We start from the raw sequence: 56,502 nt of genomic DNA on the forward strand, positions 1-56,502 counted from the left end.
GATCATCGCTCACCAACAACCGATCACCACGTAAGACACGCTCTAAGGTGAAAATTGACTTTCGCGACGTCTGATGTCTCGAAAGTGGCTTTCGCGACATGACCGCTAAGCAGTCGCGTGATCAGACGGCGATCGCTTGTGACTGGACGGCGATCACGCTACCGGGCCGGAGAACTCGACCCGGTAGCGCGTAGGTGTGGTCCCCAGCGCGGTCGCGAAGTGCTCTCGGAGGCGGGCTGGCGTGCCGAAGCCGGTTTGTGCCGCGATGGTGTCGACGGTGAGCGTGGTCGTTTCGAGCAGGTGCCGGGCCCGTGCGAGGCGTTGGGTGACAAGCCAGTTGTGGACGGTGGTCCCGGTGCGGGCGCGGAAGGCGCGGGTGAAGGTGCTCCGGCTCATGTGCGCCTGTGCGGCGAGCCGGTCGATGTTCTGTGGTCTGTCCAAATGGGACTGGGCCCAGGCCATCACCTCGGTGAGAGGGTCCTCGTCCGGGGCGGGCACCGGGAATTCGACGAACTGGGCCTGGCCGCCGGGGCGGTGTGGCGCGGCGACGATCCGGCGGGCGACGCGGTTGGCGACGACCTGGCCTGCCGTGCGGGCGAGCAGGTGAAGGCAGGTGTCGATGCCCGCGGTGGCGCCCGCACCGGTCACGACGTCGCCCTCGTCGACATACAGTTCCTCCGGTCGCAGTATCACCTTGGGGAAGCGCCACCGGAACGTTTCGACCCACTTCCAGTGCGTGGTCGCGGCACGCCCGTCGAGAATGCCCGCGTCGGCGAGAGCGAAGACGCCCAGGCAGAGCCCGACGACGAGCGCACCACGTTCGTGTGCGGCACGCAGTGCGGCCGAGACGGGCGGGGGCGTCGCGCTCTCGGGGTCGGACCACCACGGTACGACGACGATCTCGGCTTCGGCGAGCGCGCCAAGCCCCGCGGGCACGTCGATCGTGTAGCCGGCGCTGGTGGTCAGGCGGCCCGGTTCCGCGGCGGCGACGGTGAGCGGCCACGGCTCCATGTCGCCGGACGGTGATTCCGGTCCCCACACCAACGACGGGACGGCGAGATGGAAGGGACTGATCCCCTCGAACGCGAGGACGGCCACTCTCGGAGCGTTCATCGATTCCTTCTTCGCGGATGTCGGCCGATCCCGACCACGGCTGACCCGATTCGGTATCTCGAAGTCGGATCGGGTCAGCCAGCATGGTAGCCGTACCCACGGAAAGCGAAGGAAACACGATGACCAGCACCACTCTCCGCGAGATCAGCGCGCTCCCGACGACCCCCGCGACACTTTCGGACGCCACGGTGATCCTCGTCGACTACCAGAACACCTACACCCGCGGCGTGATGGAACTCGACGGCTGGGCGGCGGCGCTCGACGAGGCCGCCACGTTGCTGGCGCGCGCACGGGCCGAGGGCTCGGCGATCGTCCACGTCATGCACGACGGCGGCGAGGGCAGCCCGTACGACCTTCAGCAGGAGATCGGCCAGATCCACGAACGCGTCGCCCCGGCGCCCGGTGAGGAGATCGTGGTGAAGACCGCGCCGAATTCGTTCGTCGGCACCCGGCTGGGAGAACTGGTCGACGCCGCCGGGCACCAGAACGTCGTCGTGGCCGGATTCATGACGCACATGTGTGTCACGTTCACGGCGGAGGGCGCTTTCCTGCGCGGGAACACCCCGACCGTCGTGGCCGCCGCCTGCGCCACGCGCGCTCTTCCGTCCGTCGTCGGCCCCGTCGCCGCCGCGGAACAGCATCGCGCCGCCCTCGCCACGATCGGCGATCTCTACGCCGTCGTCGCCGCGTCCACGGCGGAACTCGGCTAGGCGATTGACGGCGCATACTCAACAAGTTATATATGAATGATGTCATACGCCGGACAGGATCGAGCAGTGGTACTCGGGGCGGGGATGGCCGGTCTCGTGGCCGCTCGGGTCCTGTCCGAGCACTACGACGAGGTGGTCGTGGTCGAGCGTGACGAGCTTGCGGACGGGCCGGTGCACCGGCGATTCGTTCCCCAGTCGCACCACGCGCACGGACTGCTGGGATCCGGTCGCCGGGTGCTGGTCGGCCTGTTCCCCGGTCTGTCCGCCGAATTGGCCGCGGCAGGCGCGCTCACCCCGGGCTCCGACGATCCCACGATGGGGGACCGGTCGATCTTCCTGGTCCGCGGCCGCTCCACCATCCGGATCCCCGCGTGGTGGAGTGGCGGCTTCGGGGCAAGCCGGATCCTACTCGAACACGCGATCCGGACTCGCGTGCGCGCCTTGCCGAACGTCGTGGTCCGTGACCGGATACCGGCCGTCGGACTGCTGACCGACCGGACCCGCCGCCGGGTCACCGGCATCCGGACGGCCGACGGCGACCTCGACGCCGATCTCGTGGTCGACACGTCCGGCCGCGGCTCGCGGCTGCCGGAGTGGCTCGAACAGATCGGCTACCGGCCGCCGCCGGTCTCGATCGTCCATTCCGACGTGCGGTACGCCAGCGTGATCACCGAACCCGATCCGTCCTTCGATCCCGAGTGGCTGGTCATCCTCGGAGGCCAGGCGGACGCAGGCTCGTCGGTCGGCGGTGTCGTGCTTCGTGTCGAACATGGCAAGCTGCACATCTCGTTCGGCTCGATCGGCCGGAGTGCGCCGGTGCCCACCGAAACAGCGGAACTGCGCGACTTCGCCGATCGGCTGGCCGCCCCGGTGGTGGCCGAGGCGCTCCGCCGGTCGACGCCGGTCGGCCCGATCCGTACCTTCCGCGTCCGCGACAACACCCGGCACCACTACGGCCGGATGCGCGAGATGCCGGTCGGCGTCGTCGCGCTCGGCGACGCCGCCAGCGCGGCGAACCCGATCTACGGTCAGGGAATGAGTGTCGCGGCCCTCTCCGCGACCGCCCTCGGCCGGGTACTCACCGCCGAAGGCGGCGCGTCACGACCGGGGTTCGAGCGCCGTGCCGCGCGGGCCGTGGCCGCCACCTCTGCCGAGGCCTGGCGCCTTGCCGTCGGGGAAGACCTCCGCTACGGCTGCCGTACCGAAGGAATCCGGTCGCCCTGGACAGCCCGGTTCGGTGCGGGCTACCGTGATCGGCTCGAACGAGCGGCGGCGCTGGACCCCGAAGTGGCGGCGGCGTTCAACGAGGTGCTCAATCTCCACCGCCCGTTGTCGTCGCTCGGCGCGCCACGGATCGCGCGGCGGGTGCTGCGTCCCTTGCGGGACCGTGATCCCGGCCCCCTCTCCGCGACCGTCGCCGCCGTGCTCGGAGTCGCCTGAACCTTCCCCGAACGAGGAGCCCTCATGTTCCAGCCGCGGTTCGTCGACGTCGACGACGTCTTGCTCCACGTCGAGGCCGATGGTCCCGAAGCCGGGCCAGCCGCACTGTTCCTGCACGGCTGGCCCGATCTCTGGTTCACCTTCGAGCCGCAGATGACCGCACTCGCCGATCGGGGGTATCGGGTACTCGCGCCGGATCAGCGCGGCTACGGGCTGTCCTCCAAACCCGCCATGGTCGCCGACTACCGGATGCCCGAACTGGTCAAGGACATCGTGCTGCTCATCGAACGCGAGGAGGTGGCGCCGGTCCATCTGGTCGGGCACGACTGGGGCGGGGCGGTCGCCTGGATGGTGGCGATCGAACGGCCGGACCTGGTCCGGTCCTTGACCATCGTCAACTGTCCGCATCCGGAGGTGTTCGCCGAAGCGCTGAGCCGACGGCCCTCCCAGCTCATGCGGAGCTGGTACATGGTGGCGTTCCAGATCCCCGGTCTCGCCGAGACAATCCTCGGCGCCCGCGGTGGTGCGGTCGTCGCCGCGATGCTCAAGCACGGAGCCGGTCTGACCGACTCCGACGTGGGCCGGCATCGCGCCGTCTGGCGTCATCCGGGCGCGATCCAGCGGCCCTTGTTCTGGTACCGCGCGATGTTCCGGTCGATGCTGTCGTCCCGTCGCGCCACGGGTCCCAGGCCCGACCTGTCGGTGCGCGTTCCGACCCAGGTCATCTGGGGACGCCGTGACGGCGCGCTCGGCAAGCATCTCGCCGAACCCAGCGCCGCCCGGTGTGAGGAGTCCGAGCTGCACTGGCTTGAAACGCGGCATTGGCCGCACCGTGAAGAACCCCGGCAGGTCACCGAGTTGCTCGAAGCGTGGTTCGCGCGGCACGCGGACCGAGCCTGATCCGGTTGATACTCTTCCGGTCGCCGCCGGAAGGAGCCCCATGCTCAGATTCGCCCTGCTGGGTTTCCTTCTGCGGCAACCGATGACGGGCTACGACCTGGCTACCGCGATCCGCGCCAGCATCCATTTCGTGTGGCCCGCCCAGCTCAGCCAGATCTACCGGACACTGGGCCAGCTCGAGGACGGCGGCCTGGTGGTGTCCGAAGTGGAGCCACAGCAGAGCAGGCCAGACCGCCGGGTGTATTCGGCCACCGACGCCGGACGACAGGCCTTCGACACCTGGCTCGGCGAACTCGTCACCGAACGGGACCCGATCCGGGTGCCGTTCCTGGTCCGGTTCTTCTTCTCCGGGTCCCGCTCGACAGAGGACACGGTGACCCAGCTCCGGGTGATGCGCGATCTCCACGTCAAGGAGCGCGACCGGCTCACCGACGAGCTTCCCCGGCAGATCACCGCGGCCGCCGACCTCGCCGACGGCGGCGGACTCGATCCCCTGGTCTGGGACTCGGTCCGCCGCGCCGGCGAGATGATGGCGCAGACCTGGGTCGACTGGATCGACGAAACCATCGAGCGGCTGCAACGCGCCGACGGACGACCTCCGCGGACATGACCAGGTCCCGCGTGCCGCCTGGACGAGGTCATCCGGCAGGCGGGGCCGGGGGACGGGCGCGGAGTTCCGCGGCGGTGCGGTGCGCGTGGGCGAGGCCGTCGAGGATCCAGGGCGGCGGTCGCCCGTCGTTGGTCGCGGGCCGTTCGTAGGCGGCGACCAGCCGTTCCGCGATCTTCCGCGGCCGGTCCGTCGGGCTCGCCCTGTTCGGAGGGCCTTACGATTAGGGCCAGGTGCCCGGTCGACGGGGGCCGTCTCCGGCGTGTGCCCGGGTACGCCGTCGCGCCGGGAGTCCTGCACGGGGAAGGGATCCGTGCGTGACCGTGCCACGATCACGTCGCATTCCCCGAAGGCGGCCATGGCCACCGCCCCGTCTCCCGCCGGACAACCGCGGATCACGGCGTCGCCGACGGATCCGGAGCGCGCATCCGGAAGCCACCCGGTCCGGGGATGACGATCGTCAAGCGGTCAGTCGCGGCAAGTGCCCATTCCGCACCAGAGCAGATCGACGAGACTCGCGACGTCGCGCCGCCACTCGCCGTTCGGGTCGAGGTACAGCAGGCCGCCGAGGCCGCGCAGGACGGTCTCGGGTGCCAGGTCCGGCCGGACGGTGCCGGCGTCGACGTTGGCCTTCAGCAGCGTGGAAACCGCGCCGACCATGGCCTTGTAGGCGCTCGCCGGCAGTGCGCCACGGGAGGCCGTCGCGGTGCGCAGGGCGTCGGCGAGGCCTCGCTTGGTCATCATGTAGTGCGCCAGGTGGTCGGTCGTCCACGTCCGGAAGGCCTGTTCCGGGGTGTTCTTCTCGAGCAGACTCGGTACGACGTCGACGAGCTGGCGCACCTCGCGCTGATAGACCGCCAGAATGAGGGCTTCCGGAGTCGGGAAGTGCCGGTACACCGTGCCGACGCCGACCTCGGCCTGTTTCGCGATGGCGTTGAACGAGACTTCACCTGATCCGGACAGTGATTTCGCCGCGGTGGCGAGGATGCGCTCGTGGTTGCGCCGGGTGTCCGCGCGCCGGGGGTTCACCGATCCCGTCGTCATCGTCCCTCCCGCCCCCCGCTGATCCCGTCCGTCGTGAATGTAGCCGAGGAATCCGCGGAACCTGGAGCGACTCCAGGGGTGATCACGACATTGCCAAGCGGATTGTAATCCGCTAGCGTGAAAAGTGAAGCGGATGAATATCCGGTTCACTTCGCGAACAGTCTCCCACCACCCCAACCTACGCCGTCGGGTCTCGGCCCGGACGATCTGCGGAAAGTGATCCAGTGGATATCTCACTCGAAGTCAATGGCAGTACGGAAAACCTGAGTGTCGAACCCGGGGTGACCCTGCTGGACGCGCTGCGGGAGCGACTCGGCGTCACGGGCCCGAAGAAGGGTTGCGATCGGGGACAGTGCGGCGCCTGCACGGTGCACGTCGACGGACGGCCGGTGCTCTCCTGTCTCACCTTGGCCGCCACCGTGAAGCAGCCGGTGACCACGGTCGAAGCACTGTCCACAGAGGACGGTCTGCATCCGGTACAGCAGGCGTTCCTCGACCAGGACGCCCTGCAGTGCGGATTCTGCACGTCCGGGCAGATCATGTCGGCGGTCGCCGCCGTCGAGCAGGACGTCCAGGACGTCCGCGAGTTCATGTCCGGCAACCTCTGCCGATGCGCGGCGTACCCGAACATCGTCGCGGCGGTCGAACAGGCGAGGCGGGCCGATGCGTCCGTTTGAGCTGATCGCACCCGAGACCGTCGAAGCCGCCGTCGCCGCGCCCGGCACGTTCCTGGCGGGCGGGACCACGCTTGTCGACCTGATGAAACTCAATGTCCTGACACCGCAGCGCGTGCTGGACATCAACGCGGTGCCGCTGCGTGGCATCGACACCGACGACGGACTGCGGATCGGCGCGCTGGAGCGGATGGGTGACATCGCCGCTCACCCCGGCGTGTACCCGGCGATTTCCCGTGCCCTGCTGCTGAGCGCCTCGCAGCAGATCCGGAACATGGCCAGCATCGGCGGAAACCTGATGCAGCGCACGCGCTGCTCGTACTTCCGGGACGTCGCGACGCCGTGCAACCGGCGGGTGCCCGGCAGTGGCTGCCCGGCGATCTCCGGCGCCAACCGGATGCACGCCGTGCTGGGCACAAGCGATTCTTGCGCGGCGACACACGCCAGCGACGTCGCCGTCGCCTTGGTCGCTCTCGACGCGCGGCTCCGGCTGGTCGGGGAGGGCGGGACCCGCACCGTCGAACTGGGCTCTTTCTACCGCCTGCCCGGTGAAACCCCTGAGCTGGAGAACGATCTGCGTCCCGGCGAACTGATCGCCGAGGTCGTGGTCCCCAGGCTGGATTGGGCGTCGAACTCCACCTACGTCAAGGTGCGTGACCGGCAGTCCTACGAGTTCGCGCTGTGTTCGGCCGCGGTCGCGCTGGACATCCAGGACTCACGGATCGTCGACGCCCGGGTCGCGGCCGGTGGCGTGGGGACCGTGCCGTGGCGGCTGCCGGAGGTCGAAGCGGCCTTGCGCGGCGCACCCGCGACCGTCGCCACCTTCGAAGCGGCCGCGGCGCTGGCCGTCGAGGGCGCCCGGCCCTTGTCCGGAAACGAATTCAAGCTGTCGTTGCTGCCGCGGACCATCGTCCGGGCACTGCTCGAACTGACCGAGGGGAGCCGTTGATGACCAGCCGGGTGGATGGACCGCTGAAGGTCACGGGCCGGGCCGGGTACGGAGCGGACCACACCTTCCCGGGCCTGGTACACGGCTACGTCGTGACCAGCACGATCGCCCACGCGGAGATCGAGTCGATGGACGTCACGGAGGCGAAGGGCGCTCCGGGCGTGATCAGCGTTTACACCCCGTTCGACCCGCTGGAACTGCGCACCCCGGTCACCCCGTTCTTCGGCGAGACCTGGGTTCCCTTGCAGGACAAGGAAGTCGCCTACTACGGCCAGCCGATCGGCTTCGTCGTGGCCGAGACCTACGAGCAGGCGCGCGACGCCGCGATGCTCGTCGAGGTCTCCTATCGGCAGCGGCCCGCGCTGACTTCGCTACAGGACGGGCTCGCTTCGGCCGAAGACGCGCCGGCTGCCCGGGGTGGTGAACCATCGTCCTTCGAGGTCCTCGCTCCCGACGTCGAGTCCATTGAGGACGCACTGGCCGCGAGTCCGGTGGTCGTCGAAGCCACGTACACCACCGCGACCCAGAATCACGCCGCGCTGGAACCGCATTCCGCGGTCGCGGTGTGGGGACCCGACGGCTTGACCATCCACAGCGGCAACCAGGGATCCGACTTGCAGGCGGTGGAGCTGGCGGGCGCGCTGGAGACGAAACCGTCCGAGGTGCACGCGGTGAACCCGTTCGTGGGCGGGGCGTTCGGGGGCAAGGGCCGCACCTCCGTGCCGGCGTTCCTCGCCGCGGCGGCGGCCAGGCTCCTCGACCGGCCCGTGAAGGCCGCGCTCAGCCGTGAGCAGGTCTTCACCGCGACCGCGGGCCGCGCCGCGACCGTGCAGAAGATCGCCCTCGGCGCGGAGCACGATGGCACGCTGAACGCGCTGCGGCACGATTCGTGGTGCAGCACGGCGATGGACCGCTCGTTCGTCGAACCGACGTCGCACGGCACCTCGCGCGAGTGGTACGCCACCCGCAACCTGGCCATCAGCCAGAAAATGGTGCCGCTGAACATCCCGCCGACCACCTTCATGCGGGCGCCGGGCGAGGCGCCCGGATCGTTCGCGCTGGAGAGCGCGATCGACGAACTCGCCGTCGCACTGGGCATGGACCCGATCGAGCTGCGTCAGCGGAACAACTCGACCGCGCCGCCTGGCAAGGATTTGCAGTGGTCGAGCAAACACCTCGACGAATGCTTCCGCGTCGGCGCGGCCAGGTTCGGTTGGTCGGACCGCTCGCCCCAGGGGCGGACCGATGGCGACTGGCTCGTGGGTGTCGGCACCGCCACCGCCATGTTCCCCGCCCTGCGGTTCCCGGCCACCGTCGAGATCACCCTCCTGCCCGACGACACGGCCGTCGTCGCGACCAGCGGGGCGGACCCGGGAACCGGTCTGCTGACCGTGATCTCCCTGATCGGCGGGGAGTCACTGGACATCTCGCCGGACCGGATCGTGCCCCGGCTCGGTGACTCGGCCCTGCCACCCGGCGGCCTGTCCGGCGGCTCGACCGCCACCGCGAGCGTGGGGACGGCCATCATGATCGCCGCCGCCACGGCGATCGACGACCTGCTCGCCGCGGCGTCGGCCCCGGGCGCGCCGTTCGACGGCATGGATGTCTCCTACGCGGACGGCCGGGTACTGGCCGGGGACCGGACGATGACCTTCGGCGAGGTGCTGCGGGAACTGAAGCGCCCGTCGATCTCCGTGACCGGCTCGTCGGCACCCGGCGAAGAGCTGACGAAGCACTCGTTCAGCTCGTTCGGCGCCCAATTCTGCGAAGTTCGCGTGCACAAGTGGACGCGCGAGATCCGGGTGTCCCGCATGCTCGGCGTATTCGACACCGGCCGGATCATCAACCCGACGGCGGCTCGAAGCCAGATCGCCGGTGGCATGATCTGGGGTGTTTCGGCCGCGCTGCACGAGGGGCTGGAGATCGAGGACAGCGGACGATTCGCCAACGGCGACTTCGCGAGCTATCTGATCCCGGTGAACGCGGACATCCCCGAGGTCGACGTCCACTTCGTCGAATACCCGGACACCCTGCACAACTCGGTCGGCGCGAAAGGACTGGGCGAGATCGGCACCGTCGGGATGGCGGCGGCCGTCGCGAACGCCGTCCACAACGCGACCGGCATCCGGGTGCGGCACATCCCCATCCTCATCGAGGACCTCCTCGACGGGGGTTCTTGAGGAGAAGGGTGGCGACGTCGTGGCTCCGGCCAGATAGCCCGACTTGCCACTCATGACCCGCTACCGCCGCTGAGCTGTCCTGAAGGCCAGGTTTGAGACGTGATCGTCTCAAACCTGGCCTTCAGGCCACGGGACCGACCCGGGGCGACTGTCCCCGATGCGTGACCGCGACGTCCTCTCGGAGGGCACCTCCGGTTACGTCCGCAAGATCTGCTGACAAAAACCGGCGAAGGATGTCGAGACCGGCGTGGCGGCTCCGTCCCCGGGGCGGATGCGGCCGACGTGGCCGCGCGCAGACCGGAAGGGCAGCCATGCGAAAACTCGTAGTCCAGCAGTGGGTCACCGCCGACAACATCGCCGCGGAGGAGGACGGCGGGCTCGGCTTCGTGTCGGTGGAGCCCTTTTCCGAGAAGTCCGACCCGGCGTTCAAGGCGAGCGTGATGGGGCTCATCGACTCGGTCGACACGCTGATCCTCGGCGCGAACACCTACGCCCAGACCAAGGACTACTGGCCGCACGCCGAAAAGCAGGGCGAATACGGCGAGAAGCTCAACAACCTCACCAAGTTCGTCGCCTCGTCGAAGCTGGACGACGCCCCTTGGGGCGACTTTCCCGCCGCGACCGTGACACGCGATCCGGCCGCCACCGTCCAGGAGCTCAAGGAGCGGGACGGTAAGGACATCTGGCTGTGGGGAAGCTTGAAACTCATGCGATCGCTGCTGAACACCGGCCATGTCGACGAAATCCGGCTGCTGGTCTGCCCGGTGACACGCGGCAAGGGAACGCGCGTTTTCGAGGATCGGCAGGAGCTGAAGCCGGTCGAGGCCACCTTGTTCGAGAACGGCCTGACACTGCTGCGCTACGAGATCAGGAAGTAGCGCCGGTCGAATTGTGGCAACCTCAGGGACGCCTGGACGCCGCGAACAGGAAAGACCGGGGAGCGCATGAAGAGAGATGTTCCGCCATCCTGACCGTGGTGCTGGCCATGGTGTTGACCGCCGCGGCTCCCGCCGGAGCGAAACCCGGCTTCGACAGGGAACTCCAAGCGCGTGTTTCGCGCGCTCAGGCCTATGCCGACAGCAGGCCCGGCGAGACCGGGATCGTCCTCCGGGACCGCTGGACCGGTGCCGTCCACCGGAGTGCGGCCGCCGGGGCCCTGATCTGGGCCTGTTCCACCCCGAAGCTGGCGATGGCCGTCGACCTGTTGCTGCGCGACGACTCCGGGGCCGTCCAGTTGACCGCCGAGGACCGGGACCTGATCCACCGGATGCTCGACACCAGCGACAACGCCGCCGCCCACACGTTGTGGACCCGGTACGGCGGGGAGGCCGAGTTCGCCAAGCGGTTCCCGTCCTACGGGATGACCGACATGCGGTTCACCGATCAGCACCCGCACCACTGGGGCTGGATCCTGACCACCGCGAACGACCTGGACCGGCTGGTCGACTACGTGCTGACGAGGTTGCCGCGGCAGCACCGCGACTACATCGTCCACGAGTTGCGGACCGTCGCCGTCAACCAGCGGTGGGGAGTCTGGGGTGCCGGCTCCGCCGCGCGGCCGGGGAACAAGAACGGCTGGTCCGATGACAACGACGACGGTTCCTGGATCGTGAACTCGGCCGGTTTCGTCGGGCCGCACGAGCGGTACACCCTCGCCATGATGAACAACACGAAGGTCATCCAGAACGGTTTCGAAACCGGCCAGGAGACCACGACCAAGATCAGCGGAATCCTGTTCAAGGGGTACTTCGGGGATTGATCGCTGAATCCTGATCTCCGCGAAAGACCATGGTGGCCCGGAATTTGACAATTCCGGCGCCACCGAACGGAGGTTGTGCCTTGCGGAGCGGTGGCCAGACTGGAGGTCATCACGTCCATTTCGGCAGACCTTTGTTCGGTGCGTGGAGGACGGATGAGACTCGATCGGAAGCTCGCCGTGGCGGCCGTCGTGCTGATGGCGTTGTCACCGACCACTTCGGCGTCCATGGCCAGTGATCTGAAGACGAGACAGCAACCCGCGCCGGCCTGCTCGCCGGGCACCACGGTGGCGACCGACGACGGGCCGGTGTGCGGTGTCGCGGGACCAGAGGTCACGTCGTGGCAAGGGATCCGCTATGCCGCGTCACCAGCCGGGAACCTGCGCTGGAAGCCGCCACGGAGGCCCGTCCCGTGGACCGAGCCGTTCGCCGCGACGACCGAGGGCGAGCAGTGCCCGCAACCGGCCGGTGCCGGGCCGGGCTCGGAGAACGAGGACTGCCTCAACCTCACCGTCCGCGTGCCCGCCAAGGTGGGACCCGGGCCGCTGGCGGTGATGGTGCAGCTCCACGGAGGCGGTTTCCTGCTGTGGAAGCCGCAGGACGCGAGTCGTCTGGTGACAGCGGGCAACGTCATCAGCGTGGAGGTCAACTACCGGCTCGGGATCTTCGGTTTCCTCGCGCACGAGGCGTTCGGCGCGCACGCCGGCAACTACGGGCTCCAGGACCAGCAGGCCGCCCTGCGCTGGGTGCAGCGCAACATCGCCCGGTTCGGCGGTGACCCGCACAACGTCACGATCTACGGCGCTTCCGCGGGCGGCTCCAGCGTCTGCGCCCACACCGCCTCGCCTGCTTCGGCAGGGCTGTTCCAGCGCGGTATCAGCGAAAGCGGGGAGTACAACTCGCTCCTCGGCGTGAACACCGTATGGCAGGCGCAGGACTGCAACGCGAAGCTGCCCACGGAGCAACAGGCCCAGCGTGCCGGGGCGCGGTTCGCCGCCGCTCTCGGCTGCGGCACCGCGCCCGACGCGGGCGCATGCCTTCGCGGGCTACCGGCCGCAGCCCTGCTCAAGCAAGCGGATCACGGGAGGAATCCCGACAACGGGACGATCGCGCCGATCGTGAACGGCACGACACTGCCGATGTCCCCGAGAGAGGCGTTCGCCACCGGGCACGTCAACGACGTGGCGCTGATCCACGGCGTGGCGCGCGACGAGACCCAGCTGCCTTCCGCGTCGACCCCCGCCGACTACGACCGGCTGGTGCGCGAGCAGTACGGCGAGCACGCTCCCGCGGTCCGCCGGACGTATCCACTGAAGCGGTTCCCGGCACCCGCCCCGTTCCTGGCCTTCCGGACCATCGTGGCCGACTCCAACTCGGTCTGCCCCTCCATGCTCAACAACGAACGGCTGGCGCGGCACATCCCGGTCTACGCCTACCAGCTGGATGCCACGGACGTGCCGCCGCAGTTCTTCCTCGACCCCACCAAACCGAACGGCGCCTACCACATCGCCGAATGGCTACTGCTGCTCCCGGGCGGCGTCAAGCTCAACCCCAATCTGCAAGTGCTGTCCGACCAGCTCGTCGCGCAGTGGACAGGGTTCGCCCGCACCGGTGACCCCACCGTGGACGGCACACCCCGCTGGGATCCCTACACCGAAGGCAATCCCGTAGTCATGTCGCTCAACGCCGCGGGAGACAGCCAGCTCACCACCGAGATCTCTCGCCAGCACCATTGTGCTGAACTCTGGCATTCTCTGGCACGCTAGGTAATCGTCCGAACGAGGACGTGCTTGAATCTGAGGTCATGAGCAATCCGTTGGTCGCGCCGGTGAAGGATTCGACGACGGCGGTGTCGGGCGTGCCGTTGTTGGAGGGTGCCCTCGACCTGAAGTCGGCGATCGAGAGCGGCGACTGGGCGTCGGTCGCGTTGGGTGCGGTGGGGACCGCGCTGGACGCGCTGACCGCGGTGATGGACCCGTTCGGGGCGGTTTTCGCCGCCGGGGTCGGCTGGTTGATCGAGCACGTCGGCCCGCTGAAGGAGGCTCTCAACGCGCTCACCGGCAACGCGGACGAGATCGCGGCGCAGGCGGAGACGTGGACGAACGTCGCCAAGGAGATCGGGGACGTCGCGGTCGAGCTGGTGGACCTGGTCCAGAAGGACCTCGGCAGCTGGACGGGGGAAGCGGCCGACGCGTACCGGAATCAGGCGAAGAACACGTCGACGCTGATCGAGAGCGCGCAGAAGGGGACCGAAGGCGCCGCGAGTGGGGTGAAGACGGCGGGAGAGGTCGTCGCCGCGGTCCGGACACTGGTCCGCGACATCATCGCCGAACTCATCGGACACCTGATTTCGTGGGCGTTGCAGGTGGTGTTCACGCTCGGGATCGGGCTGGCGTGGGTCGTGCCGCAGGTGGTGGCCGCGGTGGCGAAGACGGCGTCGAAGATCGCCGGGCTGACGACGAAGCTGGTGAAGGCGCTCAAGGGCCTGATGCCGTTGTTGAAGAAGGCCGGGGATCTGTTCGACGACGCCGGGAAGGCGTTGAAGAACCTGAAGGGCGGAACGGTCAAGCCCTCCGGCAAGCCCAAGGACATCAAGACCGAATCGCCCGGTCCGAAACCCAACCCCAAGGACGACGGCACCAGTCCGTCGGGTGATCACACCAATCCCTCCGGCGACCATTCCGGCCCGTCCGGGGACAAGGGCAACCCCGGTGGCGACAGAGGCGGCTCCGGTGGCGGGGACAAGAACGGCAACACCAGCCCGTCCGGCGATCACGTCACTCCTTCGGGTACCAAAGGTGGTCCCGGCGGCGGAGCGAAGGGAAGCCCGCCCCCGGTCCGCACCGAGCCTCCGCCCAAGCACTCGGCGCCCGACGAGCTGAACCTCTGTGGCGACCCGATCGACATCGCCACCGGTGAGGTCGTGATGGTGCAGGACGACCTGTCATTGGCCGGGCCGCTGCCCATCCGGATCCGCCGCACGCATATGTCGAGCTACCGGGAGGGCACCGGTTTCGGCCGATCCTGGTCGTCGACCACCGACCTGCGGCTCGAGTTCACCGCCGAGCACGCCCGCTTCTTCTCCGACGACGGCACGGTTCTGACCTTCCCGCTGCCGGAACCGGGACGGCCGATGGACTCTCTCGCCGGGCCGTCGCGAGCGCTGATGGTGGACGAGACGGGCGTCTACCGGCTGCTGACCTGGGATTCCGGGATCACGCTGTGCTTCGCGCCGATCGCGGGTGCCCCGGCCAGGGTGCTGCCGCTGACCGCGTTCGAGCTGGGCGAGAACGGACCGCGGATCGAGGTCGACCACGACGTGGAGGGCTCGGGAGTGCGCTGGCGGCACTCCGACGGTCGGGTGCTGGAGATCGACCGTGCGCGCGGCCGGGTGCGTGCGCTGCGGATGACCGATCCACCGCAAGGCCAGAACGTCGTCGTCATGCGGTACGGCTACGACGACGCGGGAAACCTCACCGAGGTGACCAACTCCTCCGGCCGCGCTCTGCGGTTCGACTACGATCCGGAGGGCCGCCTCGCGGGTTGGCAGGATCGCAACGGGATTTGGTACCGCTACGTCTACGACGCCGCCGGGCGCTGCGTGCGCACCGTCGGCGATCGCGGATTCCTCGACTGCACCTTCGACTACGAGCCGAAGCGGACCCGCTATACCGATTCCCTCGGGAACGTCACGGTGTTCGAGCTCGACACCGCGCATCACGTGGTGCGCGAGACGAATCCACTCGGCGCGACCACCGTTTTCACGTGGGACGACCGGGACCGGATGCGGTCGAAGACCGACCCGCTCGGCCGGACCACGAGCTTCACCTACAACGCCGACGGCGAGATTTCGAAGGTCACCCGGCCCGACGGCAGCGTGGTGCTGGTGAACCGGTCCGAGGACGGCGCGGTCGACGGAGTGCTGGCGGACGAGGGCGACCACACCCGCTACCGGGCCTACCCGGACGGTCAGGGGCCGGATCCGCGGCAGGACCCGGTCGGCGTGTCCGCCTCGATCAACCTCGACACCGGCCCGGATCCCGACGACACCGGGTCCGAGGACCACGACCTGTTCGGACGGCCGCGCTCGGTCCCGCACGGCAGGGGACGGGCCCGGATCGGCTGGACCGTGGAGGGGCTGCGCGCCTGGCGGGTCGGCTCGCTGAGCGAACGGCAGAGCTGGCGCTACGACAGTGAGGGCAACGAGGTCGAGCACGTCGACCCGGCGGGTCGCGCGACCCGGCGCGAATACGGCCCGTTCGACATGCTGACCGCGGAGATCGATCCGGCGGGCGGGCGGACCCAGTACACCTACGACACCGAGCTGCGGCCGTCCGTGGTGACCAACCCCAACGGGCTGACCTGGACCTACGAATACGATCCTGCGGGCCGTCTCGTCCGGCAGACCGACTTCGACGGTCGTGCGCACACCTACGCCTACGACGCGGCCGGTCAGCTGATCCGGTCCGTCGACCCCGCCGGCCGGGCCACGGACTACGGCTACGACCTGATCGGCAACCTGGTCCGGATCCGCACCGAAGACACGGAGACCACCTACGTCTACGACGCGGTCGGCGAACTGGTCCGCGCCGACGACGGCGAGTCCATTGTGGAGTTCGAACGGGACGGGAACGGCCGGATGGTGCGCACCGTCACCGATGGACAGGAAGTGCTCTTCGAGTACGACCCGGCGGCCAACACCATCAGCAGGCGCACTCCCTCCGGCACGACCAGCGTGTGGTCCTTCGACAAGGCGGAACGGCCGAGCGCGTTGTCGACCGCGGATCACACGGTCGAGTACGCCTATGACGCCGAGGGCCGCCCGATCGACCGGCGCGTCGACCGAGGTGCGCTGCTTCGGCAGCAGTTCGACGCCGACGACCGGATCGTCGGCCAGACCATCACCGACGCGACCGGAACCGTGCTGCGGCACCGGGAGTTCGCCCGGTCCGCCGACGGTGAGCTGACCGCGATCCGGGACGCGGCCGGGGGCGAGTCGTTCGGACGCGACGCGGCCGGACGGATCACCACCCACCTCGTCGACGGTGTACGTGAGGACATCGCCTACGACAGGGCGGGCAAGGTCGTGAACTGGGCCACCACGAACACCGTGTACCCCGAAACCGGGCCGCGCGTGTACGAGCGCAACACGGTCACCAGCGCGGGAGCCGTCCGCTACGAGCACGACGCGAGCGGCCGGCGTACCGCCCGGCACGAAGGCGACCGGAGCTGGCGCTACGACTGGGACGCGCGCAACCGGCTGACCGGTCTCACCACGCCGGACGGCCGCCGCTGGCGATATCGCTACGATCCACTCGGCAGGCGCACGGCGAAGGAACTGCTCGGCCCCGACGGCCGGGTCCTCGAACAAGTGCGCTTCGTCTGGGACGGCAACTCCCTGATCGAGCAGACGCACACCGGCCCGGCAGGCGTCGTCGTCACCACCTGGGAACGGCGGCCCGACACCGAGGAACCGGTCACCCAGACCGAACACGGCGTCGGACAGCCGCGATTCCGGGCGTTCGTGACCGACTCCATCGGTACGCCGACCGACCTGCTGGACCCGGCGGGCACCCTGAGCTGGTCCGGCCGCTGGACGCTGTGGGGGAGACCGTTGGGCGTCGCTCCGGGCACGCCGCTGCGGTTCCCCGGCCAGTACCTGGACACGGAAAGCGGGCTGCACTACAACCTGCACCGCTATTTCGACCCCGCCACCGCGCGCTACCTCAGTCAGGATCCGCTCGGGCTCCCGGCCGGACCCGATCCAGCCGGTTACCCCCATGATCCGACCGCCGGCTCGGATCCGCTGGGCCTGGTGTGGTGCCCCAAGAAACGCAAGTTCGTCGACGGCCCGGACACCTCCGGAACCGGGCACAACGCGGGTAACACCGGCGGCAGCTCGAAACGTCCGCGTACCGAGAACGACAACGCCAACCGCGGCGGCCGGTCCAAGAACCAGGCGGGCACCACCGAAGAGGTCCGGGCCACCTACGACAAGAACTCCACCCGTGGGAAGGATTTCGTCAACACACCGGACACCAAGCAGGTCACCGACGTCGACGCGCTGAACAAGAACGCGGTCATCAGCAACAAGGTGGACAAGAACGGGGACGTCTACGGCGAGAACAAGCTGAGCGAAAAGCTGGTGGAGACCCTGGAGAACACTCCGAAGAAGAATCCCAAGCCGGGCGAGAGCCAGTTCCTGAGCGCCGACGAGAAGTGGATCCGCGGGCACCTCGAGAACGGCGACATGGGCGGGCCGGGCACCGCCGACAACATGATCCCGCTGACCCATACCGCGAACATGAACTACAAGAAACTCGAATCGAGCCTGCAAACCTACGTCGATCTGAAGAACACCCTCGCGAACCGGGATGCCTCCGACATCGGCATCGACTTCCGGGTCAAGCCCAGTGACGAAGTGAAGTTCCCCAAATCGGAGAACGACTTCGAACGCGGCATCCGCGACCACGTCGAAATCAACACCCAGTACACCGGGATCACCCCCGATATCGCGCAGCGGCTGATGGGCAGCAAGATGGACGTCCCCTTGCCGGACCTGCCCCCGCTGGGCACCAAGTTCGACACCATCAGCGGCAAGTTCACCAAACCCGACGGCACCGAATGGGTCAAGAACCCCAAGGGCCACGACCTCAGTCAGTATCTCTGACATGGGAATTCGAAATTATCTGATCGAAGGCGTTTCCGGCACCGGCAAGACGTCGGTCTGCGACGAGCTGCTGCGGCGCGGCTACCACGCCATTCATGGCGACCGTGTCCTGGCTTACCAGGGCGATCCGGAAACCGGTCGCCCTACGAGTGGTTTCACCCACGAGAACCACATCTGGCGGGTGGACGAAGTGAGAGCCTCGGCCGCCGCCCAGGATGAAGAGGTGACCTTCTTCTGCGGTGGTTCCAGGAACTTCGCGCAGTTCATCGACCTCTTTGACGGCGTTTTCGTCCTCCAGGTCGATCTCGACACGCTGCGGCGGCGCCTCGACGCCAGGCCGGAAGACGAGTGGGGCGGAAGGCCGGAGGAGCGGGAACTCATCGTTCGATTGCATCGAACGCAAGAAGATGTTCCGAAGAATGGGGTCATAATCGACGCGACTGCGCCGATCGAGCGTGTCGTCGACGAGATCGTCCGTCAGTGCTCGCTTCGTCGGGCGAGGCTCTGAGCCTGCCCTTCGTGAATGTCGTTCACCCACTCCCAGCCGGGCTTCGCCGCCGGTCCGATGCGTGGGTCGTCGGGTGTTCGGCCGTCACGCAAGGCGTGGACATACGCGCGATCCTGTTCGATCCGAGCGCGTAGTTGCCCGGCTCCGCCGACGGATCCGTGGCCGGGGATGACGACATCGACGTCGTCCGCCACGGCCTCGAGCAGCCGCAGTCCGGCGAGGTACTCCTCGATCGGGTCATTGGTGTCGTTGAAGTTGTCGAGCATCGGGATGAAGACATCGGACAGCATGTCGCCCGCGACGAGAACTCCGCGTTCCTCGATCACCAGTGCCGCATGGCCAGGCGCATGGGCTGGATGCTCGATGATCCGGACTTCAGGGCCATCCCAGGGGATCCGCGCGGATTCGGCGGGCAGAGCGGTGATGACGCCGAAGAGATCCAAGGACATGTCGTCGGCGATTTCCGGCGGCAGCCCCTCGGTGACGCGGGCTTCCCAGTCCGCGTTCGACAGCAGATCACGCATGAAGGCGGCACAGCGGGCCGTACCGTAGCGGGGCACTTCGCCGAGTTCGGCGTGCCAGAGCACGTGATCCCAATCAGGATGCGTCGAGAAGCCCACCACGACGGCCTGGCCCGACTCGCGAAGGTCGTTCGCGAGGCAGGCCATCTCGGAGTCCTGTATCCCGGCGTCGACGAGCAACACGCCGTCCCGGCCCTGCACGACAACCGTGTTGTTCCGGAGCAACTCACTCTGGTGGACCAGCACACCTTCCGCGACCTGTCTCAACACGGTGACCCCTTCCGCTGTGCAACCGCTCGCCGGGACGGTAGTACCGAGTGGTGGCAGATTGCAAGCACTTTGGCCGAAGCCGGAAATTACCTTCGCGTACACACCCCGGCTGGCGCGACGTCACCGATGATCACCTCAGACATCCTACCTTTGCCCTGTTGGTATCGATGTAGCTGAAATGTGGGTGTCTGATGGATCGCAGGTCGTTCATGCTGGCCACGGGTGGTGCGGTGGCCGCGACCACCGCACTCGGCGTCCCGGCGGAGGCCACTCCCGGCCGGGACCCGTTCGGCCTGGCCGTCCGGTTCAACATCATCAGCGACATCCAGGGCGACCTGGCCGATTTCGGCAAGGCCCTGGACGACATCAACGTCACCAACCCGCGTAGCGCCGGGCTTGGCGTGGCGGGGGACATCACCCCGCGTGGCTACGACTTCGAATACGCCCAGGTGCGGTCGACGCTGGACAAGCACCCGCACCCGAGGAAAGTCGCCTGGGCCATCGGCAACCACGAGTTCTATGTGCCGAAGTGGCGGGACCCGGACACGCTCGCCCAGGAGACCTGGCCCAACGGCACCACCGAGGAATCGCTGTTCCGGAGCTTCTACAAGTTCGCCAGGCGCAACACGGTCTACTCGGAGACCTCGTTCGACGGGGTGCCGGTGCTGTGCCTTGGCACCGAGCGCTACGCCAAGTACCACGACCCCAAACTGTGGGACGAGGTGTGGATCAGCGACCGGCAGTTCACTTGGCTGGAACAGCGGCTGGCGTACTGGGACCGGTGGCGCAAGCCGGTGATGGTGCTGACCCATCACCCGCTGCCGAACACCGTGTCCGGCACCCGCAACAAGCTGTACCTCAACGACTACCTCCAGGCCGACAGGCTGCTCTCGGTGCTCGGCAAGTACCGGGACGTGTTCCTGTTCTCCGGGCACACCCACTGGGACCTCACCCTGTCGGACTGGGTGACCCGCCGGGTCGTTCCGGGCAGCGGCAACCTCGAAGGCTTCACCGTGGTCAACACCGGCGCCGTGCAGACCGGCTGGGTGGACGACGGCAAGGGCGGCGAGGTGTCCCTTGGTGGCAGCTTCAACCAGGGCCTCCAGGTCGAGGTGTCCCACCGCGCCGTGGTGATCAAAGCCCGCGACTTCACCACCGGCACCTGGCTCAAGCAGATCACGGTGCCGCTGCGAGACAGCCTCTGATCATTGCGGTGACGGCTGTCTCGCTTCCTCTCGACGAGACAGCCGGTTCCTGGCGAGCTGGAGATATCGCCATTCACGGTCGATACCGGCGAAATCCTGGCGTGTGCTTATTGAGGGGGTGGGGAAGTAGGGATGTCAAGTGTCCCTACTTCCCCACAGTGAGGGACGCTGGCGTCGCGCCCGAACGCGACACCTTTGCCTTCCCGCTCAATAGTGTCGGTGGTCTGGGCTGGCGTCGGCCGCATGGATCTGCACAGTGCCTTGGCGTCTGACCTGCGGCATTACCTCCAACGATCTCGGGAGCGTGTTCTCGGTTCTCTGGACAGGTTGACCGAGTACGACCTCCGCCGGCCGATGACGCCCACAGGCACCAATCTGCTCGGGCTGGTCAAGCACCTCGCCGGTATCGAGTTCGGCTATCTGGGAGACTGCGTCGCCCGGCCCTCGGCTGTGCGGTTGCCGTGGGTCGAGGACGGGTCGATCGAGGACAGTGCTGACATGTGGGCCACGGCTGAACAAACCCGGGACGAGATGATCGAGCTGTATCGAGCCTCGTGGAAGCACTCCGATCAGTCGATCGATCGGTTGGGGTTGGCTGCCCCGGCGCAGGTCGATTGGTGGCCCGAGGAACGGCGAAACACCACCCTTGGCTCCTTGCTCATCCGCGTCGTCGCCGAAACCGCGCAGCATGCGGGACATGCCGAAATCCTCCGCGAAATGATCGACGGACGAGCAGGAGCTGACCGCGACGATACCGGCGATGCCGCCTGGTGGGATCGTCACATCGAACGAGTCCAGCGGGCCGCGGACAGTCACCGACAGCCTTTTCGAATCGACTAGCCGGCAGCGCGGCGATTCTTCGGATAAGCGAGAAAACGATCATATAAGTACCCATCACCGCTCTTGACCAAGTGAGTGTGACACATTTTCCACTAGCTCCGACGGTCGGTGAATGCCGTGGCGGAATGTTCTGCGCAGATTCGTCTCCGTCTGGCTTACTTCTGGCGAATGAGTGGCGTTGACACCGCTTTGTTGCCGGGCTTCATCCTGCTGGCCGTGTCGTTGCACTACCTCTTTGCGGAAGGGTTGACGCGCGCCCGCAGGGATGCGTGTCGAACGCAGGAGGGGGAGCATGGAGCTGCGTCATTTCCGGTACTTCGCGGCCGTCGCCGAGCAGGGCGGGTTCACCAAGGCCGCGGCCATGCTGTTCGTGTCACAGCCGACCTTGAGCCAGCAGATCCGCGCGCTGGAACGGGAACTCGGCGTGCCCTTGTTCCTGCGTGCCCCGGACGGGGTCCGGCTGACGGCGGCCGGGGAGGTCTTCTACGGGCACGCCGTGGCGGTGCTGCGGATGGTGGACGAGGCCGCCCGCGCGACGCGACGTGCCGGGGCTGAGCCGAGTGTGCTGCGGATCGGGTGGAGCCCGCCGATTCCGCGCGCGCTGCACGTGCCGATCGCGAGCGCGTTCTCGGCGGCCTACCCACACGTGCGGCTGTCGTGGCAGGAGACCAGTCTGCCCGATCCGGAACGACCACTGCTCGATGACGAGGTCGACGTCGCGTTGCTGCGGTGCCGGTGGACACCGAGCGGGTGCTGTGGGAGCCCATCGTCGAGGAGCCCTGCGGCCTGGCGGTTCCGGCGGGACACCGGTTGTGGGAACTCGACGCCGTCGACGTCGCCGATGTGCTCGACGAACCGATGCCGAACGTCGGGGACGCGGTGCCCGAGTCGATGAAACGGTGGTGGCTGCTGCCCGGATCGCGCAACGGCGAGTACCCGGAGGCGGTGGGAGAGCCGGTCGCGACCGTGACGGAGCTGGCACTGTCGGTCGTCCTGAACGGTGTCGTCTGCCCGGCTCCGTACCTGTATGTCAAGACCGCTGCCGTGCACGGGTTCCGTGCCCTGGAGTTGCGCGATGGCCCGTGCTCGTCCACCGGTATCGCCCGACGGCGCGACGACCGGCGCGCGCTGCCGCGGCGGTTCTGTGAGCTGGCGGCCCGCGTCGCGGCCGAACTGCCGTTATAGCCCTGGCCGATCGCCGCATAGGCACCACGACTTCGACGGCTGCCGGTATGCGGCCCGATCCTCGGAACGTCAGTAACGACGTCACGACGGGAGTTCACCGACCATGACCGGAATCCGGCACATCGCGCTGATCGCGGCGATGGTGGCCACGCTCGCCCTGGTCCAGCAGGGGCCCGCGCACGCGGGTACGGAGCTGTCCCAGAGGCTGTGCCAGAACAACCAGATCGGCACCCTCCGGGACACGAACCTGACCATGATCAACGGTCAGCCGGTGAGCTACGGCTACCGGGACTCGACGATCATCGGCCCCGGCGTCCCGCTCCAAGACGGAGATGTCGTGCGGATCCGGGCGGGCGGTTCGATCAAGATCGACTCGTGGCCATGGGGCCCGTCCTACTCGCCGGCGGGCCATCCGACCGAGCGCATGAGGACGTTCTGGGGCGGGATCTCGGCGCCGTCGTTCGGTCTCTACGGATTCTTCAACTCGACGGGGACCGCGTTCCCGATCGGGGGCGACAGCGGGTGCGTGATCTACCGCGGGCCGCAGACCTGGCTTTGGCTGCCGCAGAACGACGACAGGACCGTCGACAACAGCGGGCGGTGGGACATCACCGTCCGGATCTGGACCTTCTGACACCCCATGAAACGCGCTCTGGTGCTGCTGGTCACCGGGCTCGGTGTCTTCCTGAGCCTGGCCGCGGCGCCACCGGCGGCGGTGGACGACCAGTTCGTATACTCCGGCAACCAGGCGGCCGGCGGCTGGTTCACGGTCGACGTCCTGGCCAACGACACCCTCCGGGGCGATCAGGTCCGGACTGTCGAGCTGGTGTCCGGTCCGACGGACGGCGTGGTGGAGCCGACCACGCGCCCGGTCGGCTTCCGCTGGCGCAAGGGGTCTTCGCTGACCGCGCGGTGGAGCTACCGGATCGTCGACACGGCGGGGGCTCGAAGCAACACCGCGGTGGTGTCCGTGGGGGTGCGGCTCGGCCCGCTGCCGCGTGACGACAGCTATCAGGCGACGTCGGGCGTGCTGCTGACTGTCTCCGCGCCCGGCGTGCTGGCAGGAGACACCCACCCCGCGGGAGAGCGACTGACGGCGGAAGTCCAGGCAGGCAGGGGATTCACGGCGCGAGGGGGCCGGGTTGTCCTGAGGCCGGACGGCTCGTTCGACTACGCGCCGCCGCTCGACTTCACCGGAACGGACTCCTTCGGCTATCGGGCGGTGGATCCGCAGGCCGCCGCGGCCGACGCGACCGTGACCATCGTGGTCCGGCCGCGGGAAACCGTGCCCACGCACACGCATCCCCCTTCACCGACCGGCGATCAGTCGTCGGGCAAGCCGGAGGTCACCGTGCATCTGCACGGCTATCCGGCGGCCTGCCGGACCGGTCCCATCCTCATCGGTGGCAGGCGACTGGACACCTGGCTGGACGAAGCGCGGCAGGGGCGCGGCGGAGCGGCGGCATGGGAGTTCATCGATCTGCACGCGTTCATCCCGGACGGGCTGGCCGCGGGCAAGCGCACCGTGGAGTTCCGGTGCGCCGGGACCACCTATCCCGCGGGCACCATGATGCTGCCGACAGGCCCTGGCCTGACGACCTTCGAGCTGACGTGGAAATCGACCACCCCGCCAACCGGCGGGCAGGCCACGGAGACACCTGGTCCTCCGGAACCGCCCCCGGAGCCGCAGGAGCCACAGGAGCCGCGCGGGCCCGGGATCTTCGACATCCCGATCCTGAGCGAAATCCGGACCGATCTGCGGTCACTGGCGGAGAGCTTGGCGACGTCGGCGGCGATCATCGCCCTCGTTTTGCTGCTGGAGGCGGCGTTCCCGGCGGATCTGGTCAACAAGATCATCGAGTTCCTTCGGACCCCGAACATCCGAGAACGGCTGGAAACGGCGACACCTCGCACTCCCGGATGGGTGCGGACGCTCGGCTACGCGGCGCTCGGCGGGACGCTGCTGGTCTGGGCGGACGCGGAGATCAAGGCCGCCACGTGGGATTGGGGCGCCGTCCTGCTGAAAGCGGCGGTAGGGGCGGTTTCCCTGGTGTTGGTCGTTTCCGCCTACGAGAAGCCCAAGGACACCCTGCTCAACGCCGGCCGTGGACGCGGGCACCTGCGCGCGATCTGGCTGGGGTTCCTCGTCGCGGCAACGCTGGCCACCCTGTCCCGTTTCCTCGGCTCGCCCGTGCCCTACGTCTACGGACTGGTCGTTACCTTCATCGCGGTCGGAGCGGCGTCGAAACAGGCGCAAGGACGGGCGACCTTGGGTGGCGGGATCGCCGTCCTCGTGACCTGCGTCGGGCTCTGGGTGGCTTTCGCTCCCCTCGTGGTCGCAGGGCGGGACGCCGGTCCGAAGTCGCCGGCCTATGAGAGTGCCTTCGCGATCTGCGTCGTCCTGGCCGCGGGCATCCAGGTGGTCGTCTTCGGACTGCTCCCGATCAAGCCGCTGGACGGGTACGCGTTGAAGGACTGGAGCAAGGTCGCGTGGTGGGCGCTGTACGCTCCCACGGTTTTCTTCTACGTCCACGTGGTTCTCAGAAGTGTGCACCCGGCCGTCGATCAGGATCCCTCCGACGAGAGGATCTTCGTGGCGTCGTGCTTGTTCGTGCTGGCCGGTGGGGCGAGTTTCCTCCTGCGCCGGATCAAGGCGGTGTCCGATTCATCCTGAAACAGTGATGACATCGAATCATGAAAGGGAACCCCATGCCGATCCGCTATTTCACCGACCGGCCACCGATCGTCCAAGGACTCGAATGGACGCCGTCGACAACGGCGATGGCACCATCGCCACCACCGGTCCCAGCTGCAACGGAGAAAATCTCACCGCCGGTGCGTGGCTGATCCCCACCCTCGTTATGGCCTCGACCTCCGCCGAGGTGCAGAACCGGTACCAGGAACTTCCAGCAGACGGCCCCTTTCAGTACACCCTCACCGAGGAGACGACCATCCCCGTGACCGGCTACGTGCGTAAGCCCACCACGTTCGAGGAACTGCTGCTGAGCACTACGACGACGCCGCAGGACGTCCGAGCGTTCTTCGGCGAAACCCACGACGCGAACCGGTTCTCGCTCAGTTTCGTCGGCCGCGACGAAGCGGCGAACTTCATTCTCGTTCTGAACGGCCGCGATCTCCCCGGCAACGGACAGGAAGTGGTGTATACCAACCCCGGCGGGTTTCTCCGGGCCGAGCGCCGGGGCGATGGAAAGACCGTCGGCATCGCGTGGGCGCCCGAATCACTCTCCGCGGACCCGCAGTTCGAGCAGGCCTGACCACCGGAGCAACGAGGCCCCTCAGGGAAGGGGCTTTTCCACCCAAGGCCGCCAAGGTCTTGCCGGAAGGCACCGACAACAGATCACCTGCCCGCCCGTTCTCGACCTTGTTCAGTCGCGGGCGGCGGACAGCTCAGGTGGCCGCGATCTTCCGCAAGGGCCGCTGACGAGATCGCTGCTCAAGCACGCGAGATCGGCGCTGAATCACGTGTGTCGTCCGTCTTGGTACAGGGCCGCCGCGCGGTGGCTGGGGCATGATCGACTCATGCGCGTCTTGTCGGAGAGTCAGCTCGGTGCCGTCCTGGCGGGCGTTCCCGCGTCGCAGCCCCGGGTAGTGGTGAGTGGGAACTTCGCCACGCCGATGCGGGCGCTGAAGGTGCTGGACACAACACTGGCGGAGTATCGGTTGTTCGCGTTGAACGCGCAGGCCGGGATGCCCGATCGCGAGGGCGTGCTGCTGGAGACGCCGTTCGTGGGTGCGGGGATGCGTGGCCGCGCCGGGCTGCGGTACTTCCCGTCCCGCCTTTCGCTGGTGCCTCAGCTGCTCAAGCACGCGCTGCCGCCGGATGTCGTCCTGTTGCACACCTCGGTGCCGGTGGACGGCGTGGTGTCGCTGGGCACGGAGGTGAACATCCTGCCCGCGGCCGTCGAGGCGGTGCGGGCCCGGGGAGGCCTGGTGATCGCGCAGCTGAACCCCACCATGCCGTTCACCTACGGCGACGGCGTCCTGCCGCTCGGGGAGATCGACTACGCCCTGGAGGCGGAGGAGCCACTCCTGTCGCCGGTCCCGCGACCGGTGGGGGACACGGCACGGACCATCGGTGAGCGGGTGGCCGGACTGGTCGCGGACGGCGCGACCCTGCAACTGGGCATCGGCGGGATCCCGGACGCGACCCTGGCCGCGGTGACCGGACGACGCGGGCTCGCGATCTGGTCGGAGATGTTCAGCGACGGTGTGCTCGCGCTCGACCGCGCCGGGGCACTCGATCCGGCGGAACCGGTGACGGCGTCGTTCGTGTTCGGCAGTGCCGAGCTGTACCGGTGGCTCGACCGTAACCCCCGGATTCGCTTGCTGCGCACGGAAAAGACAAATGATCCCGCCGTGATCGCCCGGCAGCGCGGCTTGGTGTCGGTGAACAGTGCCCTCGAAGTGGACCTGTTCGCGCAGGCCAACGCGAGCCGGGTGCGAGGGGCGATCTACTCGGGATTCGGCGGGCAGACCGACTTCGTGGTCGGGGCGTTGCATTCACCCGGTGGCCGGGCGATCATCGCGCTGCCGTCCTGGCATCCGAAGGCCGACGTCTCGACGGTCGTGCCCCGGCTGGCCGGACCGGTGACGTCGTTCCAGCACAGTTTCCTGGTCAGCGAACACGGCGTCGCGACCATCTGGGGCAACGACGCGAGCGAGCAGGCGCAGCAGATCGTCGACCACGTCGCGCATCCGGCTGTCCGGGAAGAACTCGTGACGCGGGGCAGGGAGCTGGGGTTCACGCTGTCGCGCGGCGAGTAGCGTCAGGGGAGGACGTTTGCGAGTCTGTCCAATCCGTCCCCGTCTTCGACGCGCCGGTCGTGTCGGCGCCCGCCGTCAGTCGATCGCCCGCCGCTTGGAGGAGACCGCCGACGTCCTGACGGCCGAGACGTAGGCCCTAGGGCCATTCACGAACTTCTCTGGGCCACGCGGACGGGTTCCTTCGCGTGGGAGGCGTAGTGGGCGGTGACGATCGCCCCCGACATGGCCAGGATCAGGCCTGTGACGGTGAAGGTGGTGAAGCCGTCACGCACGCGGTCGTCGAGGAAGGCCAGGCCGATGACCGAGGACAACGCCGTGTTCGTGGTGAACATGATCGCGTTGACCGCCGTCGCGCCGCCCTTCTGCAGGGCGAGGGCGAACGCGACCGCCGCGGCGAGGCCGTTGAAAACCATTCCCCACACGGCCGGTTCCACCAGCATCGCCCAGCCCGCGGACGGAAGCTCCAAGGTGCGCGCCGAGACGCCGACCATGCTGAAGCCGACTCCTGTCGCGAAGCCGAGCACCTGCGCGGCCCAGGGGCGATCGAATCGCCTGAACCACCAGGCGATCGCCCCCACGACCAGCGCCATCGCGGGGAGGACCCAGCGCCACGCCGCCGGGAGGACCTTGGCCGGGCCCGGCTGCGCCGACAGACCCAGCAAGATCAGGCCGACCGCTCCGACTCCCAGCGCGGCCCAGCCCTGTGCCGCCAGCCGGGTGCCCATGAAGGCGGAGATCGTGGCCGTCACACCGACGCTGAACGCCAGCACCGACTGGACGAGGAACAGCGGCAGCCGATGCAACGCGGCCGCCGCGCAGGCGAAGCCGATCAGGTCGACGCCGATGCCGAGGAAGTAGATCCACTGGCGCCGCAGGTTCACCAGGTCGAGCGCGCTGCCGCCGAAAGCGCCCGCGCGACGGACGCCGATCGACTCCAGCACCGAGCCGCCACCCGAGGCCAGCGCCGCCAGCAGCGCGAAGACGTATCCGACGATCACCCTCGCAGTCTCTCAGCCACGCTCACCTCTCGATCATCGGAGTCCGGCGGTGTCCTGCCACGATCGGGCGAAGCCGCGCGGCCGGCCCGCTCGGTATCGCGTCACTGGGCCGGACGGCCCTTCACCGTGCCCGTCATGGCGGAGAACGACGTCCTCGCCGGGACCGCGGCGCGGACGCTGAGCCAGTCACAGCTCTTGAGACTTTCGTCGTCCCGAATTGTCCATTGGGGCAGCGGTGAACGGCCGTCGTTGCCTTGAAGGACTGCTGTTCGCTAATTTGGTGTTCGTCGCACGTAAGTATTTTGCGCTGCTGTTCTCCACTTCCGGGGGAAGGAATCCGATGGTGTCTGCCGTGGCGGACCATTCGTCGATCTCGCCGAGGCGAGCACGGTTCGTGCGGAACTGGACCGGCAGGCTGGTCGCGTTCGGCGAGTTCATCGACGGCTACGACCTGCTCGTCATCGGCGCCGCCGTGCTGTTCCTCAAACCGTCGTTCCACCTCACCACACTCCAGGTCGGGCTCGTGACCGCGGCGGCGTTCGTGGGTACGGCGCTCGGCCTGGTGGTGTTCGGCGATCTGACCGACCGGTTCGGCCGCCGGGCGATCTTCATGATCAACCTGGTGTTCTTCGTGGTGGCGTCCCTCGCCGCCGCGTTCGTCCAGGACGTGTGGCAGCTGGTCGCGGCGAGATTCGTGCTCGGTGTCGCCGTGGGCATGGACATCCCGACCTCGCACGCGTTCCTCACCGAGATCGCGCCCAAGTCCCGTCGAGGCCGGGTCGCGGGCAGCCTGCCGAACCTGATGTGGCTCGGTGGCGCCATCACGTCGGTGCTGCTCGCACTGGCGCTCCAGCCGTTGTTCGGCAACGAGACCTGGCGGTGGTTGTTCGGTTTGGCGGCGGTTCCCGCGGCCGCGGTGTTGGTGGCGAGGCAGTTCTTGCCGGAGTCGCCACGGTGGCTGCGTGCGCGCGGCCGCGTGGAAGAGGCGAAGCAGGTTTACGACTCGCTCGGGCTGGAACCGCCCGAACAGGAGGTCCTGGAGAAACGGCGCTACCGGACGCTGGTCTCCGGCGGGGCGTGGCGGCGCTTGGTGACGGTCACGGCGTTCTTCGCCATCCAGGCTTTCGGCGGCGCGGTGGCGACCGTCGCGGGACCGTTGATCATCAGCAGTACCGGCATCGGGGTGTCCAACACACTGCACTTCTCCCTGCTGGGTTTCGTCGTGGGATTGATCGCGGTGGGCGCGGGCGCGCTGGTCATCGACCGGATCAACCGCCGTTGGCTGGGGGTGTGGACGTGCCTCGGGGTGTTCGTCGCCGGGCTGGGCATCGCGTTCACCGGCGACCGGCCCGGTGCCGGCCTGGTGATCTTCTGGATCTTGTACGCCATGCTGACCTGGCTCGGCCCGGGAGTGCTGTCCTGGGTTTGGAGCACCGAGGCGTTCCCCACCGCGTTGCGAGGCCTCGGTTCCGGTATCGCCCAGTGCGTGACCCGGCTCGCGATCGCGCTCAACGTGTTCCTGGCGCCGATGCTGCTGCAAAGCCACGGCATCACGGTTGTAGCGTGGTACGCCTGCGCGTTCCTGGTCAGCGCGTTGATCGTGCTGGCGTCGCCGTGGCTGGCCACCACCGGTGTCGAACTCGAGGAAGTCAACGGCGTCGAGTCCGGGGAGCCAGCGCGAGAGTGAAACAGCCACGCCTCAGCGGAACCCAGCCGCGCCAGGCCCGGCAGGCCAACACGGCCGCCGTGCTCCAGTTGCTCGTCCAGCGCGGTCCGCTGGCGCGCAGCGACATCGCGAAGGAGCTGTCCCTCAACCACGGCAGCGTCAGCAGGATCATCGAGCCGTTGCTGTCCCTCGGGATCGTGCGGGAACTCGGCGAGCGGTCCACCGGGCTCGGCAGGCCGAGGGTGCCTGTCGAGCTGGACCCGTCCAGCCGGTACGCGGTCGGCGTGCACCTCGGCCTCGAGCGGACCACGGTCGGGCTGACCGACCTTGCCGGTCGTTGTGTGCGGACAGTCACCGAAAACCGCGATCCGGCGGACAGCGCGGCCACGGTGCGGCGGGCCGCCGAACTGGCCGCCGAGATGGCGGTCCGCGCTCCCGGCCCGGTGCTGGGCATCGGCCTGGCCGTCGGCGGCGAGGTGGACCGCGCGGCGGGCCGAGTCGCCCGCAACGACGTCCTGGGGTGGGTCGACGTCGAGGTCGCCGAACGGTTGCGCGAGCGGACCGGGCTCGAAGTCGTGGTGGACGCCAACGTGTGTGCGCTGCTGGGCGCCGAACTCACCTTCGGGGCAGGGCTGGGCCAGCACAGCGTGCTGTACCTGTTCGTCGGCAACGTCGCGGAGATGGGGTTCCTCGGCCGACCGGCGACGGGGCCGGACAGCGTCATCCAGGGCGACTTCGGCCGCATCCTCGTCCCAGGCCTCACCGGCGGAGGCCACGCGCGCTTCAGTGAGGCCGGGACCGACGTGGCACTGCTCGCCGCGGCTCGATCCGCCGGACTCGCGGTGACCTCGCTGACCGACCTGATCCGCCTGGCGGACTCGGATCCGGTCGCGATCGGGCTCCTCAAGGCACGCAGCGTCCAGGTGGCTCAGGTGGCCGACACGATGTACGACCTGATGCGGCCGCGCATGATCATCCTCGGGGGCAGCGGCGCGCCGTCGGGCCGATGGCTCGAGGCGGTGCGCGACAGAGTCGAGACGACCCCGCCGCGGTCGCTGGTTCTCCCGCGTTCCGGCGACGACCCACTCGTCACCGCGGCGGCGGGACTCGTCGTGCGTGCCTTCTTCACCACCGGAACCGCCAGGGAAGGGGCGTGGTCATGAGTGATGTGGTGGTACTCGGTGGCGCGGGTGGTATCGGCGCGGCCGTGGTGCGTGCGCTGCTGGCGGAGGGGCGACAGGTGGCGGTGGTGGACATCGCGCCACCGCCACCGGACCAAGCCGGCCTGCGGTGGATCCGGGGCGACGCGACCGACCCGGCCGAGATCGGCGCCGCCTTCGACGCACTCGGCAACGTGACCGGACTGGTGCATTGCCTGCTGAGTGAGCATCGCGCTCCCTTCGCCGAGCAGACGACGGACGCGCTCCGCAGGGTGCTGGACGTCGGCGCGGTGTCCGCGTTGGAACCGTTGCAGCAGCTGGCCGAACGTGCCGGTGGGCGGCCGTGCGCCGCGGTGTTGGTCAGTTCGATCCACGCGGGCCTGGCCTGGGGCGGGCAGGCGCCGTACGCGATGGCCAAGGCCGCGTTGGAGGCACTGGGCCGCGCGGCCGCCGTGGAACTCGGGCCGCGCGGGCTCCGGTGCAACATCGTCCGGCCCGGGTTCGTCATGGTGCCCCGTAACGCGCGTCGCTGGCAGGACACGGCGATCCGCGACGCGCTGACCAAGCTGCAGCCACTCGGCGAACTCGCTCAGCCGGACGACATCGCGCGTGTGGTCACCTTCCTGCTCGGTGCTCAGGCGGGCTTCGTCTCCGGTGAGACCATCACCGTGGACGGCGGGATGACCGCCGTCCTGCCCGAGCCTCGGTGAAGTTCCGAAGAACGGCTCGGTTGTCACCCGCCCGCGCGCAGAATCTGCGAGGTGGGTTCGTCACGTGGATCATGGGGACATTCCCGCCGCCGCAGCATCGAAGGGGTCATGATGGCCAAGCCCGACGTCGCCGAGCAGTTCGTCCAAGTCCTGGTGCAGGCCGGGGTGGAACGGATCTACGGCGTGGTCGGCGACAGCCTGAACCCGATCGTCGACGCCATCCGCCGTACCCCGGGTATCGACTGGGTGCACGTGCGCAACGAGGAGGCCGGCGCGTTCGCCGCGGCCGCCGAGGCCCAGCTGACCGGACGGCTCGCGGTGTGCGCGGGCAGCTGCGGACCCGGCAACACCCATTTGGTACAAGGTCTTTACGACGCGCACCGCACGGGCGCCCCGGTACTCGCGCTCGCCTCGCACATCCCGTCCGGCCAGATCGGTACCGGGTTCTTCCAGGAGACCCACCCGGAACGGCTGTTCGTCGATTGCAGTGGCTATTGCGAGCAGATCAGCCGCCCGGCCCAAATGCCGAGGGTGCTGCGGATCGCCATGCAACACGCGCTGGCCCGCGGTGAGGTTTCGGTGCTGGTGCTGCCGGGCGACGTCGCGCAGCTCGAGGCCGAGGCGCCGACGGGGAGCGGGGCGCCGGTCACCGAGCACGGGACGGTCGTGCCACCCGAGCCTCAGGTGGCACGGCTCGCCGAGCTGATCAACGAAGCCGAAACCGTCACCTTGTTCGCCGGGGCCGGGGTGCGCGGCGCGCACGCCGAGGTGATGGAACTCGCCGAGGCCGTCCAGGCGCCGGTCGGCCACAGCCTGCGCGGCAAGGAGTGGATCCAGTACGACAATCCCTACGACGTCGGCATGAGCGGCCTGCTCGGCTACGGCGCCTGCTACCGGGCCATGCACGACGCGGATCTACTGGTCCTGCTGGGCACCGATTTCCCTTATGACTCCTTCCTTCCCCAGGCAAGGACGGTGCAGATCGACCACGACGCGACCCGGCTGGGCAGGCGCACCCCGCTGGAGCTGGCCGTGCACGGCGACGTGCGGGAAACCTTGCGGGCCGTGTTGCCGCTGCTGCGGCGCAAGACCGACCGGGCGTTCCTGGACCGCATGCTGCGCGACCATTGCAAAGCGCTGGAACACGTCGTCGACGCCTACACCCGCGACGTGGAGAAGCACGTCCCCATCCACCCGGAGTTCGCCGCGGACCTCTTGGACGAACTGGCGGCGGACGACGCGATCTTCACCGTGGACACCGGCATGTGCAATGTGTGGGCCGCCCGTTATCTCACCCCCAACGGGCGCCGCCGGGTCATCGGGTCGTTCCTGCACGGCACCATGGCGAACGCGTTGCCCCACGCGATCGGCGCGCAGTTCGCCTACCCGGGGCGGCAGGTGGTGTCGATGTCCGGTGACGGGGGACTGGGCATGCTGCTCGGCGAACTGCTCACCGTCGTCTTGCACGACCTGCCGGTCAAGATCGTCACGTTCAACAACTCCTCGCTGGGCATGGTCAAACTGGAGATGCTGGTCGACGGTCTGCCCGACTATCAGACCGACCATCGCCCGGTCGACTTCGCCGCGATCGCGCGCGGTGCCGGCCTGCATGCCGAGCGGGTGACCGAGCCGAGCCGGCTGCGTTCGGCGCTGGAAACCGCGCTGAGTCACGACGGCCCCGCGCTGGTGGACGTCGTGACCGACCCCAACGCGCTGTCCGTCCCGCCGCGTATCACCGCCGGGCAGCTGGGCGGATTCGCGCTGGCCGCGAGCAAAGTCGTACTCGAAGGCGGCGTCGGCCGGATGATCGACCTCGCACGGGCCAATCTCCGCAACATCCCCAGGCCATGAACCACCGGACCGATGTCCACAAGGGACAGTAGTCCCCTTTGCGGTCACCGCTGCTTGCGGCCCTGGTTGAGCAGATCGATCACCTCGGCCACACGGCTGTTCCGGGTCTCCTCCTTCTTCGCGCCTTGGATCCACGCGACGTACTCCCGTTGGTAAAAGCCCGACAAGCTGTCGAAGAACGACTTCGCCGCGTCGTCGGCTCGTAGTGCGCCCGCCAGGTCGGCGGGCAATGCGGCGTCCGGACTGTCCCCTGGCTCCAAGACGACATGCACGTCGTCACCGGGGCCGATACCGGACGATGCCCTCAAGGTCTTGTTGACCGGAAAGAACCAGGCGCCACCGCGGCTCCCGAGTGATCCTTCGAAACCCGTCCCATTGAGCGACCCGCGGACGAAGTGCCGTTGCTTCTTCCCCCACACTTCCGACGGGTCGAACGGCAGCCTTATCCGGACATGGCCGCGTTGATCGGCTTCCAGGACGGCGTCGAACTCACGGCGGTCCATCAACCCCTCCTCATGACATCGGTTTCGCGACCAAGCTTGGAGCGTTCACCGAAGACGGTCAACCCGGCCGGACCAAGCGCAGTCTCGAAGAAGGAACGGGCCGCCCATCGGTCGAGAGTTGAATTCCTCGAAACCGACGGGGACTTGGGGAGGAGGCCCGAAGGTCATGCTGCCGAGCACGCAGGTGAAGCGGGTCGCAGAACAGTGGGTGGACGCGATCAATTCCGGAGACGTGGACGCTCTGGACGATATCGTCGCGCCGGACGTGGTCGATCATTCCGGCCTGACCGCCGGACACGGCGACGGTTGTTACGGGTACAAGCAGTTGGTGCAGAAGTTGCTCAGCAGCCTTCCCGGCTACTCGTCGCAGGTCGACTCCATCGAGGTGCAGGGCGATCTGGTGACGATCAAGCAGACCGGTAAGGCACCACCTCCCGCGCATTTCTCGGCCTTGCTGGCACCGGAGGCCGCCGATCTGGATGCCGCGGGAAAGATGGATTTCAAGGTCACCTCCGTCGTCCGGGTCAACGACGACGGCCAGATCACCGAACACTGGGCGGTAGAGGGGCCGTTCGGCCGGAAGAGCACCCCGGACGACTGGAGTCCGGGCCCCTCGCCGACGGGATCACCTGAAGCCAACAAGTCGTTCATGCAGAAGTACGTGAAAAACGTCATCGACGCGATGGCGGCGGAGAATGCCCGCTACTACATGGCGGAAAACTTCTACAACCACGACCCGGCGCCCGGCGAGAAGCACGGTCTCGACGGAGCGATCGAGTTCATCTCCAGTATCTTCACCGCGTTCTCCCAGTTCCGCACCACACTCGAGGAGCAGCTCGCCGAAGCCGACATCGTCGTCGGGCGATGGTCGCAGACCTTCGTGAACACCGGCCCCTATCTCGGTTTTCCGGCAAGCGGGAAACAGATCCACATCGGCGGAATCACCATCACCCGAGTGCGCGACAACCGGATCCTCGAAGAATGGGAAGCCCGGGACGCGTTGAGCCTGCTGAACCAGATGGGCATTCCGTCCCCGTTCGGGGCGCTGGAAGACGACACGCTTCCGGCGACCGAGGACCCGAAAGAACTCGCCCGCCGATTCTTCTACGAGGTGTGGGACACCGGCGACCTGACCGTCGCGGACGCGATCTTCGCCCCGGACTTCGTCAACAGCAGTGTCGTCGCAGGGCAACGGCCCGGGGTGGCCGGAGTGAAGCAGCTCGTGCGGGCGTTCCGGGACGGATTCCCGGACTGTTCGGTGAGCGTGGATCTTCAGACGGTGGAAAACAGCCGGGTGGCGACGCGGTACACGTTCCGCGGGACGCACCGCGGGACGTTCCGGGGGCTGAAGGCCACCGGGAAGCCGGTCGAAGTCAGCGGGATCAGCATCCATTCGGTCGCGGGTGGCGAGATCACCGGCCATTGGGGCTTCTTCGACGACGCGAATCTGCTGTTCCAGCTCGGCCTCGTCCAGTATCCGGGCCAGGACCCGGGTCCGGGACCAGGCCCGAAACCCCCGGGTCCGTGGGACACGGCAGGGACCGCCGGCAAATGACCGGGCACACGTCCGTCAGTACCCCGACCGACGTGGTCCGCAGCCTGATCGACAACGTCTACCGGAGCCGGGACGCCGGTCCGCTCGCCGGACTGGTCGATCCCGCCGCGCGTGACGCGTTGCTCGACTGCGCTCGGGTGCTGGCCTTGCTGGCCGGCTTCCCGGACGGCAGGCTGGAGATCGAGGACTCGGTACAGGAGACCGATTCCGTCGTGCTCAGGCTCACGCTGCGCGGCACCCAGACCGGTCCCACCGCCGGGCGCGGGCCGACCGGTCAGGTGCTGGCGCTGCCGGTGTTCGGCAGTTATCGGGTCGCGAACGCCCGGATCGTCGACGCGTGGCAGGCGTGGGACACCAGTGAGGTCGGTGGCCCGCCGGGATCCCTCGCCGATGAGCCGCTGGTCGACTTGGACGAGATCCAGGGCAACGTGTTCCCTGGATTCAACAAGGCAAGGCTCGCCGTGGTGCAGTTCACGATCACTGACGTCGCGGCCGCCCGTCGAGCGCTCACCACGTTCGCCGACCAGGTCGCGACGGCGGCCGAGGTGCTGACCTTCAACCGGTTGTTTTCCGCGCTGCGTTCCCGGCGAGGCGCCGAGCCGGTGTCGTCGACCTGGTGCAACGTGGCGCTCTCGTACGCCGCCTTGCAGGCGCTCACCACTGGCGCCGAGCAGTTCGCCGACGCGGGTTTCCGGGCAGGCATCCGATCCCGGATGGCGACGGCGGGCGCCGACCTGGCGTCCTGGGGTGACGGCGACAACGCGGACATGCTCCTTCTCGTCGCGTCCGACGATAAGGACAAGCTGCGCGCCCAGGTGGCCGAGGCGGTCAAGCTGCTGGCTCCCGGCTTCCGGCCGATCGCCGAGGAGTACGGAGCGAGGCTCACCGGAGACGCCGCGGACGACGAGCCGTTCGGTTTCCAGGACGGGATCTCGCAACCCGGTCTGCGCGGCCGCAGATCCGACCTTCCGTGGGAGCCGCTGACACCTCGGCAGGACCCCGCGCGGCCGAACGAGGGCAAGCCCGGGCAGGTACTGGTTTGGCCGGGTGAGTTCATCTTCGGCTACCCGGCACAACCCTCCAGCGGCACCGGCCCGCCGATGGCGCGTACTGAGGCACCCGGCTGGGCACGCAACGGGTCCTTCCTGGTGTACGGCCGGTTCCGGCAGGATCCCGTCGAGTTTCGCCGCTTCACCGGCGCCACCGCGCGACGGCTGGCCGCCACCGAGCCGGCACTCGCCGGGCTGACCGAGGAACGGCTCGCCGCACTGCTGGTCGGCAGATGGCGCAGTGGCGCGCCCACGATCCGGGCGCCCGAGGTGGACGACCCGGTGCTGGCCGTCGACCGTCGCGCCAACAACGACTTCGCCTACCGGTCGCCGCGGCAAGCGAGCGACGGCTTCCCACCCGCGGCACCCGACCCCGACGGGCTGGCCTGCCCGTACGCGGCGCACATCCGGAAGAGTTACCCCAGGGACGACCTCGATCCGGCCGAAACGCAGCGGCATCGGATGTTGCGCAGGGGCATCCCCTTCGCGTCCTCTGTGGACGATCGGGACCAGGGGTTGCTTTTCCTGAGCTACCAGACCTCGATCCGGCGACAGTTCGAATTCGTCCTCGAGAATTGGCTGGCGAACCCGGGGTTCCGGGTGCCGGACGCGGGAGAAGACCTGATCGTCGGTCCGGCGTTCACGGGCAAGCACGTGTTCGGCCTCCGAGTGCGCGACGGCGATGGGGTCCGCACGATTCCGCTGGAGCCCGAACGACCATGGACCACGTTGACCGGCGGCGGTTACTTCTTCGCGCCGTCGATCAGCACGTTACGACACCTCGGTGAGGAATAGGCCGACACCGACAACGTGGAAGGTCACCATGACGCAGCCAGCCGACCAGAACACGGCGGCCACCCGGACGGATCCGCTGATCCGGCAAACTTTCCGGACGCTCGTGAACGCGCCCGCCTTCTTCGCCTTGGCGCACTTCGACTACGGCGTCGGTGCGTCGTTCCCGCCGGCGAAGGGCGCCGGTCCCGTCGCCTTCCGGGTGTTGCGAGGGACCCTCGAGTTCAACGCGGAGGGCGTGGTCACCAAGACCTCCGCGGGGAGCCGCACCGCACAGGACATCCCCGCGGGCCAGACGTTCACGGTGACGGTGGACGACCAGTTGGTGGTGCCCGGCGACGTCGTGCACAGCGCCCGCACGGTGGGGAAAGGCCCGGCCCGCATCCTCGGGCTGGCACTGTTCGCCGGTGAGCCAGCCCAGCAGTTCCCGCCGGGTATCACCTTCGAGCCGCTGAGCCTCGGTCCGGTCACCGCGCTGCCCGCCGCGCCTGCCACCGCGTCGGCGCGCAGGTCCACCATCGTCAGCGGGCAGCACTGGACGTCCGGCGGTTCCGACGGCCCGCGCATCGTGCACGTCGAGTCCGGCACGGTGACGGTGACGCTCCAGTCCGGGACGGGAATCGTCACCCGCGCGGCGGACCCACTCGGCCGGTCCGCTCCGCTGATCACCGGACAGCCCGCTCAGCTGTATGCGGGTGACGGCGCGCTGCTGCAACCCGGCGGTGTCCTCGACCTCGCGGGTGACAACGCGAGTGTGCTCGACGCCGACGTCAGCGGTGGTGGCTCCACGCAGGAAGCCGACAGCGTGGCGCTCGTGCTCGGCTACGCGCGGGACATGTCCGACGGCGCGATCGGACAGCTCGCGACCCGCTACTTCGCGGATTCCTACGTTCTGCACGACGCGGTGTGGGGCGAAGCCGTCGGCCTCGCCGGTGTCGCGGGCCTCGTCAAGGCCGGAAACACCGTGTTCTCCGGTTGGTCGGCCCGGATCGAGGACCAAGTCGCCCAGGACGATCTGGTGGCGACGCGGTGGGCGTTGACCTGCGTCCACCAGGGCAAGCAGGTCAGCATCCCGGGGATCACGATCACCAGGGTGCGCGAGGGCAAGATGGCCGAAGGGTGGGAGGCCCCCGACGTGAACGATCTACTACGGCAGACGGGCGCGGCGAGCGCGCCCGGTGAGCTCGACGCCGACGGCGGCGGCAGCGACAACGTCACGGTCGCCGCCGGCCGGTTCATTTACGACCTCTGGAGCGCCGGGGACCTGGCCGCCGTCGACACCTTGTTCGCCCCGGACTACACGAACCACACGCCGCTGGCCGGGCAGCGGCCGGGCAGGGACGGGGTGCGCCAGTTCATCGGCCGGTGGCGCACCGCGTTTCCCGACGTCAACGTCGCCGTCGATCTGCTCGTCGTCGATCGCGACCGGGCCGTGGTCCGCTGGACGTCCCGGGGCACGCAACGCGGGGGCCTGATGGGCATCCCGCCGTCGGGCCGGTACATCACGCTGTCCGGCATCACGATCCTGGTCGTCCGGGCAGGCGTCATCGTCGAGTCCTGGCAGCAGTGGGACATCCAGCCGCTGCTCGCCGCGGGCGATCACTGAACAAAGGGGACGGTTGCCATGACCACTGCGGCGAACACGACAGTGCTCCAGTCCTTCGTCACGACAGTGCTGGACGGCAAGAATCTTCCGGCGGCGGAGAAGTTCCTGAGCCAGAACTTCCTGCACCACGACCGTGCGCCGGGCGAGGAGACCGGGCAGCAGACCGGTCTCGCCGGTACGAAAGCCTTTTTCACCAACACGGTGTTCGCCGCGTTCTCCCGGTTCAATACCACGTTCGAGGACCTGGTGGCCGAAGGGGACTTGATCGCGGGACGGTGGCGCCAGACGAGTGTGAACACCGGAACCTGGCTCGGCAGGCCCGCGACCAACGCCACCGTGGACATCGCGGGCATCTCGATCGTCCGCGTGCGCGACGGGCTGATCGTGGAGGAATGGGAGTCGAGGGACAGTGTCTCCATGCTGCGCCAGCTCGGTGTCTCGCTGCCGAAGCTCACGGTGCTGTCGGCCTCCGACGCGGCGGTACCACCGAAGTTCACCCCGGCGCCTTTCCGCGCCAATGGCTCCCTCGCTCCCGGAGGAGGATCGCTCGGCCTGATAGACCTCAAGGCGTTGGTCGGCAGTCTGTTCGCCGGCGTGTACAACAGCGGCAACCTCGGTCTCCTGCAGTTGTTGCTCGCCCCCGGCTATGTCCTGCACGACCCCACCGGCCTGCTGCCCGCCACCAGGAGCGGGCTCGCCAGTCTTGTCACGACCTTCCGCACCGGGATGCCGGACTTCGCCACCACGGTCGACCTGCAACTGGCCCAGGGAGATCGCGTCGTGAGCAGGTGGACCGGCCGGGGCACGCACAAGGACACCTTGTTCGGGATCCCTCGCACCGGCGTCCCGGTCACGGTGAGCGGCATCAGCGTCATGCGCGTCCGCGGCACCCAGATCCAGGAGGAATGGCTGCTCTGGGACCAGCTGTCACTGCTTCAGCAAATCGCGAAAGCACCGCTCTGACCGGCTTGACAACAGTTCACGTTTACCATAAACATGATGCATGCCGAGGCCGGTGGCAACCGAAGACGTCTTCCGCGCGGTGGCCGATCCCACTCGCCGGGCAGCGCTGGAAGCCCTCATGCGACAACGCGAGCTGCCGGTCGGCGCCCTCGCCGACGAACTGGGGGTGGGGCTGCCGATGCTGTCTCGCCACCTGGCGGTGCTCCGGGCGGCCGGTCTCGTCACGGAGCAACGCTCCGGACGACAGCGGCTGTATCGGCTGCGCCCGGAGCCGCTGCGCGAGCTGTACGACTGGGCGGCGATATTCGACGAGTTCTGGACCGAGCGGATCGGCGGCCTGCGGGCGTACCTCGACCGCCAGGCTGCCGACGAAACAGAGGGAAAATGAGCACATCGCGGGACATCACCGTCGACGTCGAGCTGCCGTACCCGCCGTCGCGGGTATGGATGGCGCTGACCGATGCCGAGGCGATGGCCGACTGGCTGATGCCGGTCGACGGATTCGCGCCGGTGGTGGGACGGCCGTTCACCCTTCGCGCCAAACCGATGCCCGGCTGGGACGGCGTCGTGCACTGCGAGGTCACCGTCGTCGACGAACCGCATGTGCTCGCCTACACCTGGCGCGGCAGCCGGATGCGCACCACCACGACGGTCACCTGGACCCTGGCCGCGGCCGACGGCGGGCACACGCGCCTTCGCCTGGCCCACGACGGTTTCACCGGACTCGGCGGCAGGTTCCTGGCGTTCATGCACCGTGGCGGCTGGAAGAAGTTCACGCACAACCGGCTGGTCGGCCACCTCGCACGCACCACGTCGAAGGACAACACCTGAGCTTGATTTCCGGGTCCTTGCCGGCGGAGAAGCCGTACAGGCACTGGGTTCACCGGACTGACAGCAACTCCGACACCGTGACGAACCGGTAGCCGAGTCCGCGTAGCCGCTCGACCAGCGGGACCACCGCCTGCCTGGTCGTGGTCCGGCTCTGGTACATCCCGTGCAGCAGGACGATCGAGCCCGGCCGGACGTGCTCGATCGTGTGCTCGACGATGCCGGAGACACTGGCGGCCACCTCGGGGTAGGAGTCCGGTTCGACGTCCCACATGATCGTCTGCCGGTGATGGTCGGCGAGGTATCGCGGTAGCGCCAGCAGCTTCTTGCCGTTGGGCGGGCGGAAGGTGATCTCGCCGCGGTAGCCGGCCCGGCGGATCAGCGCGTCGGTCCGCTCGATCTCGGTGGCCACTGTTTCGGCCGACACGAAGACCATCCGCTCGTGGGAGTACGAGTGATTGCCGAGTGCGTGGCCGGCGGCGGCGATCCGCGTGCCGAGGTCCGGGTGCCGCTCGAGTTCCCTGCCGGTCAGGTAGAAGGTGGCGGGCACTCCGGCGGTGGCCAGGCCGTCGAGAAGTTCCGCGGTGCCCGCCGGATCCGGCCCGTCGTCGAAGGTGAGCGCCACGACCTTGTCCGGCACGTCGACCCGGTGGGTGAGGCCGCCGTAGAACTGGAAGGTCCGTGCGTTGACCAGTAGGTCGAGGCCGTATGCCGACGCCGCCAGCACGACCGCGGCGATGAGGGCCGTCACCACGCCCTTGCGGGCACGGGGGGAAGTGGGGAAGACACGCATGAGGGCAGTCTGGCCAAGGGTGAAGGCAGCCCTGACGACGGGCTCGGGTTCACCAGGGGATGACGTCCTCGAGGGAATCCGGGCCGCGGAAGACGCCGGACGGGCCGTCCGCGGGGACCGTCGCGAGCAGGACCGGAACGGCCGCGCCCTCGGCGACGGTGCGGTGCCCGCGCGGGAAGGGGGCTCCGGCGTTCTGGTCGGTCGGCACCATGCCGGGACTGACGGCGTTGACCTTGATGCCGTCGGCTCGGAGGGTTTCGGCGTAGAGCAGGGTCAAGGCGTTGAGCGCGGCCTTGGACGAGCTGTAGGCGAGGAATCCTTCAGTGGGCAGGGAAATTTCCGGATCGCTGAGCAGGGTGAGGGACGCGAGCCCGCTCGAGAGGTTGACCACGCGCGGGTTGGGGGAGCGGCGCAGCAGGGGCAAGCAGGCCGAGATCATCGTGACGACACCGAAAACGTTGACCTCGTACACCTCGCGCAGGTGCGCGGCCGTGAAGTCGGTGGTGCGCAGACCCCATTCGCTGGTGATGCCGGCGTTGTTGACCAGGACGTCCAGTCTGCCGGTCTCGGCCTCGATCGCCTCGACCGCAGCCGCTACGGACGCTTCGTCGGTGACGTCGAGCCGGACGGGCCGGATGTTCGGTCCGGCCGCGCCGCCCTGTTCCGGGTTCCGCGCACCGCGGTAGACGGTGAGTCCGTGCGCGGCCAGTCGCCCGGCGATCTCCTTGCCGATGCCTTTGCCGCCACCGGTGACGAGCGCGACTTCGTGGGGGTGCATGCCACCACCTCAGCCGACCGCACGCCGGAACGGAAGCACCGATCCGGTGTGCGGGCCCTACCCTGGCGGTATGCCGGATCCGGAGATCCGCGAACTGCGCTATTTCCGCGCCGTCGCCGAAGACCTGAACATCACCCGCGCGGCCGGCCGTCTCGGTATCGCGCAACCGCCGCTGTCACGGGCCATCCGCGGGCTCGAACGCCGGATCGGCGTGGCACTGTTCGACCGCACCGGCCGGCGGCTGGCGCTGACTCCCGCCGGGGAGACCCTGTTCGCCGAGTCGGCCAAGGTCCTCGCCGCACTGGACGTAGCCGTTCGCCGGACGCGGCGGGGCGGGAACGCGCTCGTGGTGACCGCCAAACCCGGAGTGGCCACCCGGCTGCTGCACCGCGTCCGCGAACGCTTCCAGGAGGATCCGGCCGCGGCGGAGATCCGTGTGGTGGTGAGCGGGTTCGGTGAACAGGCCGAGCTGGTCCGTGACGGACGCGCCGATCTTGCGATCGCCGCCTGTGTGGACGGCGAAGGCCTCGAAACCGAGCTTCTGACGACCGAACCGCGCGTCGCCGCGCTCGCCGCCGATCACGCGCTCGCCGCGCACGACATGCTCTGCGTCGCCGACCTGATCGCCGAGCCCGCCCCGCGATGGGCGGATTCGCGGATCGTCGAGCGCGGCTACTGGCTGGGCCATCCCGATCGCCGGTCCGACGGGCCGGTCGTGCACGACACCGCCCAACTGCTGGACGTGGTCTCTCTCGGGCAGGCCGTGGCACTGGTGCCCGCCTCGCTGGCCGCCGTGAACGTCCGCCCGGACGTCGTCTACCGGCCGGTCGGCGATGCGACGCCGTACCGGACCCTGGCACTCTGGCGCCCAGGGAGCCGGTCACCTTCGATAGCGAGATTCCTCAGGATCGCCGCCGAGCACGGATCGAACGCGGATCTCAGGTGATCCCCTTGGCGCTCATGACGTTCCCGCGTCACCCGGTCGTGCGGAAAATGGAGACGTCGTCCACGGTGACGGTGAGCGGCGCGTTGGTGGCCGAGCCGGAGAGGGTGGTGAGCAAACCCGCGTTTCCGGCGCCCTGAAGCGCGGCGGTCTGGTCTGTCACGGTTGCCTGCCAGCCGGGTTCGGTCGTCCCGTTCGCCCACACCTTGGCGCGTACGGTGGTCGGCGAGGTGCCGGTGACCTGGAGCCTGATCCGCAGCACGCTGTCGGGTTGGTAGGCGATCCCGGCGATCTGCTGGTCGGTGGTGAGCGGTATCTCCGCGCCCGTCTCGTCGGAGCGGCGGAGTCCGAGCCGGACGCTGCCGTCCGGGCGCAGGACGACCGTCGCCCGATAAGTGCCCGCGTCGTTCATTTTCCGCCCCACCGCCGAAACGTAGGCTCCGTTGCCGGTGGCGATCTTGTCGGTGCTGATCCGGGCGGTGAGATCGGTGTCGGTCGAGCGGATCCGGTTCAGGTACGTGCTGCGTCCCGCGCCGGCCACGGGCATCGTGATCCGGCCGGCGCCGCCGCGTACGGCGTAGTCGGCAGCGGGTCCGCCGACCCACCAATCACCACCGGCCTCCGCCGTGCCGAATCCGGCGGTCACCGTCCGCGCGAACGAGTCCAGACCGAGTGTCGAATCCGTGCCGAGGAAGTTCCGCGTCACCCGATCGGCGATCCTGTCGCCAGTGGTCAACGAGTACTCGCCGTCGAACCGGTAGTGGACTCCCAGCCACACCCGGCTGAGCTGGTTTTCTCTGGCTGCGTCGCTGAACGTGCCGAAAGACCGGGTGACGCCCTTTGCGAGCGGGTCGTCCGTGGTCGCCGTCCAGCCGAAGTTGTCGGTGCCGACGTAGCGCTTCATGACACCGGCCCACGCTCCGGCGAAGGACGCGTGGCCCGAGATGAACGCGGGGAACGGTGGCGAGAAGGTGGTGCCGTCGGTCCGCCGTGACTCGGGCCGCCAGTTCGGGTCGGGGTTGGTCGTGGCCAGCTTGATCGCGCTTTCCGGACGCCAGAGGTCGATGTCCGTCCGGAACTTCGCGTCCCAGGCGGCGATCGCGGCATCGGCGAGGGCGAGTGACATCAGGGCGAACAGCTTGGCATTGCCGAATTGGTCTTGCCCCGGCAGGAGCCGTGCGATGATCGCGGTGTGCTCGAGCAGTTGGCCCGGTGGCTTGTAGGTGCCGTCGAGATCGTTGGCCCAGAAGTGCGCGGCCTGGGTTTTGTCAGCGCTGCGTGAGGGTGAGTTGAGCTTGCCGACGTCGCGGACCTCCGCCACGTGCGCCTGATAGGTCGAGGAGGCGAGCAGCTCGCCGATGTCTTGTGCCCCTTCGGGCTGTGACGGGCGGAAGTGGTTCGGCGTGTCCATGGTGAACGGCCGGACGAGACCCCAGTTCGGGGTGAGCGCGTCGCCGGAGCCGGTCGGCCGCCAGTCGCCCGGCCGGGTGCCCGGGGTGTAGGGGACGGTTTCGTCCGAGCGGTCGTTCGCCCGGGTTACGACCATGACCGCCGCTGTCCGCTCGCCGATCGCGGCGCCTCTGTCCCGTTGCTCCTGGCTGACACTGTCGGGAATCGTCGACTGCGCCATCGCCAGCTTCGCGGTGAAGTCGACCGGGCTGCTGGGGTAGAGGCCGGTGAGGATCTTGTAGGCGGCGCGGTCGATGGCGCTGCTCGGGTCGGGAGCGGCACCGGACGGCGCGGGTACCCGCGTCAGATACGGCTGCCCGAGGCACCCGCTCGCGGTCGCACACCGCGCCGAGTTGGCTCCGTCGTAGACGGCGCCGTGCATCATGGCCGCCGACCTGGCCAGCCGTGTCGGTGCCGCGCTCTCACCGGTCAGACGCCGGAAGACGTCGAGCAGTACCTCGTTCCAGTACAAGACGTGGTCGATGCTCGGCGCCGCCACATCACGCGGAGTCGCGTTCGCCGCGGTGAACGGTGCGGAAACGCTGATGAGCAGGGCAAGACAGAAATACACCGTGACGCGACGCATCGTCGACGAGCCCCCTGAAAGGTCAGCGTGTGTCCCCGACAGCACACGACCCGAAAGAACAAGTACCCACGGTCCCTGACCGCACACTCACCGGCAAGACCCGAACAGGCGACGGTCTTGCGTCCGTCCGGCCGCTGAACTGGCGATCAGGTCGCGGCGGAGACGCTTGAGGACTCGGGCGCCGATTCCGTGCCGCTGGATGTCACCGCCTCGCCGTCATGAGAGTGCCGAGACGGGCTTAGCCAGACCTCGTCGCCGAGGTCGATGCCGCGTCGGAGCAGGGACGCGGGCCAGGGTGCCTTATCCACCCACCTCATTACTGTCCACTCAGGACACCGACTGGGTGACACGCGGAGAAGCGGTACTGCAAATGGAAGTGGCCGATTTCCCCTCGTGCGTGCGCACCAAGGGAAACCGGCCACGTCGGGCCGGCGGCGCTGAAGTGGGAGAGATCGCGGCCACCGACCCTGCAATCCCTTCCGGGACTACTCTGGATTTACCCTCCCCGCGGGGCGGGAAACCACCCGTTCAGGCGGTCGATGTCTTCCGACGGATGGCCCCGCCACGAGAGGTTGTCGAGCGCTGGACGCGAACGAACCCCCATGGTGAGAATCGAAGGTGACCGCGAAGCGCGAGTTGTGGATGCAGTTCCGGCCGCGGTGGCTCTCCCGTTGAGCGCGATCAGGCTTCGCTCAACGGGAGAGCGACGACGGGAACAGATCGACGGCACCGGTGATCATCGGAAGGGGTGCATTGCCGCCGCGGCACTTTGCCCGGGTGCGGTCAGCGTAAGGAGCGGTCGAGGAAGTCCAGGATGAGGGTGGTGATTTCCGGGCCGTTCGTCTCCAGGGCGAAGTGTCCGGCGTCGAGAAGGTGGAGTTCCGCCTCGGGCAGGTCGCGAAGGAAGGCGCGGGCTCCGTCGGCGCTGAAGATCTCGTCGTGTTCGCCCCAGGTGATCAGGGTTGGCGGGCGGTGCTCACGGAAGTACCGCTGGAAAGCCGGGTAAGCATCTAGGTTGAACTGGTAGTCCCAGAACAGCTGTAGCTGTACGTCGTTGTTCCCGGGGCGGTCGAGCAAAGCTTGGTCGAGGGTCCAGGTGTCCGGGCTGAGCCGGTCGGCTCGGCTCGCGGGGACGCCGTGGGTGTACTGCCATCGCGTCGCCGCAGGCTCCAGAAGGCCGCGTACCTCCGCTTCATGTGCCTCGCGATCCTTGGCGTGCGCGAAAAGAAGATCCCAGAACGGCGTGAAGCCCTCCAAGTAGGCGTTTCCGGATTGCACCAGCAGGGCGCTGACTCGTTTCGGATCCCGGCTGGCGATGCGAAGCCCGATGGGAGCGCCGTAGTCCTGGACGTAGAGGGCAAAGCGTTTCAGGCCGAGCTTGTCGAGAAGGCCGAGTGTGGTGGTTGTCAGGTTCTCGAACGAGTAATCGAACTGATCGACGGGCGGGGCGTCGGAGAAGCCGAAGCCGAGGTGGTCGGGGGCGATGACGTGGTGCCGGTCGGCCAGCCCGGGAATCAGCGTACGGAACATGTACGACGACGTCGGAAAGCCGTGCAGTAGAACGATCGCGGGTGCGGCCGGGTCGCCGGCTTCGCGGTAGAACACGCGCCGGCCGTCGATGGTCGCGGTGCGGTGGTGGACGGTGGCCGGAGTGGTGTCAGGCATGGATGTAGAGCTCCTCGAGATCGGCCTGGCCGGTCAATTATAACTGTCTAAAGACTTTGGAACGGTTAGACTAGAGCATGGCGGGGTCTAACCTGTCAAGACGACGACGGGGGTAGAATGAGCGGTGTGCTGCAACGTCCCTTGGTCGGTGAACCGCTCGCGCTGGACCTGGTGAACACCACATGGCCGGAACGTGGTGCCCACCAGGACGTGTTCAATGAGCCCGGAGGCGTTGGCGCATGGCTGACCGAACGGGGTCTCGCCGTCACACCCGGCGCGGAAGAACCGTTACGTCACACCCGGTCCGTGCTGCGCGAGGTGCTCGACAACCACAGTGTGGCGGCCGAATGTGCGCTGAACGCGGTGCTGGAACACGGGCGGCTGCGGCCGGAGTTGTACCAAGGCGAACCCACGGACGTGTTCGAAGTCGAACAGATGGCATGGCGGCCCGCGTGGCTCGCCGCCTACAGTTACTTGACGTTGCTTCGCGCGCGTCCCGAACGCATCAAGCGGTGCTCCGGTCATCCGGCTTGCACGCTGTACTTCGAGGACACGACTCGTAACGGCACCAGGCGTTGGTGTTCGATGGCCGCCTGCGGAAACCGGGCGAAAGCCGCTCGTCATTATCATCGCGGGCGCTCGAACTAGCGCGGTGAGAGGGCGACGATCGCACGCCGGAACGGCGTACTTGCACAGTATACGTCGGGCACGTCCAGCCAGCCGCTGTTTCGCGTGTTCCACGCTCGCTCTCACCTGGATGGACGTGGCCATCCGCCCAGCAGGGTCGTGAGCGATGATCACCGCCGTCACCTGGCACGAACAGCCCGGCGATCTCCGCGGCCGGCTTACCGGTACGAGCGCGACGCCGCCGAACTACGCCACCGCGCTCCGCGCACGAACGCGTGCTGCTTGACTTGTGTGCATGACCAAGAGATGGGGGCGCACGATGGTCGCCGTGGCGGCCGGTGCGATGGTGCTGCTGGTCTCGTCATGCTCGATCACGATGATGAGTGAGGAGCAGAAAGTGGAAGAACTGCGAAGGGCGGGTGAGCGAGGCGCCGAGGCGCACTTGGTGCTGCTCGCCGAGTACAAGCTTCCCACGCCTGAGGAGTGTTTGAATAACTACAGCCGCTTTACCGGGGGCGGCGCGCCGTGGGACGAGCCGTACAGCGCCACGGTGGACTGGATCTCGCTGCATGGGGAGTACTTCGTGGACAGTTGCGTGACCGGGAAACCGCGGGTCCCGACCAAGTGACCCGACTTCCACGTCGACGGCGGTAAAGCGCCCACCGGGCGCCCAGCCGTGACCTTCCCGTGGTCGACTCGTCCGCGGCTGCGAAATCAGTCATTTGGAGCAGTCCGGCTCGTCTGCCGCCCTTCTGTCACGACGGTACCTGTGTCGTGTCTGAAGGTAACCGGCCAGCACTATGATGCCGAGAATTCCGAGACCGATGGGCAGCCCGTACCTGCTGCTGTCGACGATACGGATGGCGATCGCGGCCGCCAGAAGCAGCAATGCGCAGGTGAGGATGATCGGCGACGGCCTGGGTGCCGTGGCGGTTTCACGTTCGGGCCTCTGACTTCGCGGAGGAGTGTCAGACATGCGTTCTCCCTTGGGGGCTCATGTGGGTGTCCGCATCCTCGGGGCGACGCACTCGCTAGGTATTCGACACGTGGTATCGGCCGGATTGCCTCGTTCACCGGATGTTCAAACGTCGGTACCGGGTGACCGACAGAGCCATGAACAATGCGATGAGGCCTATCGCCCAGAGTGCCATGTACAGCGCGGCGTGTCGTGCGGGCCAGGCGTAGGGCTGGGGTTGGCGAACAGGGCGTTGGCCGGCGCGGTGATGGGGTTCCATCCCGCGATGGTCCGGATCGTCGCGGATCAAGCCGTCGGCGCCGAGGCTCTGATTGAGGGAGGGACGGGTGGCGGCCACGGCCCGGTACCTCCGCTCCGGCGACATGACCGACGGAAGGTTATCCCTGTCCCGGTCGAAGATGATCTCGGTGGCCCAGCGGCCGAACCAGCCGAAACCGGCCGCACGCTGGCAATAGCCGGCTGAATGAACGAATCGGACCTGAAGCGTGCAGGTGACAGGCAACTGGTGAGCTCAGGTAGTGGCACGCGGTGGGTGTTTTCCGGGGCAAGGATCCCTCAGTGATCGGCGTTCGCGCTGAGCGGTTAGGCCGGTTCAGTCCGTGGGCCTGGTGAAGCAGGCCCGGATGGTGGTGCCGTGCGGACCGGTATGGACGCGTACGAGGTCGGACAGCAAGTTGACCAGCAGCAGGCCGCGGCCGCGGAGTTCTCCGGCGGAGACGGGACGTCGACCGGCCAGTGGGTCGGTGAGGTGGCCGTTGTCGTGGACTTCGCAGATCAGCAGGCCTTGCTCGGTCCACAACCGGAGCCGTCCCTGACCGCCACCGTGGTCGACGCTGTTCCCGAGCAATTCGGCGACCACGAGTTCGACGTCTTCCATGCGGTGCCGGGAGAGTCCGGCCCGGTGCGCCTGCTCGCGGGTCGCGGTGCGGGCATGGGCCATGGAGGCCGAGTCGCGGGTGACGGCGTCGATGACGACGCAGGTGGCCGGTTCGGGAAGTGGGATGTTGTAGCCGCCGATGATGCTGTGGGGGTCGTAACCGGTGCTGCGGCGCTCGCCGCCGGCGTCGACCAGCACGGGGTGGGTGATTTCGGCGTCGGCCAGAACGCGCGCGTCGAGACGAGTAATGTCATACGGGCAGAGAATGGTGACGTCGCGGCCGGTGAACGCGAGATTGATCAACGCCTCGTGCTGGGCGCAGGCCGGATATTCCAGTTCGGTACGACCGGCCCAGATCGGTTCGCCGATGATGCGGACCCGCCGGCCGGGGTGGCTGTCGGCGAAGGCACGGAGGACCCCGGGAATGATCCGGCCGGGGTTACGGCCTTCTTCGGTCATGTCGAGCAGCCGGACCTGGTCGGCGTTCCGGCCCAGCGCGGTGCGCAGCAGTTCGAGATTGGGGCCGGGAACCGACACCGCGACCGGTTCGCCTGCCAGCAGGCCTTCGCGGATGAACGGCAGGGTACCCGCCAGGTAGTCCTCCTGGCCTTCGTAGAACAAAGCGGGGTGGACGAACGGGTCCGCGGTCGTGCTGGGCGCGTTCATGTCGACCGACCGTCATCGGTGATGAGCTGAGCCGCTTCTTCCGGCCAGAACAGGCGCAACACCTTCCACACGCTACCCGGCGGGTGCCGGATCGTCAGCGAAGCCGGTGGCCGGACACTGCGGGCCGCGTCGACGAGGGCACTGACCCCGCGTACGTCGGTGAACGACAGGCAAGACAGATCCACTGTCCCACCTCCACCTTTGACCAGCATGTGCAAGCTCGTCTCCCACGATGCGTGAGTCGCCGGGTCGATCGTCCCGATCACCCGTATCCCCCTGGAGGCGGGCAGGTCGAGTACCCGCAACCCAGCCTCGATCCGCTCACCATGGCTTTGGCCGCCGCTGCCGGCAGCGTATTCCACGTCCTTGCCTCCCGGCGCGAGCTCGGCCCTTCCTGTCGGACAGAAGCCTAAATGCAGACTGGATCCTACGCACTCTTGGGTGTAGGCGTGTCCTGGACCGGGCGACATGCCGTCGAGTGACTCACTACGGCCACGTATACCGCGTCCAGCGGCCGTCAGGCCCGGTCCTGCATCTCAGCGACGACCTTGTCGGTAACCCGCGAGATCGTCTCTTTACTGACCGAAGATCCGTAGATCTCGGCAATTTGCCGAAATGCCCTCGTCATTCTCTACAACGACAACACGGTGTCATCCACCTCGGTAAACCGTCGTTACCGCTTCTCGCGATCTGTGACTCGAACGTGCTTTCCCGATCCCGTGGCACGTTGATGCCGATCTCGCCCGCAGCGTCCGAAACCACCATTTTAGGCCGAGTGTCGTTCCGGACATTCGTCGACTCGCGGTCCGGCTCGGCCTGGTTCTTCCCGTGCCCGAGGCACTCGGGCGCCTCCTCGTTCAGTGCGGTTTCCGGCACATTCTTGGTGAACAGCTTCAGCAGGCCGTCCGGACCGGTCAATGCCAACCCTCACGCCTTCGCCTGGGCCACCGTCGCCGCCGCGGCGGCCTGCTCCGGCGACAGCTTGGACTCACTCTTGCGTGGACTCACAAGGTCCGATGTCATCACTCACAGTGCCCACCTCGCCGGACTCTTGCGGCCCCGCATCGTCTGGGTCTTCCCGGTGTCTATCTTGTCGGCGAGGAGTCAGGAGCGGTCGACGAGGAGGTCGACGGTGTGACGGATGTGTTCATCGGCAGCGGGTATCAGCGATACGTTCGCGTTGGGTGTGCTCAACGAGATGCTCGGCGCCGAAGCTCCCATCGTCGCGGCCCCGTGTGTCAAGCCCGTTCTTCGTCGGCATCCTGTGTATGCGGACAGCGTCGCTCGGCTTACGAAGGCTGGCGTGACGATGCTCGACCCGGACACGATCACCACTCGCGCAGAGGACGGTCTAGCCACCTTCGGTTGGTCCTATGTCATCTTCGCCCTTCGCAGCGCGGGCAAGTCCGATGTGGATAGGGTGACTGAGTATCTTGCGGCGGTATCAGTCTGGTGCAACCGCGTTTCTCCGTGACAACCGCCCGCATTCGGTCGAGAAGAGGGTCAGTAGGCGACCATCACCATCGGATCCGATGCCAACGCGCTGTCGCTCGACGCCGATCGCCCACCTGAGCGACCTTTCCCACCACGTCGAGACGCTGCAGGCTGGGCGGCCGAACTGGGATGAGCACCTCGCGCGCTGCTTGCCGACGTCCGCTCATGCCGATGAGCGGACGTCGGCGGTTTGAGCGGAGAACTTTGGTGCAGGAATTCGCCAATCGAATCGACCCTCTGATGGCATTCGACTGAACCCGGGCCGAGCACCGACAGTAGACGTGTAGACACCGTACTTGCCATGACAATGGCGTAGCGATGGCACATCCTCTCATGCCGCATAGGGCGCCGGTAATGTCAGCTACCGCATCGACAGCCGGTGTGATACTGGCGCGTGGCGCATTCGCTTGACGAAACCCGGCTCGATCCGCAGACGTCGTGGAACGTCAAGCTGGAGCGTGCGCGGGAGCACCTTGACGCGTTGCGAACGCAGGTGAGCGAATATCGGGAGTCGGACTGCCTCTATCTGCCGTAGAAAATGCGGGCAGATAGAGACAGTTCAAACGGATTCTTAGGCGTGTGCCTTGGTCAGCCCGACGTTGTTGTCCCAGCCGCCCAGGTAGGCGCCTTCGGCTCCGAAGTCGATATTGAAATCATGTGCCGAGTTCAGTGCGCGGTTGGTGACGTGTGCGTATCCGCAGTTGTTGTCGCCGAGAATCGACGACATGTTCGCCTTCCAGTACGAGTCGGGTTCGACGCGGTAGCCAGCCGAGTCGCACGGTCCCGAGTTCCCGTAGATGGTCGTCATGTTGCCCGCGGCATTGCGGTTGTAGTTCCCGTTCGAGTACCAGTACATCAGAGGAGTGGCCTCGGCGATCGCGGAGATGGCGGGCTCGTTCCCCTGGGACGCCAGTCCGGCCGCGGCCGCGGCCGGTGATACGTCGGAGCACGACTTCGCCAGGACGGGGGACACGTCGTCGTTCTGGGCCGGCCCGACCACCCAGGCGCAGAAGCGCCCCGCTGAGTCATCGCTCACGGTGGCCGCCGAAGCAGAGGTGCCGCTCAGCGACGCGAGCGCAAGCGTCGCCACGCCAACGGTAAGCATCTTCGATACGCGTTTCATTTCAACCCTCTCGACATATATTAATTGGATGCAACCCTCGAAATCGAACGCATAGCGCACCCTGAGGGCCTTCCGTGTTCCACGGCAAACACACTGAACGTGGTGAAAGGGAAGAAGTCAGGGGTTGGCGGCGGGTCAGGGCTAAAGAGAAGACTGCCGCAATAACAGCAGCTCAAACAGGCGCAGCTTTGTTGCTGACAGATGAGCGCGAGCATGAGCCGCGGTGTGCTCAGAGCGCAAATGTACCTTGCATTGAAAGCCCTCCCCAGTAGAACCGCTTCACGCTAATAATTGCGATCAATTAACCCTGCCACTAGATCAACATGTCCGAACACCACCGAACGAGTGTGATCAGGGTCACTGGGAACTATTTGTCATATTCTTATGATTGTCGAGTGTTGTAGCTGATTCGCTACGAATTCCTCTAACTTGGACTCGCTGAACGGAGGTTTCTCGGCGATGCTGAGATTCGAAGTGTCGAATCGCGACAAGAATCCGGGCTTCTCGCGGACCGGGCTGGCGGTCGTCGACGGAGCGTCCGAATGCGGTAGGAGCTAGTGCTCCAGTCTGATCAGGACTTCCTCGATGATGTCCGGTACGGACACGACTATGAAGCCGAGGCCTCCCAGCGGGATTGCGCAGGCTGCAACCTGAATGCCTTGGCGTACCGAGCGAATCCCTCGAAAGCCGGCGAAGCCGATCGCGACTACCGTCGCGAGCAGTAGGACGCCGATGCCTGAGCGGCCGGACTGCCGGACTACGTCGGCGATCAACATCCCGATTACCGCGGCGGTAGCGACAGTGCCGCGGATATCGGTTCGCCCGATCGTATTCAAGAGGAAGCCGGCGAGGAGGCCGCCGGCGGTCGCCAGTGCGCACCACAGCACTGTCGTCGACACGTCGATCTGGTACGGCATGCCCTCGTACTTGATGCCATAGAACAGGGCCTTACCCCAGTAAAAGGCAAGAACAGCAGCGATCAGCGATTCAACTGCCCGGATGACCGCGCGCCGACGAGGTGCGCCGGCGGTCACCGCGACGACCAGCACGATCCAGATGGTGAAGCTGTGCGCCAGCGGCCTCAGCACGTCGCTGTAGTAGGCGTAAGCGCCTACGGCGCCAGAGAGCACACCGGCCAGGATCGCGCCGAGATCGGAGGCGCGAAAATAGTCCGACCGGGGCGCTCGCGTCGCATCATCCTCAGTCTCAATCGGCACCCTTACCCCCAGCTAGTGCATGTAGCGACAACTTGCAGCCTCCTGCAAGGAGCGACAGGTCCGACACCATCCGTAGTCGCTGCCGGGGCAGCATACCGCCATGATCAAAATTTGGATGTGATGCGGGCGGTCGCACGACGTCGCGTCGGCGAGCGCGCGGCAAAGCCAGTGGGGAGGACTCGTGCAGCGTTTCGCCACCTGCTTTGATGAAGGTGGCGAGATGGCGCAGCACGCGTGCATTTCGTTCGTCGGCCGCCAGGTCGTTCGCCGGATATCGGAGGCGGTCCCGGCTACCGGTGAGTCGCACTGGCCGCCGTATCGGGTCGGGGTTTTCCGCCGTCGGTCATGGTGCCGACTTGCGGGGCTATCGGCTGTGTAGGGAATGACGAGACACGGGTCGGCAAGTTCGACTACGCTGGCCGCTCGGCCGGTTACGCTCGTGTGTCGATCACGGAGTAACTCGGCGTGGCCGGTTGGGTGGCCAGCAGGGGAGATGTCGGGGCGACGGGGAGGGCGAGCCGGCGTGTCATTCAATGTGCCCAGATTGCGGCAGCAGGCTGGTGAGCTTGATACCGAGCTGGAGCAGGCCCGGTTTACCGGGCGATCTGCTGACGGTGTCGCGTTGGCTGTAGTGACTGGTCAGGGCAGGCTTGTGGACTTGACGATCGCGGATCACGTGATCCGGAGCTCTCACCCACAGCGGCTGGGTCCCGCGGTGCTGGAGGCGGTCTCGGTGGCCCGGCGTGAGGCCGCGCAGGTCGGTGTCGCCAAGGTGCGCGCGGTGGTGGACAAGGACCAGGAATGGATGCCCGAACCCGCCCCTGGACCTGGGGCAGGTCGACGGAATGTCGTCGGGCCGTCAGCTGCTCCCGGTGCCACGACGGCGGCTGAGCCGCGTGGAGCGCGTCCCGATGCCGGGGAGGTCGAGGAGGAGAGTTTCGATCAGCTCGACTTCCTGGACGCTGATCTCGAGGACGAGGGGCGGGATCGCTGGTGAGTTACCAGGACGAGCTGTATCACCTGGCGCGGGAGATCGACGCGACGGTGGTTACGGTCGAGCAGGCCGCGACGGGTGCGGCGCGGGATCGTGTCACGTGGTCGTTGCCAGGGGAGCTGGGGTCGGTGACGGTGACCGGCGCGGGTGAGCTGGTCGATGTGTCGGTGGACGTGGCCGCGATGAAGGACTACAGCGCGCCGAGTTTGTCGCGTCAGCTGCTGCTGGGGATCCAGCGGGCGGAGGAGACCGCGGCCCGCCGGTTTGAGACGACCATCGCGGCCGTTCAGGATGAGGAGCGGCTGATATGAGCCTTCCAGATCGGTTCGACCCCGGCCCTGGCCAGGGCTATCACGTTTACCCGGAGAAGTTGCGGGCCGCGGCCGACGCGATTGCCGATGCGGCAGGATTGCTGCAGAACTTCGCGGTGGTGGACTTGGCCGATGTCGCGCTCGGACCATTTGATCTGGGTTTGCCGGGGACGGCGACGAACCTGATGCCCGGGCTCAACGGTCTGGGGACGGTGGACCGGTACAACGCGGCCATCGACGTGATTCGGCGGATCACGGCCCAGAATTCGACCCAGCTCGCTGTGCTGAGCGCGGCCTTGGGCAAGGCCGCGAACCATTACGAGCAGCTGGATCAGGAAGCGTATGAGCGGATGAAGAAGCTGGAGGGTGAGATCAAGTGACCACCCCTGACCCGGGCAAGGCCGCCGCGGAACTCGCCACCATGAACTACCCGGAGGCCGCGGACGCGAAGATCCGCGAGTACGCGGACCTGATCGGCGCGAACGGGATCATCGGTTTGCTGGACAAGCTCCGCAAGTTCGTCGCCGGCGACCTGGAAAAGGCGCTGAGGCTGGCCGAGGCCTTCGCCAAGGAGAGCAAGTTGAAGGACGCGGCCGAGATCGTCAATGACACGAAGCTGTCACTGACGGCCGCATGGCGTGGTGACGCGTTCGACCAGTACTCCCTGTATTCCGGGATGGCAGTCGACAGCCTGAACAAGGGCCAGGTCTCCATCACGACCCTGACCAAAACGATGAGCACGGTCGCCACGACGGTGATCGACACGTACAAGAACCTGCTGCTCGCGCTCGGCAACTGTGCGGCGAACCTCGCGCAGCTGAGCGGGAAGTTCGCGATCGTGATGGGATCACTGTTGGTCCCGCCGTTGGCTGCGTTGTCGGCCAAGGACTTCGTGGACGCGATCAACTCGGCGTTCGAGAAGTTCTGGCGTGACTGCAACACGCTCCTGGGCAGCATGATCACC

The 56,502-nt window shown here is 67.6% G+C and carries 54 protein-coding genes and 1 pseudogene (1 of these 55 only partly in view); 40 read left to right on the forward strand and 15 right to left on the reverse strand.

From position 1 onward, the window contains the following. Window positions 1–153: 153 nt before the first annotated feature. On the reverse strand, window positions 154–1,113 hold the full coding sequence (locus BS329_RS36565) for a GlxA family transcriptional regulator (RefSeq protein ID WP_076167526.1): 960 nt from the start codon (window positions 1,111–1,113) through the stop codon (window positions 154–156). 119 nt (window positions 1,114–1,232) lie between these two features. On the opposite strand from BS329_RS36565, the gene BS329_RS36570 reads away from it, so the two are divergent. From BS329_RS36570 to BS329_RS36580, 4 genes are read left to right on the forward strand one after another with little or no spacing between them, the layout of a single operon-like run. Further along, window positions 1,233–1,823, forward strand: coding sequence for an isochorismatase family protein (locus BS329_RS36570; RefSeq protein ID WP_076167528.1), 591 nt, complete (start codon window positions 1,233–1,235; stop codon window positions 1,821–1,823). 39 nt (window positions 1,824–1,862) lie between these two features. Next, window positions 1,863–3,263 carry an FAD-dependent oxidoreductase gene (locus tag BS329_RS36575; protein ID WP_143253355.1) on the forward strand — a complete coding sequence of 467 codons (1,401 nt, stop codon included), beginning with the start codon at window positions 1,863–1,865 and terminating at the stop codon, window positions 3,261–3,263. A gap of 24 nt (window positions 3,264–3,287) precedes the next feature. After that, the gene (locus tag BS329_RS42150) at window positions 3,288–4,163 is read left to right on the forward strand and encodes an alpha/beta fold hydrolase (protein ID WP_084750665.1); all 876 of its coding nucleotides are present in this window, start codon (window positions 3,288–3,290) and stop codon (window positions 4,161–4,163) included. 40 nt (window positions 4,164–4,203) lie between these two features. Further along, a complete protein-coding gene (locus BS329_RS36580) occupies window positions 4,204–4,773 on the forward strand; it encodes a PadR family transcriptional regulator (protein WP_076167529.1) in 570 nt (189 codons plus the stop codon). A 465-nt stretch (window positions 4,774–5,238) separates the two neighbouring features. Here BS329_RS36580 and BS329_RS36585 read toward each other — a convergent pair whose 3' ends face one another. Beyond that, window positions 5,239–5,814: a TetR/AcrR family transcriptional regulator gene (locus tag BS329_RS36585; RefSeq protein ID WP_076167531.1), complete on the reverse strand. Its 576-nt coding sequence runs from the start codon at window positions 5,812–5,814 to the stop codon at window positions 5,239–5,241. Window positions 5,815–6,038: 224 nt separating this feature from the next. On the opposite strand from BS329_RS36585, the gene BS329_RS36590 reads away from it, so the two are divergent. The 8 genes from BS329_RS36590 (at window position 6,039) to BS329_RS36625 (ending at window position 18,552) form a co-directional block, all read left to right on the forward strand. Further along, the gene (locus BS329_RS36590; RefSeq protein ID WP_076167532.1) at window positions 6,039–6,491 is read left to right on the forward strand and encodes a (2Fe-2S)-binding protein; all 453 of its coding nucleotides are present in this window, start codon (window positions 6,039–6,041) and stop codon (window positions 6,489–6,491) included. Then, window positions 6,478–7,437 carry an FAD binding domain-containing protein gene (locus BS329_RS36595; RefSeq protein WP_076167534.1) on the forward strand — a complete coding sequence of 320 codons (960 nt, stop codon included), beginning with the start codon at window positions 6,478–6,480 and terminating at the stop codon, window positions 7,435–7,437. Before BS329_RS36590 ends, BS329_RS36595 begins: the two co-directional genes overlap by 14 nt. Then, window positions 7,437–9,617 carry a xanthine dehydrogenase family protein molybdopterin-binding subunit gene (locus BS329_RS36600; RefSeq protein ID WP_076167536.1) on the forward strand — a complete coding sequence of 727 codons (2,181 nt, stop codon included), beginning with the start codon at window positions 7,437–7,439 and terminating at the stop codon, window positions 9,615–9,617. The genes BS329_RS36595 and BS329_RS36600 overlap by 1 nt, the downstream gene beginning before the upstream one ends. A gap of 311 nt (window positions 9,618–9,928) precedes the next feature. Further along, a complete protein-coding gene (locus BS329_RS36605) occupies window positions 9,929–10,495 on the forward strand; it encodes a dihydrofolate reductase family protein (RefSeq protein WP_076167537.1) in 567 nt (188 codons plus the stop codon). Between the two features lie 107 nt (window positions 10,496–10,602). Further along, window positions 10,603–11,376, forward strand: coding sequence for a serine hydrolase (locus BS329_RS36610; RefSeq protein ID WP_076167617.1), 774 nt, complete (start codon window positions 10,603–10,605; stop codon window positions 11,374–11,376). A gap of 153 nt (window positions 11,377–11,529) precedes the next feature. Beyond that, on the forward strand, window positions 11,530–13,140 hold the full coding sequence (locus BS329_RS36615; protein ID WP_076167539.1) for a carboxylesterase/lipase family protein: 1,611 nt from the start codon (window positions 11,530–11,532) through the stop codon (window positions 13,138–13,140). A gap of 38 nt (window positions 13,141–13,178) precedes the next feature. Further along, window positions 13,179–18,044, forward strand: a complete 4,866-nt coding sequence (locus tag BS329_RS36620; protein WP_076167541.1) for a DUF6531 domain-containing protein — start codon at window positions 13,179–13,181, stop codon at window positions 18,042–18,044. A gap of 1 nt (window position 18,045) precedes the next feature. Next, window positions 18,046–18,552, forward strand: a complete 507-nt coding sequence (locus BS329_RS36625; RefSeq protein ID WP_076167542.1) for an AAA family ATPase — start codon at window positions 18,046–18,048, stop codon at window positions 18,550–18,552. Here the strand turns inward: BS329_RS36625 and BS329_RS36630 are convergent. Then, window positions 18,522–19,343: an MBL fold metallo-hydrolase gene (locus BS329_RS36630; protein ID WP_076167544.1), complete on the reverse strand. Its 822-nt coding sequence runs from the start codon at window positions 19,341–19,343 to the stop codon at window positions 18,522–18,524. The genes BS329_RS36625 and BS329_RS36630 overlap by 31 nt on opposite strands. A 191-nt stretch (window positions 19,344–19,534) precedes the next feature. Between BS329_RS36630 and BS329_RS36635 the strand changes: the two genes are divergently transcribed. From BS329_RS36635 to BS329_RS36670, 8 genes are all read left to right on the forward strand, one after another. Next, window positions 19,535–20,548: a DUF4073 domain-containing protein gene (locus BS329_RS36635; protein ID WP_076167545.1), complete on the forward strand. Its 1,014-nt coding sequence runs from the start codon at window positions 19,535–19,537 to the stop codon at window positions 20,546–20,548. 243 nt (window positions 20,549–20,791) lie between these two features. Further along, window positions 20,792–21,388 carry a DinB family protein gene (locus BS329_RS36640; protein WP_076167618.1) on the forward strand — a complete coding sequence of 199 codons (597 nt, stop codon included), beginning with the start codon at window positions 20,792–20,794 and terminating at the stop codon, window positions 21,386–21,388. Window positions 21,389–21,680: 292 nt separating this feature from the next. After that, on the forward strand, window positions 21,681–22,283 hold the full coding sequence (locus tag BS329_RS43605; RefSeq protein ID WP_076167547.1) for a LysR family transcriptional regulator: 603 nt from the start codon (window positions 21,681–21,683) through the stop codon (window positions 22,281–22,283). Then, window positions 22,280–22,573: a hypothetical protein gene (locus BS329_RS45660; protein ID WP_158075864.1), complete on the forward strand. Its 294-nt coding sequence runs from the start codon at window positions 22,280–22,282 to the stop codon at window positions 22,571–22,573. Before BS329_RS43605 ends, BS329_RS45660 begins: the two co-directional genes overlap by 4 nt. A 103-nt stretch (window positions 22,574–22,676) precedes the next feature. Further along, window positions 22,677–23,207, forward strand: a complete 531-nt coding sequence (locus BS329_RS36655) for a hypothetical protein (RefSeq protein ID WP_076167550.1) — start codon at window positions 22,677–22,679, stop codon at window positions 23,205–23,207. A gap of 6 nt (window positions 23,208–23,213) precedes the next feature. Beyond that, window positions 23,214–25,247 (forward strand): FGLLP motif-containing membrane protein, encoded by a 2,034-nt coding sequence (locus BS329_RS36660; RefSeq protein ID WP_076167552.1) that lies wholly within the window; start codon window positions 23,214–23,216, stop codon window positions 25,245–25,247. Between the two features lie 85 nt (window positions 25,248–25,332). Then, the gene (locus BS329_RS36665) at window positions 25,333–25,848 is read left to right on the forward strand and encodes a hypothetical protein (protein WP_076167554.1); all 516 of its coding nucleotides are present in this window, start codon (window positions 25,333–25,335) and stop codon (window positions 25,846–25,848) included. 265 nt (window positions 25,849–26,113) lie between these two features. Then, on the forward strand, window positions 26,114–27,358 hold the full coding sequence (locus BS329_RS36670; RefSeq protein ID WP_076167555.1) for an acetyl-CoA hydrolase/transferase family protein: 1,245 nt from the start codon (window positions 26,114–26,116) through the stop codon (window positions 27,356–27,358). Window positions 27,359–27,504: 146 nt separating this feature from the next. On the opposite strand, the gene BS329_RS36675 is transcribed toward BS329_RS36670, so the two are convergent. Then, on the reverse strand, window positions 27,505–28,356 hold the full coding sequence (locus tag BS329_RS36675; protein WP_076167557.1) for a DMT family protein: 852 nt from the start codon (window positions 28,354–28,356) through the stop codon (window positions 27,505–27,507). Between the two features lie 340 nt (window positions 28,357–28,696). Here BS329_RS36675 and BS329_RS36680 point away from each other — a divergent pair, with 340 nt between their 5' ends. The 4 genes from BS329_RS36680 to BS329_RS36695 all read left to right on the forward strand — a co-directional run bounded on the left by BS329_RS36680 (window position 28,697) and on the right by BS329_RS36695 (window position 33,743). After that, window positions 28,697–30,043 carry an MFS transporter gene (locus tag BS329_RS36680; RefSeq protein ID WP_076167558.1) on the forward strand — a complete coding sequence of 449 codons (1,347 nt, stop codon included), beginning with the start codon at window positions 28,697–28,699 and terminating at the stop codon, window positions 30,041–30,043. Next, window positions 30,040–31,185 carry an ROK family transcriptional regulator gene (locus BS329_RS36685; protein ID WP_244197436.1) on the forward strand — a complete coding sequence of 382 codons (1,146 nt, stop codon included), beginning with the start codon at window positions 30,040–30,042 and terminating at the stop codon, window positions 31,183–31,185. Before BS329_RS36680 ends, BS329_RS36685 begins: the two co-directional genes overlap by 4 nt. Continuing rightward, entirely contained in the window at window positions 31,182–31,892 is a 711-nt protein-coding gene (locus BS329_RS36690) for an SDR family NAD(P)-dependent oxidoreductase (RefSeq protein ID WP_076167560.1), read from the forward strand. Before BS329_RS36685 ends, BS329_RS36690 begins: the two co-directional genes overlap by 4 nt. Before the next feature lie 111 nt (window positions 31,893–32,003). After that, entirely contained in the window at window positions 32,004–33,743 is a 1,740-nt protein-coding gene (locus tag BS329_RS36695; protein WP_076167622.1) for a pyruvate dehydrogenase, read from the forward strand. A gap of 44 nt (window positions 33,744–33,787) precedes the next feature. Here the strand turns inward: BS329_RS36695 and BS329_RS36700 are convergent, their stop codons facing one another. Next, on the reverse strand, window positions 33,788–34,246 hold the full coding sequence (locus BS329_RS36700; RefSeq protein ID WP_076167561.1) for a YdeI/OmpD-associated family protein: 459 nt from the start codon (window positions 34,244–34,246) through the stop codon (window positions 33,788–33,790). Window positions 34,247–34,412: 166 nt separating this feature from the next. On the opposite strand from BS329_RS36700, the gene BS329_RS42160 reads away from it, so the two are divergent. From BS329_RS42160 to BS329_RS36750, 6 genes are read left to right on the forward strand one after another with little or no spacing between them, the layout of a single operon-like run. Then, entirely contained in the window at window positions 34,413–35,801 is a 1,389-nt protein-coding gene (locus BS329_RS42160; protein WP_084750671.1) for an ester cyclase family protein, read from the forward strand. Next, window positions 35,798–37,645 (forward strand): Dyp-type peroxidase, encoded by a 1,848-nt coding sequence (locus BS329_RS36720; protein WP_076167563.1) that lies wholly within the window; start codon window positions 35,798–35,800, stop codon window positions 37,643–37,645. The genes BS329_RS42160 and BS329_RS36720 overlap by 4 nt, the downstream gene beginning before the upstream one ends. A 28-nt stretch (window positions 37,646–37,673) precedes the next feature. Then, complete coding sequence (locus tag BS329_RS42165) at window positions 37,674–39,248, forward strand: ester cyclase (RefSeq protein ID WP_084750672.1); 1,575 nt, start codon at window positions 37,674–37,676, stop codon at window positions 39,246–39,248. A gap of 18 nt (window positions 39,249–39,266) precedes the next feature. Then, on the forward strand, window positions 39,267–40,211 hold the full coding sequence (locus tag BS329_RS42170) for an ester cyclase (protein WP_084750674.1): 945 nt from the start codon (window positions 39,267–39,269) through the stop codon (window positions 40,209–40,211). A gap of 40 nt (window positions 40,212–40,251) precedes the next feature. Then, window positions 40,252–40,599 (forward strand): ArsR/SmtB family transcription factor, encoded by a 348-nt coding sequence (locus BS329_RS36745; protein WP_076167565.1) that lies wholly within the window; start codon window positions 40,252–40,254, stop codon window positions 40,597–40,599. Next, on the forward strand, window positions 40,596–41,042 hold the full coding sequence (locus BS329_RS36750; protein WP_076167567.1) for an SRPBCC family protein: 447 nt from the start codon (window positions 40,596–40,598) through the stop codon (window positions 41,040–41,042). Before BS329_RS36745 ends, BS329_RS36750 begins: the two co-directional genes overlap by 4 nt. Before the next feature lie 49 nt (window positions 41,043–41,091). On the opposite strand, the gene BS329_RS36755 is transcribed toward BS329_RS36750, so the two are convergent. Both BS329_RS36755 and BS329_RS36760 read right to left on the reverse strand, forming a co-directional pair. After that, window positions 41,092–41,832 (reverse strand): polysaccharide deacetylase family protein, encoded by a 741-nt coding sequence (locus tag BS329_RS36755; RefSeq protein ID WP_076167568.1) that lies wholly within the window; start codon window positions 41,830–41,832, stop codon window positions 41,092–41,094. 49 nt (window positions 41,833–41,881) lie between these two features. Next, window positions 41,882–42,610: an SDR family NAD(P)-dependent oxidoreductase gene (locus BS329_RS36760; RefSeq protein WP_076167570.1), complete on the reverse strand. Its 729-nt coding sequence runs from the start codon at window positions 42,608–42,610 to the stop codon at window positions 41,882–41,884. Between the two features lie 70 nt (window positions 42,611–42,680). On the opposite strand from BS329_RS36760, the gene BS329_RS36765 reads away from it, so the two are divergent. Then, entirely contained in the window at window positions 42,681–43,556 is an 876-nt protein-coding gene (locus BS329_RS36765) for a LysR family transcriptional regulator (RefSeq protein ID WP_076167572.1), read from the forward strand. Between the two features lie 28 nt (window positions 43,557–43,584). Here the strand turns inward: BS329_RS36765 and BS329_RS36770 are convergent, their stop codons facing one another. Continuing rightward, a complete protein-coding gene (locus tag BS329_RS36770; protein WP_076167573.1) occupies window positions 43,585–45,588 on the reverse strand; it encodes a vanadium-dependent haloperoxidase in 2,004 nt (667 codons plus the stop codon). Between the two features lie 783 nt (window positions 45,589–46,371). Next, a complete protein-coding gene (locus BS329_RS36775; RefSeq protein WP_076167575.1) occupies window positions 46,372–47,253 on the reverse strand; it encodes an alpha/beta fold hydrolase in 882 nt (293 codons plus the stop codon). Window positions 47,254–47,370: 117 nt separating this feature from the next. On the opposite strand from BS329_RS36775, the gene BS329_RS36780 reads away from it, so the two are divergent. The 3 genes from BS329_RS36780 (at window position 47,371) to BS329_RS45290 (ending at window position 48,833) form a co-directional block, all read left to right on the forward strand. Then, window positions 47,371–47,901 (forward strand): CGNR zinc finger domain-containing protein, encoded by a 531-nt coding sequence (locus tag BS329_RS36780; protein ID WP_076167577.1) that lies wholly within the window; start codon window positions 47,371–47,373, stop codon window positions 47,899–47,901. A 274-nt stretch (window positions 47,902–48,175) separates the two neighbouring features. Further along, window positions 48,176–48,508: a hypothetical protein gene (locus BS329_RS36785; protein ID WP_076167629.1), complete on the forward strand. Its 333-nt coding sequence runs from the start codon at window positions 48,176–48,178 to the stop codon at window positions 48,506–48,508. Window positions 48,509–48,704: 196 nt separating this feature from the next. Beyond that, entirely contained in the window at window positions 48,705–48,833 is a 129-nt protein-coding gene (locus BS329_RS45290; RefSeq protein WP_279628246.1) for a hypothetical protein, read from the forward strand. A 117-nt stretch (window positions 48,834–48,950) separates the two neighbouring features. Here BS329_RS45290 and BS329_RS36790 read toward each other — a convergent pair whose 3' ends face one another. The 4 genes and pseudogenes from BS329_RS36790 to BS329_RS45595 form a co-directional block, all read right to left on the reverse strand. Beyond that, window positions 48,951–49,358: a hypothetical protein gene (locus BS329_RS36790; RefSeq protein WP_076167578.1), complete on the reverse strand. Its 408-nt coding sequence runs from the start codon at window positions 49,356–49,358 to the stop codon at window positions 48,951–48,953. Window positions 49,359–49,448: 90 nt separating this feature from the next. After that, window positions 49,449–50,399 (reverse strand): anti-sigma factor RsbA family regulatory protein, encoded by a 951-nt coding sequence (locus BS329_RS36795; protein ID WP_076167580.1) that lies wholly within the window; start codon window positions 50,397–50,399, stop codon window positions 49,449–49,451. Beyond that, window positions 50,396–50,761 (reverse strand): STAS domain-containing protein, encoded by a 366-nt coding sequence (locus tag BS329_RS36800; RefSeq protein WP_076167581.1) that lies wholly within the window; start codon window positions 50,759–50,761, stop codon window positions 50,396–50,398. Before BS329_RS36800 ends, BS329_RS36795 begins: the two co-directional genes overlap by 4 nt. Before the next feature lie 158 nt (window positions 50,762–50,919). Continuing rightward, window positions 50,920–51,422: pseudogene (locus tag BS329_RS45595) on the reverse strand (transposase); the annotation flags it as partial. Window positions 51,423–51,702: 280 nt separating this feature from the next. On the opposite strand from BS329_RS45595, the gene BS329_RS45425 reads away from it, so the two are divergent. Further along, the gene (locus BS329_RS45425) at window positions 51,703–51,873 is read left to right on the forward strand and encodes a hypothetical protein (RefSeq protein ID WP_244197443.1); all 171 of its coding nucleotides are present in this window, start codon (window positions 51,703–51,705) and stop codon (window positions 51,871–51,873) included. Between the two features lie 414 nt (window positions 51,874–52,287). Further along, window positions 52,288–52,428, forward strand: a complete 141-nt coding sequence (locus BS329_RS43610) for a hypothetical protein (protein WP_158075865.1) — start codon at window positions 52,288–52,290, stop codon at window positions 52,426–52,428. Window positions 52,429–52,464: 36 nt separating this feature from the next. Here BS329_RS43610 and BS329_RS36815 read toward each other — a convergent pair whose 3' ends face one another. After that, the gene (locus BS329_RS36815) at window positions 52,465–53,076 is read right to left on the reverse strand and encodes a hypothetical protein (RefSeq protein ID WP_143253357.1); all 612 of its coding nucleotides are present in this window, start codon (window positions 53,074–53,076) and stop codon (window positions 52,465–52,467) included. A 494-nt stretch (window positions 53,077–53,570) separates the two neighbouring features. Next, the gene (locus tag BS329_RS36820) at window positions 53,571–54,233 is read right to left on the reverse strand and encodes a hypothetical protein (protein ID WP_076167584.1); all 663 of its coding nucleotides are present in this window, start codon (window positions 54,231–54,233) and stop codon (window positions 53,571–53,573) included. Between the two features lie 493 nt (window positions 54,234–54,726). Between BS329_RS36820 and BS329_RS36825 the strand changes: the two genes are divergently transcribed. The 4 genes in view from BS329_RS36825 to BS329_RS36840 are tightly spaced (each overlapping or abutting the next) and all read left to right on the forward strand, a layout consistent with a single transcriptional unit that may run on beyond the window. After that, on the forward strand, window positions 54,727–55,230 hold the full coding sequence (locus BS329_RS36825; RefSeq protein ID WP_244197437.1) for a YbaB/EbfC family nucleoid-associated protein: 504 nt from the start codon (window positions 54,727–54,729) through the stop codon (window positions 55,228–55,230). Then, window positions 55,227–55,538: a hypothetical protein gene (locus BS329_RS36830; protein ID WP_076167586.1), complete on the forward strand. Its 312-nt coding sequence runs from the start codon at window positions 55,227–55,229 to the stop codon at window positions 55,536–55,538. Before BS329_RS36825 ends, BS329_RS36830 begins: the two co-directional genes overlap by 4 nt. After that, the gene (locus tag BS329_RS36835) at window positions 55,535–55,918 is read left to right on the forward strand and encodes a hypothetical protein (RefSeq protein WP_076167587.1); all 384 of its coding nucleotides are present in this window, start codon (window positions 55,535–55,537) and stop codon (window positions 55,916–55,918) included. Before BS329_RS36830 ends, BS329_RS36835 begins: the two co-directional genes overlap by 4 nt. Next, window positions 55,915–56,502 carry the 5' portion of a hypothetical protein gene (locus tag BS329_RS36840; protein ID WP_076167589.1) on the forward strand. Its footprint extends 144 nt past the window's final position, so the window shows 588 of its 732 coding nt (coding positions 1–588); its start codon is at window positions 55,915–55,917; the stop codon falls past the right edge of the window. The genes BS329_RS36835 and BS329_RS36840 overlap by 4 nt, the downstream gene beginning before the upstream one ends.

The sequence above is a fragment of the Amycolatopsis coloradensis genome (genome assembly GCF_001953865.1).
GTDB classification, from domain to species: Bacteria; Actinomycetota; Actinomycetes; order Mycobacteriales; family Pseudonocardiaceae; genus Amycolatopsis; species Amycolatopsis coloradensis.

Bases quoted from the DNA above. Each gene is read 5' to 3' on its own strand.
- BS329_RS36565 (WP_076167526.1), bottom strand. From the start codon at position 1,113: ATGAACGCTCCGAGAGTGGCCGTCCTCGCGTTCGAGGGGATCAGTCCC.
- BS329_RS36570 (WP_076167528.1), top strand. From the start codon at position 1,233: ATGACCAGCACCACTCTCCGCGAGATCAGCGCGCTCCCGACGACCCCC.
- BS329_RS36575 (WP_143253355.1), top strand. From the start codon at position 1,863: ATGTCATACGCCGGACAGGATCGAGCAGTGGTACTCGGGGCGGGGATG.
- BS329_RS42150 (WP_084750665.1), top strand. From the start codon at position 3,288: ATGTTCCAGCCGCGGTTCGTCGACGTCGACGACGTCTTGCTCCACGTC.
- BS329_RS36580 (WP_076167529.1), top strand. From the start codon at position 4,204: ATGCTCAGATTCGCCCTGCTGGGTTTCCTTCTGCGGCAACCGATGACG.
- BS329_RS36585 (WP_076167531.1), bottom strand. From the start codon at position 5,814: ATGACGACGGGATCGGTGAACCCCCGGCGCGCGGACACCCGGCGCAAC.
- BS329_RS36595 (WP_076167534.1), top strand. From the start codon at position 6,478: ATGCGTCCGTTTGAGCTGATCGCACCCGAGACCGTCGAAGCCGCCGTC.
- BS329_RS36600 (WP_076167536.1), top strand. From the start codon at position 7,437: ATGACCAGCCGGGTGGATGGACCGCTGAAGGTCACGGGCCGGGCCGGG.
- BS329_RS36605 (WP_076167537.1), top strand. From the start codon at position 9,929: ATGCGAAAACTCGTAGTCCAGCAGTGGGTCACCGCCGACAACATCGCC.
- BS329_RS36610 (WP_076167617.1), top strand. From the start codon at position 10,603: ATGGTGTTGACCGCCGCGGCTCCCGCCGGAGCGAAACCCGGCTTCGAC.
- BS329_RS36615 (WP_076167539.1), top strand. From the start codon at position 11,530: ATGAGACTCGATCGGAAGCTCGCCGTGGCGGCCGTCGTGCTGATGGCG.
- BS329_RS36620 (WP_076167541.1), top strand. From the start codon at position 13,179: ATGAGCAATCCGTTGGTCGCGCCGGTGAAGGATTCGACGACGGCGGTG.
- BS329_RS36625 (WP_076167542.1), top strand. From the start codon at position 18,046: ATGGGAATTCGAAATTATCTGATCGAAGGCGTTTCCGGCACCGGCAAG.
- BS329_RS36635 (WP_076167545.1), top strand. From the start codon at position 19,535: ATGGATCGCAGGTCGTTCATGCTGGCCACGGGTGGTGCGGTGGCCGCG.
- BS329_RS36640 (WP_076167618.1), top strand. From the start codon at position 20,792: ATGGATCTGCACAGTGCCTTGGCGTCTGACCTGCGGCATTACCTCCAA.
- BS329_RS43605 (WP_076167547.1), top strand. From the start codon at position 21,681: ATGGAGCTGCGTCATTTCCGGTACTTCGCGGCCGTCGCCGAGCAGGGC.
- BS329_RS45660 (WP_158075864.1), top strand. From the start codon at position 22,280: ATGAAACGGTGGTGGCTGCTGCCCGGATCGCGCAACGGCGAGTACCCG.
- BS329_RS36655 (WP_076167550.1), top strand. From the start codon at position 22,677: ATGACCGGAATCCGGCACATCGCGCTGATCGCGGCGATGGTGGCCACG.
- BS329_RS36660 (WP_076167552.1), top strand. From the start codon at position 23,214: ATGAAACGCGCTCTGGTGCTGCTGGTCACCGGGCTCGGTGTCTTCCTG.
- BS329_RS36665 (WP_076167554.1), top strand. From the start codon at position 25,333: ATGGACGCCGTCGACAACGGCGATGGCACCATCGCCACCACCGGTCCC.
- BS329_RS36670 (WP_076167555.1), top strand. From the start codon at position 26,114: ATGCGCGTCTTGTCGGAGAGTCAGCTCGGTGCCGTCCTGGCGGGCGTT.
- BS329_RS36680 (WP_076167558.1), top strand. From the start codon at position 28,697: ATGGTGTCTGCCGTGGCGGACCATTCGTCGATCTCGCCGAGGCGAGCA.
- BS329_RS36690 (WP_076167560.1), top strand. From the start codon at position 31,182: ATGAGTGATGTGGTGGTACTCGGTGGCGCGGGTGGTATCGGCGCGGCC.
- BS329_RS36695 (WP_076167622.1), top strand. From the start codon at position 32,004: ATGGCCAAGCCCGACGTCGCCGAGCAGTTCGTCCAAGTCCTGGTGCAG.
- BS329_RS36700 (WP_076167561.1), bottom strand. From the start codon at position 34,246: ATGGACCGCCGTGAGTTCGACGCCGTCCTGGAAGCCGATCAACGCGGC.
- BS329_RS42160 (WP_084750671.1), top strand. From the start codon at position 34,413: ATGCTGCCGAGCACGCAGGTGAAGCGGGTCGCAGAACAGTGGGTGGAC.
- BS329_RS36720 (WP_076167563.1), top strand. From the start codon at position 35,798: ATGACCGGGCACACGTCCGTCAGTACCCCGACCGACGTGGTCCGCAGC.
- BS329_RS42165 (WP_084750672.1), top strand. From the start codon at position 37,674: ATGACGCAGCCAGCCGACCAGAACACGGCGGCCACCCGGACGGATCCG.
- BS329_RS42170 (WP_084750674.1), top strand. From the start codon at position 39,267: ATGACCACTGCGGCGAACACGACAGTGCTCCAGTCCTTCGTCACGACA.
- BS329_RS36745 (WP_076167565.1), top strand. From the start codon at position 40,252: ATGCCGAGGCCGGTGGCAACCGAAGACGTCTTCCGCGCGGTGGCCGAT.
- BS329_RS36750 (WP_076167567.1), top strand. From the start codon at position 40,596: ATGAGCACATCGCGGGACATCACCGTCGACGTCGAGCTGCCGTACCCG.
- BS329_RS36755 (WP_076167568.1), bottom strand. From the start codon at position 41,832: ATGCGTGTCTTCCCCACTTCCCCCCGTGCCCGCAAGGGCGTGGTGACG.
- BS329_RS36760 (WP_076167570.1), bottom strand. From the start codon at position 42,610: ATGCACCCCCACGAAGTCGCGCTCGTCACCGGTGGCGGCAAAGGCATC.
- BS329_RS36765 (WP_076167572.1), top strand. From the start codon at position 42,681: ATGCCGGATCCGGAGATCCGCGAACTGCGCTATTTCCGCGCCGTCGCC.
- BS329_RS36770 (WP_076167573.1), bottom strand. From the start codon at position 45,588: ATGCGTCGCGTCACGGTGTATTTCTGTCTTGCCCTGCTCATCAGCGTT.
- BS329_RS36775 (WP_076167575.1), bottom strand. From the start codon at position 47,253: ATGCCTGACACCACTCCGGCCACCGTCCACCACCGCACCGCGACCATC.
- BS329_RS36780 (WP_076167577.1), top strand. From the start codon at position 47,371: ATGAGCGGTGTGCTGCAACGTCCCTTGGTCGGTGAACCGCTCGCGCTG.
- BS329_RS36785 (WP_076167629.1), top strand. From the start codon at position 48,176: ATGACCAAGAGATGGGGGCGCACGATGGTCGCCGTGGCGGCCGGTGCG.
- BS329_RS45290 (WP_279628246.1), top strand. From the start codon at position 48,705: ATGGGCAGCCCGTACCTGCTGCTGTCGACGATACGGATGGCGATCGCG.
- BS329_RS36795 (WP_076167580.1), bottom strand. From the start codon at position 50,399: ATGAACGCGCCCAGCACGACCGCGGACCCGTTCGTCCACCCCGCTTTG.
- BS329_RS36825 (WP_244197437.1), top strand. From the start codon at position 54,727: ATGTCGGGGCGACGGGGAGGGCGAGCCGGCGTGTCATTCAATGTGCCC.
- BS329_RS36835 (WP_076167587.1), top strand. From the start codon at position 55,535: ATGAGCCTTCCAGATCGGTTCGACCCCGGCCCTGGCCAGGGCTATCAC.